This window comes from Bradyrhizobium sediminis, from assembly GCF_018736085.1.
In the GTDB taxonomy this organism is placed as follows: Bacteria; Pseudomonadota; Alphaproteobacteria; order Rhizobiales; family Xanthobacteraceae; genus Bradyrhizobium; species Bradyrhizobium sediminis.
Window position 1 is genome coordinate 281,513 of sequence record NZ_CP076134.1, and the last position, 55,858, is coordinate 337,370.

Consider the following 55,858-nt stretch of genomic DNA (forward strand, 5'->3'; position numbering starts at 1 on the left):
TGTCCACTGGGACCGCCGCCGCGCCACGTCGGGACGATCGCGCTCGCCAGCCACCACGCTTTTTTTTGAAGCTGAGCTTCTCGGCATGCACGAAGTCCCACACCGAGTGGTAGTCGACCTTCAGGCCGCGTCCGGCGAGTTCGGCAACGAGCCCGCGTATGGTGAAATCGCTGTCCCTGAGCCGCTGCGACAGCCAGACCGCGTGGTCTCCCGAAATTGCTTTCGGCTTGTGGCCACCCATCTGGCCAGGCTCAACGCTGCCGGTCTCCTCGACCCGCTGCATCCAGCCGATGGCCGTGCTGATCGCGACCCCAAACCGCTTGGCGGCCTGATTGCGGGACATCCCTCCCTCAATTGCCGTCACGACACGCTTGCGCAAATCCAGAGAGTAAGGCTTGCCCATACATGCTGGCCTCCTAACCCAGCCTGCATGGTGAATCAGAAACACGCTGATTTGGGAATCCCAAATCGATTCAACCTAACCCCATCCCGCTTTAGCACGCCAGCGCAGGACCAATTTTCCCTTGTCATGCCCGGGCTTGGCTTGACCCGGGCATCCATCACACTTCGAAAATCCCCTTGCGAGAACGATGGATTGCCGGGTCAAGCCCGGCAATGACGAGCTGTGTTAGTGCCGGAAATGCCTGACGCCGGTGAACACCATGGCGATCCCGGCATCGTCGGCGGCCTTGATGACCTCGTCGTCGCGGATCGAGCCGCCGGGTTGAATGACCGCGGTGGCGCCGGCCTCGATCGCGACCAACAGCCCGTCGGCAAACGGAAAGAACGCGTCGGAGGCGACCACGGAGCCCTTGGTCATGGGCTCAGCCAGCTTCGCTTCGGCGGCGGCATCCTGCGCTTTGCGCGCGGCAATACGCGAGGAATCCACCCGGCTCATCTGTCCGGCGCCAATGCCGACAGTGGCGAGATCCTTGGCGTAGATGATGGTGTTGGATTTGACGTGCTTGGCGACGCGGAACGCGAATTTGAGGTCGCGCAGCTCCGCTTCCGTCGGCGCCCTCTTGGTCACCGTCTTGAGCGTGATGTCATCGACCACGGCGTTGTCGCGGCTCTGTACCAGCAAGCCACCGGCGACGGTCTTCGCGGTCAGGCCCGTCGCGCGCGGATCGGGCAGGCTGCCCGCGAGCAGCAGCCGCAAGTTTCGCCGCTTGGCGATGATCGCAATGGCTTCCTCGGTCGCATCGGGGGCAATGATGACTTCGGTCAAAATTTCGGTGATGACGCGCGCCGTATCGGCATCGAGCGTCCGATTGACGGCGATAATCCCGCCATACGGCGATTGGGTGTCGCAGGCGAAGGCCTTGCGATAGGCGCTGATGAGGTCGGCGCCCTCGGCGACGCCGCAGGGATTGGCGTGCTTGACGATGACGCAGGCCGCGGTGCGCGCCGGATCGAATTCGGCAATGCATTCATAGGCGGCGTCGGTGTCGTTGATGTTGTTGTAGGAGAGTTCCTTGCCCTGCAGCTGCCGCGCCGTGGCGACGCCCGGGCGCTTGTCGGGCGTGCGGTAGAAAGCGGCGGTCTGGTGCGGGTTCTCGCCGTAGCGCAGCGCCTGGATCAAGCGTCCGCCGAAGGCGCGATAATCCGGCGCGTCGGTCTTGTTCTGGGCCGCAAACCAGTTCGAGATCGCCGCGTCATAGGAGGCGGTACGGGCATAGGCCTTGGCGGCGAGACGGCGGCGCAGGGTCAAGGTCGTCGCGCCCTGGTTGGCGGCGAGTTCGTCGAGCACCGCCTGATAGTCCTGCGCCTCGACGACGACCGCAACGTCGTCGTGGTTCTTCGCCGCGGCGCGGATCATCGCGGGGCCGCCGATGTCGATGTTCTCGATGCACTCCTCGTAGCCGGCGCCCTTGTCGACGGTGGCCTCGAACGGATAGAGATTGACCACCAGAAGGTCGATCGGCGCGATGCCATGGCTCTTCATCGCCGCGGCATGTTCGGCATTGTCGCGGATCGCCAGCAGTCCGCCATGCACCTTCGGGTGCAGGGTCTTGACCCGGCCGTCCATCATCTCTGGAAAACCCGTCAGTTCCGAAACGTCCCTGACCTTGAGGCCCGCGGCGACAATCGCCTTCGCGGTGCCGCCGGTGGAGACCAGCTCGATGCCGTGGCCGGCCAGCGCGCGGGCGAATTCGATCAGCCCCGATTTGTCCGAAACGGACAACAGAGCGCGGGTTACGCGGCGCGGACGGTCGGTCATGGGTTCAATCCTGCAAAACAGGCCTGCCCGGTAGCACGGTTTGATGCGGCGTGAAACCGCCGCCGGCTCGGCACCCTGGAAATTGCGGGGATAGTGGCGTCCAGCTTCCGGAAGGCTTTCAGGCGGCCTTTGCCTTGATGGTCGGGATCTGACTTACATCCTCGGTTTGCTCGGCATGCCAGGTGTCGTAAGCGCTCTGCATCCGGGTCCAAATTCCCGCGCCGTCGCCAAAGAGCTTGCCGAGCCGAACTCCGATAGCGGGGGATACAGGCTTTCGTTCCTGCAGGATGTCATAAAGATGCTGGCGCGAAATCCCGAGCAAGCTGGCGATTTCGGCCTTGGTCCGGCCGGTGGCCGGAATAATGTCATCGCGAAGCAACGCGCCGGGATGAGTGGGGCAGCGATTCTTGCCGCGCTTTGCCGCATAGGCCATGTTTGCTCCTTCGAGCACGATGATATTTGATCGAAGCCGGACACTCAAACTATACTCCGTCATTGCGAGCGCAGCGAAGCAATCCATTGGTGACGTAGCAAGGTTGGATTGCTTCGCTGCGCTCGCAATGACGGCCCTTAAACCTCCTACAGCGGCAATTCCGGCTCGCGGCGGGCGTTGCGCCTTGCTGCCGTGGTCGAGGCCGACGTCGTCGAGCGAACGAAGCTCCAGCGGATCGAGGGGGCGTGCCGAGAATCCTGCCGGATCACGATCTGGGCGGTGCGGCGGGGGCCGTCATTGCCGGCCAGGAACACGCTGTCCTCGAGCTCGACCTTGTCGTCGAGCGCCTCGAAAGTCCAGACGTCGCGGTTCGGCAGCACCAGCATCACGCCGCGGGCGTCGGAAAGGCGGCTCGCCTTCACCGCGGGGTGCAGATGAAATCGCAGCGCGTAGTCGGTTTCGTTGCCCCTGATCCGCCCCCCCGGGGCCGGCGCCACGGTGTCCTCGCCGTCGAGCCTGGAGCCGTCATGCGCGGCCATCAGCACCCGGCGATGCACCACGCCGAACTTGGCGAGGTAGCCGTCATGCGACGTGGTCAGCAGCACGCCGCTGGCGACCGTCTCGCGATGGCTTTCGACATGGACCGGGCCGCTGACGATGGGCGAGCCCTGCAGCAGCCGCTTCATCGCCGACAGCTCGACGAACTGGCACGATGAGGTGTCATGGTAGGCCAAGGTGGAATGCGCCGGCGTGCTGCGCGCAAAGGCGCGCCAGTTGTCGCGCCCGGTGCTGGGCATGCCGCAATTGACGATGATCCGGCTGAGACCGGAGGACAATTCGAACGAGAGACAGCCGGCATGGGCGTCGTGGCTGACGCTCGGCGGCGGCGGCGCGCCGGTGTCCATGATGACCGTCATCGCGCCGGCATCGAGGCGCTGAAAGCCGGTATGCGGCATGTTCGCCATCGGCGCGCCATGAGTGTCGTCATAGGCGAGCAGCGTCGCCAGCAGATCGGACGGCGCGCTGCTCATGCCGTTGAACAACGCAAAGCTGCCGTCGCCATGGCGGAAGAAGCGCAGCATCGGCATCATGCGGTCAATGGCGTTCAACAGCGCCGCCGGCGGCGCGATGTTGCGGGCGGCGAAGGTCTGCCGCAGCGGCAGCAGGTCGATCAACAGCTCGATCAGCGCGCCGGGATTGCGCGAGATGTGCCCGCCGTCCGGGAGGATCTGCCGCTGCAGCTCGTCGGAAAGCTTGCGCGTTGCGGCGCGGATGTGGCGCGCCTGGTTGGCGAGGCAGAGCGAGGCGTAGCATAGCGCGATCAGCACCTGCAGCCGCGGCACGCCGTCGGCGATGTCGAGCATCGTGTAACGCAAATAGCGGATTTCGCGCGTCAGGCTGCGCAGATAGCGCCGGTAGAATTTGCCGTCGGTGTCGCCGAGCACCAATGGGGCCTGCGACAGCAGCGAGATGACGCGGCGCGCCAGCACGTCGGCGCGGCGGCCGACCGGGCGCTTGTGCGCCGGATTTGAAATCCAGTCGTCAATCAGCGAGCGCGCATTGGCGCGGGTCAGCGCGGTGTCGGCGGCGCGCAAATGCCGCAACCATCCGAAGCCGAGCAGCGCCACCTCCCAGTCTTCCGACGGCGGCTCGAGATCGAAGATCGAGCGGCCGTGGCAGGTCACGATCTTGCCGGCGAACACGAAGCGGCCGGCATAGATCTCGGCGGCGCGGGTGGCGTCGGCGGTGCGCAGATCGTGCGGGGCGATGATCAGGCGATCGGTGCGGCCCGGCCATAGCCGCGACAGCGCCACCGAGCCCCCGCTCGCACGCGCCATCAGGTTCCGCGCGAAGCGGCCCATGATCAGCGTCGAGATACGTCTGCGTTGAGCGACCGACACGCCTTGCCTTGATCGGGAGGATTCGATGCGAATCCTTTTAATCCGGAAACGCGGCCAAGACACCCTCTTGAAAACGGACGAATCAGCGAGGGAGTGCCAAAATCCGGTTTGAAATCAAGATTTAATCAGCCGGGCGGCGTAAAAGCCATCGAGACCGCCCAGGCGGGGGTCGTCGTGCGGCAGATGGCAGGGCAGGGTGCGCAAATCGCCGTCCGGGGTCAGGATTTCGCTGAGGCCCGCGACCTCGCCGGCGTCGATCGGGGCGCGGCGCATGCCCGGCTCATTGGCGAGAAGGGTTGAAATGGCCTGCTCGCCTTCTTCCGGTTCAAGCGAACAGGTGCAGTAGACCAGCGTCCCGCCCGGCTTGAGCAGCGCGGTGGCCCTTTGCAGCAGCCGTTTCTGCACCGCCATCAGCGCGCCGATATCGGCCTCCTGCCGCAGCCAGGCCACGTCCGGGTGGCGCCGGATGGTGCCGGTCGAGGCGCAGGGCGCGTCGACCAAGATACCGTCGAAACCACCGCTATTGTTTCCCCCTTGCCACTCGGCGGCGTCGGCCACCACCGTTTCCGCCTCCAGCGCCAGCCGGGCGAGATTTTCGCGCAGCCGCGCCATGCGGCCGGGCGAACGGTCGACCGCGGTGACGCGCGCGCCGGCCTGGATCAGTTGCGCGGTCTTGCCGCCGGGGGCGGCGCAGAGATCGGCGATGGTCTTGCCGGTGATGTCGCCGAACAGGCGCGCCGGTAAGGCGGCGGCGGCGTCCTGCACCCACCACTGGCCTTCGGCGAAGCCCGGCAGCATCTTCACCGAGCCCTGCAGCAGCGTGCGCACGGTCCCGGTCGGCAGCGTTTCGCCGTGCAGGCGCGTCGCCCACTGCGCGGGATCGGACTTCACGGTGATATCGAGCGACGGTTCGTGGCTGAGCGCCACCGCCATCTCGCGCGCGGTGGTTTCCCCGTAATGCGCGATCCAGCGCGCCAGCAGCCACTCGGGAATATCGAGTGTCTGCGACTTGACCTCGTCGATCAGCGGCTGTCCTTCGCGCGCGCAGCGGCGCAACACCGCGTTGACGAGCCCCGCATATTTGGCGGCGCGCCGGTCCGACTGCACCAGCCGCACCGACAGGTCGACCGCGGCGTGATCGGGAACGTCCATCCAGAGAATCTGCGCGGCGCCGATCAGGAGCGCGCTCTGCGCGCGGGGGGCGTCGGTCGGAATGCCGCGATCGAGCAGCCGCGACAGCACATGGCCGAGCGTGCCGAGCCGCCGCAGGATCGTCGCCACCAGCCGCCGCATCAGGGCGCGGTCGCGATCGGGCAGCGTCTTCAGTCCGGGATGGGCGCCGGCGCCATCGAGCTGGTCATCGAGCGTCCGTCGCTTGTGCAGAACGCCGTCGAGAATATCCGCCGCGATCCGCCGCGCCGCTAGACCGGGCACCTCGGACGGCATTGCGAATCGTTGAGGAGCCATGGAGCGGGAACATCTCGGGAAAAGGGGTGAAGGATCGGCGCGGTTTTGGCCATGCCGCCGAATGGACGGCACCTCTGACACGCGAATAAGCCAAATATAAGAATCGCCTTGAAGATTTCACAGTTCGGGCGCGATCTTTATTCCTGAGCCTTGAACCGAGGGGGATTGATCCGATGGCTGGAAACGCTGACGCGACGGACGCGTCCTCGCCGCCCGCAACGGCCGTCGCCGTCCCCGAACGCAGGCAACTCACGCCGGCGGCCCAGCGCGCGCTCGCCGAGGCCGAAGCGCGCCGGCAGGCCGCCGAGGCCAATGCCCGGCCTGCCGCAAGGGAATTGCAGGGACCGAAAGGTCCGGAACCGACGCGCTATGGCGACTGGGAGAACAAGGGCATCGCCTCGGATTTCTGAGCGGGAGCTCTCAGGTCCGGTCGTGGCCCTTGCCGATTTGGGGCGACTCACCCTAGTTTGGGAATATGTCCCCATTTAACAGAATAAATACTTATCAGGGCAGGCCACCTTTTCAGAAAAGGTCCTGGCGCCGTCGGCTTTCGGCTGCCCTGCCCTGGCTATTCGTTTTGGGCGTGGTAGCGGGCACGCTGCTGCCGGTGCGGCGATGGGCGCATTGGCCGGCTTCGGTCTCCTCGCAGCCATCGGCCGACAGCCAGGCGGCGCGGGATAGCGAAATGGTCTGGAAGAGTGCCGGAAATCCCGGCGTCCGCCACCCGGTCGATGTGATCCGGACCATCGATGGCGACACGTTCGAGGCGCGGGTGTATCTGCGGCCGGGGCTCGATCTGACGACGCGGGTTCGCTTGCGCGGCATCGATGCGCCGGAGCTGAAGGCGTCCTGTCCGCAGGAATTGCAGATGGCGGAAGCCGCCGGAGAAGCCTTGCGCAACCTGCTCGGAGAGGGCGAGGTCACGATCTACAATATCGGCCCCGACAAATATAACGGGCGCGTCGTTGCCGATATCGCGACGCGCCGCACCGACAACGTCTCGGCGGCGCTGGTCGCCAGGGGTTTCGTGCGCAGTTATGGCGGCGGCCGCCGCATCGGCTGGTGTGCGGGATAAGCCTTCAAACGAAAGAGCCGCGCAGCAGCGCGGCTTTGTATGTCCGTGCGTCATTCCGGGATGGTCCGAAGGACCAGACCTCAGGTGCGCAATTGCGCACCGGGGAATCTCGAGATTCCCCGATGCGCAATTGCGCATCTGAGGTTCGCTCGTTTCACTCGCGCCCCGGAATGACGAAAGTGGAGCTCAGTGAGTCACGACGACGGTCGTGCCGACGGAGACGCGCTGATAGAGGTCGGTGATATCGGCGTTCAGCATGCGGATGCAGCCATAGGAGACGAAGCCGCCGACCGAGCCCGGCATGTTGGTGCCGTGGATGGCGTATTCGCCGCCGGCCAGCGTCATCGCGGCGACGCCCATCGGATTCCGCGGCGAGCCGCCGGGGATCACGCTCGGCATCGATGGCTTGTCGCGCCTGACTTCGGCGGGTGGCGACCAGGCCGGATTGGTGTACTTGCCGTCGATCCGGGTGGTGCCGGCCCACTGCTTGCCGGCGCGGCCGACGCCGACGGGATAGCGAACCGCGCGGCCCTGATCGACCACGAAATAGAGACGGCGTTCATGGGTCTTCACCACGATCGTTCCCGGCGAATAATCGCCCCGGAAACCGACGATATCCGGCCGCGCCTCGGCCGCGGTCGACAACAGGGTCCCCACCCCGATGGTGGCCGCCAGCGCCACCGCAATCCTCAACGACATCAATCTCTCCACTTTGACGCGGACACCTCTTGCGGGGCCGCCAAATCTTTCAGATCCCGTCCAAAACGCCGGTTTGCCCACGCATTTTTAACTGCGTGCCTTAACCAAGCCGTTTCCACGCCGGGCCCGGGGCTCGTTCAATGCGGGGGGAACAAAGAAAATGTTGCAAACAAAGTAAATGACTTGAAAACAACACTCGCCGGGAAACGGCCGGCGAGCGCCGGTCGGCCCCTGATGATTGCGTGAGGTTTTCCCGGCACGCGAGCCAACAGGTCGCGCGGATGCGCGATCGCGGGCTCCGTGCCGCCCCGACCGCGCGTCTAGGCCGAGGCGTCCTTCTTGTTCTGGCGGTGCGCGACGAGGTCGTCGACCACGGCGGGATCGGCCAGCGTCGAGGTATCGCCGAGGCTCGAGGGTTCATCCTCCGCGATCTTGCGCAGGATGCGGCGCATGATCTTGCCGGAGCGGGTTTTCGGCAGGCCGGGCGCGAACTGGATCAAATCGGGCGAAGCGATCGGGCCGATGTCCTTGCGCACCCACGCGACCAGTTCCTTGCGCAGCGCCTCGGACGGCTCGGTGCCGGTCATCAGCGTCACATAGGCATAGATGCCCTGGCCCTTGATGTCGTGGGGATAGCCGACCACGGCGGCTTCCGAGACCAGCGCGTGCGCCACCAGCGAGCTTTCGACTTCGGCGGTGCCCATGCGATGGCCGGAGACGTTGATCACGTCATCGACGCGCCCGGTGATCCAGTAGAAGCCGTCGGCGTCGCGGCGGCAGCCGTCGCCGGTAAAATATTTGCCCTTGTAGGTGGAGAAGTAGGTCTGCTCGAAGCGGGCGTGGTCGCCATAGACGGTGCGCATCTGCCCCGGCCAGGATTTGGCAATGCAAAGATTGCCCGAGCATTCGCCTTCCAGCACCTTGCCGTCGGCATCGACGATCTCGGGCACCACGCCGAAGAACGGACGGGTCGCCGAACCCGGTTTGAGCCTGGTCGCGCCGGGCAGCGGCGTGATCAGAATGCCGCCGGTTTCGGTCTGCCACCAGGTATCGACGATCGGACAGCGTTCCTCGCCGACGACCCGGTAGTACCATTCCCAGGCTTCCGGATTGATCGGCTCGCCGACGCTGCCGAGCAATCGAAGCGACTTGCGCGAGGTCTTCTTGACCGGCGCATCGCCGCCCTGCATCAGCGCGCGGATCGCGGTCGGGGCGGTGTAGAAGATGTTGACCTTGTGCTTGTCGATGACGTTCCAGAACCGCGAATTGTCGGGATAGTTCGGCACGCCTTCGAACATCAGCGTGGTCGCGCCATTCGCCAGCGGCCCATACACGATGTAGCTGTGGCCGGTGACCCAGCCGACGTCGGCGGTGCACCAGTAGATGTCGCCGTCGTGGTAGTCGAACACGTATTGATGCGTCATCGCCGCATACACCAGATAGCCGCCCGTGGTGTGCAGCACGCCCTTGGGCTGGCCGGTAGAGCCCGACGTATAGAGGATGAACAGCGGATCCTCGGCGTGCATCGGCTCGCACGGACATTCCGTCGTCACCATCTCGGCGGCCTCGTGGTGCCAGAAATCGCGCGAGGGATTCATGTCGACGGCCGCACCGGTGTGCTTGACGACGACGACCCAATCGACATCGCCGGCCTTGGCGATCGCGGCGTCGACGTTGGCCTTGAGCGGCACCTTCTTGCCTCCGCGCAGGCCTTCGTCGGCAGTGATGATGATCTTGGATTGGCAGTCGGTGATGCGCTGGGCGAGGCTGTCGGGCGAAAAGCCGGCAAACACCACCGAATGAATCGCGCCGATCCGCGCGCAGGCCAGCATCGCGTAGGCCGCTTCCGGGATCATCGGAAGGTAGATCGTGACGCGGTCGCCTTTGCCGACGTTGCGGGTGCGCAGGATGTTGGCCATCTTGCAGACTTCGTCATGCAACTGCCGATAGGTGATGTGCTTCGACTGCGAGGGATCGTCGCCCTCCCAGATGATGGCGGTCTGGTCGCCGCGTTTTTCGAGATGGCGGTCGATACAGTTCCAGGCGACGTTGAGGACGCCGTCCTCGAACCATTTGATGGAAATGTTGCCGGGGGCAAAGGACGTGTTCTCGACCTTGTGGAAGGGCTTGATCCAGCCGATGCGCTTGGCCTGTTCGCCCCAGAAGCCATTGGGATCGCTGACCGAGCGCGCATACATTTCGCGGTACTTGGTGTCGTCGACCCAGGCGCGCTTGGCCCATTCCGCGGATACGTCGTAAATCTTCTCGGACATATTTACCCCTCCACCCCTGCGGCCAGTGAACGCGAGCACCAAAGCCGTCATTTGTTGCGTCAATTATGCGTGGACCTACCGGCACCGACAAGCGGAAGAAATAGGACCTTAGGTGGGTCCATCGCCGCTGCGGGATCAAAACTCCGGCCGGGCCGGGGTGGGTGCCGGCTGGACCCGGACAACCTTCACGATCGCGTTTTTCGTTAGTCAAAAATCCTCTGCATGGCGCCCATTCCAGGCTGAACGGTATTCTGAAACCGTACTGCGCAAGGGATGGGCTGGCGCTCGCGGCCATTACCCCCTAAATGGCCTCCCCGGGGCCGGGCGCCCCTCCGGAACGAAAGACCGATAAACGGCAGTACCGGACGAACAGTTGGAGTAAGGCGTCTAAAGTCATGATGGATCAGCAGAATTTCGAGGCTGCGCGGCCCGTTTCCGCCGATCCTGCCGTTGCGCTGTCGCAGGCGCTGGGGCAGATGCCTAAGCCCACGCAGAAGATTACGCCCAAGGCGAATGCCGGGACGGTCGCCAAGACGGCTTCGGTGGAGGCCCTCGCCCAGGAACTGGGCCTCAGGCTCGGCGACCAGAACCAACTCACCATTCGCCGCATCAAGCGCGGCAGGAGCTATTCATTCGTTCGCGCCAACGGCACGGCGGTCCGCCATGCCGGCACCATCAGGCGTCTGCACTCGATGGCGGTGCCGCCGGCCTATGCCGAGGTCCGCTACTCGCCCGATCCGAGTTCGCATCTGCAGGCCGTCGGCCGCGATGCGGCGGGCCGGCTGCAATATCGCTACCATTCCGATTGGGAAAAGGTTCGCGAACAGCGCAAGGCCCACCGGCTGGCGCGGCTGGTCGCGGCTTTGCCGAAGATCCGCCGCAACGTCTCGATGCACCTCTCCGGCGACACCCCGACCCGTGAATTCGCGCTCTCGGCGGTGATCGAACTGATCGCGCGCACCGCGATCCGTCCGGGCAACGAATCCTATGCGCGGCTGAACGGCACCCGCGGCGCCACCACGCTGCTGAAATCCAACGTCACGCTGGAAGACGATAGCGTCGTGCTCTCCTTCAAGGCCAAGGGCGGCAAGGCCGTGCGCAAGGAATGCGATGCCGCCAAACTGGTGCGCGCCATCAGCATCCTGCGCGGCGTGCCCGGCAAGCGCATGTTCCAGTACCGCGACAATTCCGGCACGGTCCGCGCGGTTTCCACCACCCAGGTCAATGCGTTCCTGCGCGAGATTGCCGGCATCAAGATTTCGCTGAAGGATTTCCGCACCTTGATGGCATCAGCCGTGGTGCTGGAATCGCTGTCGCGGATTTCACCGGCGGCCAGCGCCCGCGGCCGGCGCAAGCAGGTGCTGGACGCCGTCCGCGCCGCCGCCGACGAACTGTCGAATACGCCTGCGATCTGCCGCAAGAGCTATGTCCATGACACCATCGTCACCGCGTTCGAGGACGGCATCCTCGAGCGCTTCGCCGCGACCATGAAGGGCTATCGCTCGCAATCGAAGCGCGAGCAGCTTTTGGCGCAGGTGGTGACCGCGGCGGCGGCCTGATCTAGCCGCCGGCGTACTCGCCATTATAAGCGAGCATCTCCGCCGGCGTCGGCGGCTCCCAGACCTTCTCCATAAAATCGAACATCCATTTGGGGACGTCGAGCGAGAAGGTTTCGCCGCGGGTCTCGTTGCGGCCCCGGACGCGGTTCCATCGCTCTTCTGCGGGCACGTCGAGAAAATGCAGCACCACGGAAAACCCGGCCTCGTCGGCCAACGCCGCAAAGTTCGCGCGATTGCTGGCGCGCAAGAACGAGAGGTCGAGCACCGGTGCCGCACCGGCGCGCGCGCACTGGACCGCCATCCGGCCGATCTGCTGCTCGCAGCGTTCGACCCGTTCCACCACCCAGTCGAATGGCATGGGCTCGGGCCTGTCCTTGGCGAACAGCCCGACCATCCACTCGTCGATCGAGAACCTGATGCCATTGAGTTGGAGCGCCAGGTCCAGGGCATAGGTGGTCTTGCCGGCGCCGGTTGACCCGCACACCAGATGAAAAGCCGGAGCCATCGGGGGCTTCCTTCATGCCTGATTTCGATCCGGAGATATTATCCGGATAAAATCGGACGTCAATAATATCCGGGTAATATTTGGGCGGTCGCATCGCCAATTGACGCTTGGGAGCTACAACGATTGGGAGATCAGGTACTTGGCGCGAGCCTACATTCCACCCATCTTGCAGACGATCTTCCATTCGTCCGCCGTCACCGGCTGCACCGACAACCGCGAATATTTCACCAGCGCCATGTCGGCCAGGTGCTTGTCGGCCTTGATCGCGGCCATCGTCACCGGTGTCTTCAGGGGCTTGTCGGCCTTGATGTCGACGCAGACGAACTTGCCGGTCTTGTCGCTCGGATCCGGATAGGCCTCCTTGATGACTTCCGCGATGCCGACGATCTCCTTGCCCTCGTTGGAGTGATAGAAAAAGGCGCGGTCGCCCTTCTTCATTCTCACGAGATTCTGCCGCGCGGTGAAATTGCGCACGCCGGTCCAGGCTTCGCCCTTGGCGCCCTTTGCCACCTGCTGATCCCATGACCAGACCGATGGCTCCGATTTCACCAGCCAGTACGCCATTGTCATCCCTCCGCCTTGAACGGGCGCGTCAGCAGGCTCTCGATGGCTTCGTCGATCGTCGCCTTGCCGCTCAAGATCGCCGCGACCGCATTTGATACTGGCATATCGACATTTTGCGAAGCCGCGAGTTCGATCAGCACCGGTGCGGTGAATTCGCCCTCGGCCAGTTTGTCGCGTGGCCGCCCTTCGCCGCGTCCGAGCGCCACGCCGAGTGCGAAATTGCGCGACTGCGGGCTGGAGCAAGTCAGGATCAGGTCGCCGAGGCCCGAGAGGCCCGCCATGGTTTCGCTGCGCGCGCCGCAGGCGCGTCCAAACCGCACCAACTCGCTGAAGCCGCGCGTGGTCAGCGCCGCCTGCGCCGAGGCGCCGAGTTTGCGGCCGACCACGATGCCAGCGGCGATCGCGAGCACGTTCTTCGCCGCGCCGCCGATCTCGACGCCGCGAACATCGGTGGTGTGATAGGGCCGGAAGGTCGAAGACCCCAGCGCCTGCACCAATTCACTCGCAAGCGTCTCGTCCTTCGCTGCCAGCGTCACTGCGGTAGGCAGGCCGCGCGCCACGTCGTCGGCGAAGCTCGGCCCCGACAGGATCGCCGGCATCGCGTCGGGCGCGGCCTCCGCGATCACCTCGGTCATGAACTTATGCGTGCCGCGCTCGATGCCCTTTGCACTCGCGATGACGGGCGCCGCCTTGGCAAGGTGAGGCGCAATTGCCTCAACCGCGGCGCGCAAATTCTGCGCAGGCGTTGCGATCAGGACAATGTCGGCGCGAGCGGCCAGTGCGAGATCGGCGATGACCTCGACGCCCGCGTCGAGACGCACGCCGGGCAGGCGGGGATTTTCGCGCATCGACTGAATTTGTGTTGCGATCGCAGCGTCGCGCGCGCAGAGAACGACCTCGCGCCCGGCCCGAGAGGCGACGGCGGCAAGCGCCGTCCCCCATGCACCGGCGCCGATCACGGCCACAGATTTGAATGCTGACATCGTCAGGCTCCCGCCTAGAAGCCGGCGCGTGTATTGGCAAAACCGGCCGGCGCCGTGGCGTTGGCATCGAGCAGCCAGCGCGCGCGGGGCGCGGCGTCCATGGTGTCGATCATGCCCAATGCCAAACGCTCAGCGCCAGCCCAGGCGATCATCGCGCCGTTGTCGGTGCAGAGCGCCGGCGGCGGAATGATCAGCGTGGTCTGCGCCTTCGCGGCGACGTCCTGCAGCGCGCCGCGTATCGCCTGATTGGCGGCGACGCCGCCGGCCGCGACCAGCGCGCGCGGCGGCCCGAACCGTTCGCGGAACAGCCGCAAGCCGACGCTCAATCTGTCCGCCGTCGATTCCAGCACCGCTGCCTGAAAGCCGGCGCAGAGATCGCTGATATCTTGAGGCTCCAGCGGGTTGATGCGGCTCGCCTCATTACGAACCGCAGTCTTCAAGCCCGACAGCGAGAAATTGGCATCGGGGCGGCCGAGCATCGGCCGCGGGAATGCGAACCGTTTGGCGTCGCCGCCGCTGGCGGCGCGTTCGACCTCCGGTCCGCCAGGGTAGGGCAGGCCGAGCATTTTTGCGACCTTGTCGAAGGCCTCGCCCATGGCATCGTCGACCGTGGTGCCGAGCCGCACATATTGGCCGACGCCGACCACGGCGACGATCTGGGTGTGGCCGCCGGAAGCCAGGAACAGGCAATAGGGAAACGCCAGCGCGCAGGTCAGCCGCGGCGTCAGCGCGTGGGCCTCGAGATGGTTGACGGCGATCAGCGGCGTATTGTGCACCATCGCGATGGCTTTCGCGGTGGTCAGCCCCACGATCACGCCGCCGATCAGCCCGGGCCCGGCCGCCGCCGCGACCGCCGAAAGCTCTGCGAAGCCAACGCCCGCTTCCTTCATCGCGTTGCCGACGATGCCGTCGAGCACGTCGACATGGGCGCGCGCGGCGATCTCCGGCACCACGCCGCCGAAGGCGGCATGCTCCTGGGTTTGCGAGCGCACGATATTGGACAAGATGCGCCCCGACCCATCGCCCAGGCGTTCGACCACGGCGGCGGCGGTCTCGTCGCAGGTGGTCTCGATTCCCAGCACCAGCATTCGCGAGTCGTTATCCAATTTGAGCCCTTGCGCTATCGGCCAAAGCGGCGTTTGCCTATCCTCCGGTTAGCATTGCGAGGTCGTAAGGTGCAATCATCCGTTGATGCAGAACGCCCGGGGCAGATAATCTGAATTATGGCCGTTCTTGTCACGCGCCCACACCCGGACGATGCGACCACCGCAGCACGCCTGCGCGGCAGGGGCTACGAGGTGTTGCAGGCGCCGGTGTTGCGGTTCGAACCGGTGGCCTTCCACGACGATATGGACGCGCGCTACAGCGCGGTCATCGTCACCAGCGCCAGCGCGGTGCGCAGCATCGAGCACCATCTCAAGGGTCACCGGCTGCTCGAGCTGCCGCTGTTTGCGGTGGGGCAGCATACCGCGGACGCCGCCCGGCGCGCCGGATTCACCCATGTGATCTCGGCCAGCGGCGACGCGGCAGGCTTGCGCGATCTCGTGCTCGCAAGGATGAAAGCGAAGGAGCTGAAAAAGGCCTCGACGCTGCTGTATCTTGCCGGCGCCGATCTTGCCCGGGATCTGGCCGGGGAGCTCGGCGAAAGCGGCTTGCGGGTGGTGACGCAGACAACCTACCGGATGGTGCCGGTCGGGAGCCTGCCGCGAGAGGTGTGCGACGCCTTCGCCGCCAACCGGATCGAGGCGGTGCTGCATTATTCACGGCGCAGCGCGCGCGCCTTCCTGGATGCGGCGCGGGCGGATGGGGTGGAAATATCGGCGCTGTCGATCGTGCAATGCTGCATCTCGGCCGCCGTGGCCTCCGTCGTCCGCGAGGCTGGGGCCACGCAGGTCGTGGTGGCGGCAACCCCGGATGAGGATGCCTTATTCGAGGCGCTGGAGCGTGCTTTGCGAGCCTGATCGGAGTAAGAGGATATGCGAATCTGGTCACGTTCGCCGCAACTGATGAGGAACCGTCATAATGGCCGATGACAGGCCCGAAGATATTGGACCGTCGCCCGATTCAGGTCGCGCCAAGCGCGCACCGCCGACCATCGACCTCGAGGCAACCGAGGTATCGGGCGACGCTGACAGTACCGGCGCGGCCGAGGAGTCCGAACCAACGTCGCCGCGATGCTCAGTGGCGGCGATTTCCGCTGCGGTCATCGCAGCCGTTTCCGGCGCCGGTGCTGCTGCGCTGGTGATCGCCGTGGCCTGGCTCGCGGGATGGCCCCAGGTCCCTCCGCCTGCGGCGCCCCAAGTCAATTCCGCCGTCAATTCCGCCGCCGTCGACGACCTCGCCGTGCGTATTGCCGGCATTGAATCCAGGATCAGCAAGCCCGCGGTTGCCGCGCCTGATCCCGCGGCCGCCGCACGCGCCGAAGCGTTGGAAAAATCGCTCGCTGCGCTGCGCAGCGAACTCGCCAGCCAGCGCGCGCAGTCGGAGAAGCTGGCTTCGGCAATCAACGATGCGAAATCAGCACCGCGCGAAGCGGCTCCCTCGGTGGACCTCTCCGCGATCAACGAGCGCATTGCCCAGATCGAGCGCGCAGCTCGTGCGCAGAGTGCCGCAATCGCGCAGGAAAGCAGCAAGCCGGCCGATGACGTGCCGCTGCGCCGTATCGTGGCGGCTGCCCTGCTCGATGTTCTGGTTCGAATCGGCGACCCCTATCCCGCCGCGCTGGTGGCGGCGAAATCGCTCGCGGCCAATCCGGAGGCGCTGAAGCCGCTCGAAGGGTTCGCGGCTTCGGGGGTGCCGAACGCCGCCAGCCTGAGCCGCGAACTGCTGACGCTGGTGCCAAAGCTGTCGCCGCCGGCGCCGGAGAGCTCCACCACCGGTACCGGCATCGTCGATCGCCTGCAGGCGGGCGCCGCAAAGCTCGTCCGCATCGAACGCACCGACGCGGCCGGCACCGACCGCGGCGCCGTCGTCGCGCGGGTCACGGCGGCGGCGCTGCGCAACGATTTTTCCGAGGCGAGGCGCGAGCTGAAAACGCTGGCGCCGGGCGACCGCGCCGCGGCGCAAGCCTGGCTCGAGAAGGCAGACGCCCGGGATGCGGCGCTGGCCGCATCCCGTCAATTCGCGGCTGACGCCATGGCGGCGCTCGCCAAACCGGCGCAATAGGACACCGATGTATCGGATCATTCTGTTTCTGGTGTTGATCGCGCTCGCAGCCGCGGGCGCGGCGTGGGTTGCCGATCAGGGCGGCGACGTCGTGTTGTCGTGGGGCGGCTGGCGCGTCGCGACCTCGCTGCCGGTATTCGCACTGGCCCTCGGCATTGTCATTGTCGCGGCCGTGCTGGCATGGACCATCCTGCGCGGGCTCTGGCGCATGCCGGCGCGGATCAGGCGCAGCCGGCGCGAACGCCGTCAGGCGCGCGGCCGCCATGCCATCACCCGCGGGCTGCTTGCGATCGGTCACGGCGATGCCGCCGCGGCTCGTCTGCACGCCGATGTGGCGCGCCGCCATGCCGCGCACGATCCCCTGGCGCTGCTGCTGCACGCGCAATCGGCGCAGCTCGACGGCGACCGCGAAGGCGCGCAACGCGCGTTCCGCGCCATGGCCGAACGCGAGGACACGAGGCTGTTGGGCCTGCGCGGGCTGTTCATCGAAGCACAGCGCGCCGACGATCCCGTCGCCGCCGTCATGATCGCGGAAGAGGCGCTGAAGCTGGCGCCGGGGTCGACCTGGGCATCGCATGCTGTGCTGGGATTCCGCTGCGCCAAGGCCGACTGGAACGGCGCGCTGACTATCCTCGACAACAATCTCGCCTCGGGCCTGATCGACAAGGCTGCGTATAAGCGTCAGCGCGGTGTGCTGCTGACGGCGCGCGCGCTGGAACTGGAGAATGCCGACCGCGACCTGTCGCGCGAGAGCGCGAAGGAGGCGGTCAAGCTGGCGCCGACTTTGGTGCCGGCCGCGGTGCTGGCGAGCAAATACGAGAGCGAGGCGCATCAGGTGCGGCGTGCGATGCGGATCGTGGAGACGGCCTGGCTGGCGCAGCCGCATCCCGACCTCGCCGATGCCTACGCGCATGTGAAGCTCGGGGATTCCGCGCGGCAGCGGCTGGTGCGGATCGAGACGCTGGCCGCGAAAGCGCCCGGCCATATCGAGAGCGCGCTCGCCATTGCCCGCGCTGCGATCGACGCTGCGGAATTTGCCCGCGCCCGCGAGGCCTTGGCGCCGTTCACCGCGGCGCCGACGCAGCGGGTGGCGATGCTGATGGCGGAGATCGAACGCACCGAACATGGCGACAGCGGCCGGGCTCGCGCATGGACCTTGCGCGCGGTGCGCGCGATGCACGATCCGGTGTGGACCGCGGATGGCTATGTCAGCGATCGCTGGCGGCCGGTGTCGCCGGTGTCCGGCCGGCTCGATGCGTTTCAATGGCAGACGCCGCTGGCGGCGTTGCCGTCCGACCAGGGCGCCGCGATCGAATCCGCAAGGCTCGAGGAAGAGATGCTCGCGCCGCCGCGGCGCGTCGAGCCGCCGCGCGAGCCCCCCGCCGAGGTGACCGTGCCATCAGCGGCGCAGGATAATTTGCCGGCCCTGGCGCCGGTAGCCGACCCGATCCCGGCCTCGCCTGTGGCTGGGCCAGCGCCCGCCCCGGCGCCACCGCCGCCGGCCGAACCCGCGCCGGTGGTGGCAGCGCCCTTGTTCCGGGCGCGCCAGGACATTCCCAAAACCGCCCCCTCCAGCATCCCCCAGGTGATTCCCATCGTTCGGGCGCCGGACGATCCCGGGATCGACGACGAGGCGGCAAGCGACGAATTTGCGGAACAAATCGGCCCGGCGCAGGGCCAGGCCGGCGGCTGGCGCGGGTTCCTGTCCCGCTGGGGCAGCTAAGCAGAGCGTTTTCGAGCGAAGCATGCCCCCGGACTTGATCCGGGGGTGGGTACCGGTTCGTGTGAAGAAAACGCGTCAAAAAATAGCGCTACCGGCCCTCGCAAGACCGCGTTTTTCTTGCCAAATCGGGCGGTGCCCGATATCAGGTGCGGGCGTTTTCAGGCCCTTTCTTGAACGCGCCGCTTGGTCCGCCGCAATAGCTCAGTTGGTAGAGCACGTCATTCGTAATGACGGGGTCACAGGTTCGAGTCCTGTTTGCGGCACCAGTTTTTTTCCCAAATGCGAAAAAGCCGGAAGCCTCGTTGGGCGCTGCCTTGCGTCTGACGGCCACTGCGTGATCCACCTCACATAACCGCATTTCCGCCCGACCTAGTCTCCCCCTCGACGCTCAAGCACGGGAGATTTCGCATGCGTAAACTCATTTTGATCGCCGCCATGGTTCTGGCATCCGCGTCCGCTCAAGCCGGCGAGATGCGAAGCCTGACGCTGGCATCGAGCGATCAGCCGGCCGCAGCCGAGCAGCCCAAGGCCGTTGAACAAAAGGCCGTCGAACAGAAGCCTGTTGAACAAAAAGCCGTCGAGGAGAAGCCGGTCGAGACGCTGAAAGCCGTTGAGGCTCCGGCCGCTACCGAAGCGCCGAAATTTGTCGCGCGGCCTGCGGCTGTCGGTACGGCAACCGAAACGCCGAAGGTTGAATCGATCAAACCGGTCGCCGAGAAGAGCACGCAGACGACCAGGGTTGAAAATCCGAAACGTCGGCGCGAAACGACCGAAGCGCGCGTGATCCGCGAACTGCATCGCCACGGCATCTACTGGTAGGGCCCTCAATTCCCGCCATTGCAAGCGCAAGTGAAGCAATCCGGTTCCTAACCGTCTGGATTGTTTCGCTGCGTATATTTGCATTCGCGGCCGGCCGGTTCCACGCAATGACGCTCTCGCGCAGCGATGGCACGAGTCAGCCACGGTCTTGAACTAATCGTGACCTGTGAAGCAGTTCACATCGAAAATTTAGAGCCGAGCTAATACGCGGTGCGAACGAACCCGCTCGTGGGAGGCATCCGTGTCACCAATTGGCAATCAGCGTAAAATGAACCTCAATTTCGACTGGCCGGGGATTGTTCGAACCTTGCTCGTCCAGGTTCTTGTCTTGCTCGCGCTGACCGGCGCCGTCGTCTGGTACCTGAACTGGTCGTCGGATCTCGCCTTGGAAGAATTTATCCGCGCGGACAAATCGTCGGTGTCGAGCTCGAACCATCAGCCGCAGTCGCAAGTTCCGGCGCAGACCGTGAAGAGCAAATCGGCCTGCGCCCCGAAAGCTTGAGCGACTATTCCGTAACGGTCTGCACCACGCTGCTGACCGGACGGCTGGAGACGGCCGGCAGCTTCATGTCCTTGACCAGGACCGCGTCGTATTCGGCCATGGTTTCGAGCTGCACTTTGGCTTTCATCTGCACGACCTTGTAGCCGCCGGCCTTCAGCCGCCGCAACAGCGTGGGCAGGGCTGCAGCGGTGTGCTTCTGCAGATCGTGCATCAGGATGATGCCCTTGCCTTGCTTTTCGAGCTTGGTCATCACGGTGTTGACGATCTGCGCCGGGTCCTTGGCCCTGAAGTCGAAGGAGTCGACGTCGCAGGAGAAGATCGCGATATTGCGCGAACCGAGATAGTCCACCGAGGCCGGCGTGTGCTGCAGTCCCGGAAAGCGGAAGAACGGTGCGGGCGCTGCGCCCAGCGCCATCTTGATCGCGCTGAAACCCTTTTCGACCTCTTCCTTGACCTGCTGCTCGGTCAGCTTCTTGCTGTCGAGATGCGCATGCGACCAGGTGTGGGAGCCGACGGTGTGACCGGCGGCGGCGACCTGCTTGAGAATTTCCGGATGATAGGTGGAGTGCTTGCCGACCGGGAAAAACGTTGCCTTGGTGCATTCCTCGGCCAGCGACTTCAGCACCGAGGGGGTGGTCGGCCACGGGCCGTCGTCGAATGTCAGCACCACTTCCTTGTCGGTCAGAAAGTCGAGCTGCTTGAATTGCTGGAAGCCGAAGCCCGGACCGCCTGTGGTGTCGACGACCACGACGCGGCTGACGCCGAGCGCATCCGGATTGGCGCAGGTGGTCTTTTGCTGCACCGGCGCGGCAGGCTTGGCGGGAACCGGGGCCGAGAGGGCGGCGGTGACCTCAACGTCCTCGCGCGGCCGGCTTGGCTTGGCGGCGGCGACGGGAAGCGGCTCGGCCTTCCGGGCATTGACGGTTTGGGGAGGTGCCGCATCCGCCTTCGGCGAAGAGGTCCAGAACCACACGGCAGCAATGACAACAGCTGAAACAACACTCGCCAGCATCAGGCCTAACGCATTACGCATCGTTACACTTTCCAGAAAATTCACGACATCCCGCGCAGGCGCCATTAATGCAAACGAGGTCTTAACGACCCACCAACGACGGCTGGCCGGGCCAAATTTTTTTGCCTTCAGGGCCCCGCGGCGAAGCGTCGCTCGGAGGCGACCGCGCCAGTGAAACCCGCGGCTGGGATCGCCGGATCATCATCAAGACCAGCCTGCGACGGAGGAAAAAAGGCGTTTCCGCAGGATTTTGCAGTGTGATGGACGTCACAGCGGCCACGCCGCCGTTCAGGCAATGTCTGCGCATCAACAACGGGCCCGCTGAGCCGGGCCAAAGGGAGCCGACAATGACCGCTTACCTTACCAGGACCATCCGCCGCGCCGGTTTTGTGCTGGCCTTCGCGGTCTCTTTCTCCGCACTGTCGGCGACCTCGAGCTTCGCCTTCAGCGCCGAAGCGCAGCAGATGTGCACCGGCGACGCGTTCCGCCTCTGCAGCGACGAGATCCCGAACATCCCGAAGATCACCGCCTGCATGTTCAAGAAGCGCGCCAGCCTCTCCACCGGCTGCCGGGCCGTGATGGACCGCGATCTGGCGCAAAAATCGAACAAGGTTGCCGCGCAGTAATCCGGGTTCAGCGCCTACCTTCCCAATCGCCGCAACGTTGCCCAAAACACGTTGCGGCGCCGGTTCGAGCGCATTAGAACGCGCTCAGTGCATGACCGGGTAGGCGTAACACCATGACCAGATTTCTCTTCGTCATTCCGCTCGCTCTGATGGCTTCAGCGGCTTCGGCGCAGCAGGGCGGCGACGCCTGTACGCGCGATGCCTCACGGTTTTGCCGGGCCCATCTGAACGACGGCGACCAGGTCGTTCTGGCGTGCCTGAAGCAGAACCGTGCGCGGCTCAGCAAGGGCTGCCAGCAGGTGCTGGCGAGTCACGGGCAGTAGAACGCTGTCATTCCGGGGCGCGCGAAGCGCGAACCTCAGATGTGCAATGGCACATCGGGGAATCTCGAGCTAATTACTTCTGGATTCCGGGTTCAGCCCTGCGGGCTGCCCCGGAATGACGCTCAGGTACTGCCGCCCGCCGCCGTCGCGACCGGCAACACCTCGTTCGCGGCGCGGTCGGGCGTGTCTTCCTTCCAGCGCACCGATCCGAATGGCCGCTCCAGCATGCGGCGGACGCGCACCGGACCCGGTCCGAGGTGAAAATCCATCGCCTGCTGGTGCAGCGCGCGTTCGGATTGGGTCGAGCGGCTGCGCTGACGCAGATAATCGAGCCAGGTCGGGCAGTGATAGCGCTCGGTCCACAATTCCGGATCGGCGATGTCGCGCGCGATCGACCAGCCATAGGCGCCGTTGCGCTGGCGGCTGAGCTGGACTTCCTGCATCACATTGTGGAAGGCGCGGGCGTTGTCCTGGGCGACGCGGTATTCGATCTCGACGACCAAAGGCCCGCTGCGCCCGGTCAGCGACAGCCGCACTTCGGGGTCGGCGAGAACCTCCGCATCCTCGTTGCGCGCGCCGACCGGCGGCATGCGCAGCCACAGGCCGAGCAGCGGCGAGACAGACATCATCGCGGCGGAAACCAGCAGCGCGGTTTCCACGCCGGCCAAGTCGGTCAGATGTCCCCAGCCCCAGCTCCCGATCGCGATGCCGCCGGCAATCGAGGCCTGGAATGCCGCCAGCGAGCGGCCTGCGACCCAGCGCGGGGCGGAGAGCTGTACGCCGATATTGAACAAAGCAACTGCCGCCATCCAGACCGCGCCGGCGACCACCAGCGCGACCGCCGTCAGCACCGGTTGCCGGCTCAACGCGACCGCGGTGATGGCGCCCGCCATCGAAAGCGTGCAGGCGCGGATGGCGGCCTCGCCGCTCATCCGCTTGCGCAGTTCACCGATATTGAGCGCGCCGATCACCGCCCCCATGCCGAAGGCGCCGAGCATGATCCCGTAGGTTTGCGCGCCGCCATGCAGGAGATCGCGGGCGATCAGCGGCATCAGCGCCATCACCGAGCCGCCGATCACGCCCGTCACCAGCGTGCGTACCAGCACGATGCGGATCGAGGGAGAGTTGGCGATATAGCGGACACCCGAGATCATCGCGCGATTGAGACGCTCGCGGGGAAGCCTCGACGGTTCGCTGACGCGCCGCCAGAGAAACAGCACGATGAGAAGCGGAAGATAGAGCACCGCATTGACGGCGAAAGCCGCGACCGCGCCCGCGGTGGCGACGATAACGCCGCCGATGGCCGGACCAAAACTTCGCGCGATGTTGTAGCTGATGCCGTTCAGCGCCACCGCGGCAGGCAAATTCTCCGCCGGCACCTGTTCGCTAACCGAAGATTGCCACGCCGGTCCGAACAGCGCCATGCCGCTGCCGACGATGAAACAGAAAAGGAGAAGAACGTTCGGCGTGACCAGACCGAGCCACGCCATTGCCGCCAGCGCGGTCGCGCCGACCAATGCGATCGAAAGCGAAACCAGCGCCACGACCCGCCGGTCATACATGTCGGCGATGGCGCCGGCCGGCATCGAGATCAGCATGATCGGCAGCATCAGGGCGGTCTGCACCAGCGCGACCTTGTCGGCCGACGACGTCATCTGCGTCATCGCCCAGGCGGCGCCGACGCCCTGGATCAGGAGGCCCAGATTGGAAAGCAGGCTGGCGAGCCAGATCCGCCGGAACACCGCATGCCGCAGCGGGGCCGCCACGCCGTCCCCAGCAAACATCGAGCGTTTTGGCGGTTCCGTCATGGCCCGTTCCATCTGCGCCGGTCACGGCCGGCCCCGATTCCCTGCGATCTGGAGTGATGCCTGCGAAAGTCCTTCGCTGTCCAGTGGCAAAGTCGCTATCAACGGTCACACTGGACGGCTAAAAATGCTGGAAATTAGGGGGAGCGACAAAATGGGCATATCGCGGCGGACACTACTGAAAGGGGCCAGCGTGCTGCCCCTGGCAGCCGGCCATTTCGGGTTTTCAGCTTTTGCGCAAACGGCGCGGGCTGCCTCGGGCGCGGCGCAGGTTCCGCCCATCCTGTTCCTGCATGGCAATGGCGACCATGCCGCGCTGTGGATCACCACGCTGTGGCGGATGGAATCGAACGGTGTTCCGCGCGACCGGATGCTGGCGATCAATTTCACCGATCCGCTGGCGCGAACCGACGACAAGGTCGAGCAACCGAATCGCTCGTCCACGGAAGACCAGCGCCGCGAACTCGGCGAGGCGATCAAGGAATTGAAACGCCGCACCGGTGCGCCGCGGGTGGCGCTGGTCGGCAATTCGCGCGGCGGCAATCCGATCCGCAATTATATCAAGAACGGCGGTGGCGCCGATGTCAGCCACGCCGTGCTGTGCGGCGTTCCCAATCACGGCGTCTATGACTGGGAGCAGAACCTCGGCAACGAGTTCAACGGCCGCGGTGCGTTCCTGCGCGGGTTGAACGACGGCGACAGCGAAGTGACGCCGGACACCGCGTTCCTGACGCTGCGCAGCGACGGCATCGACAAATATGCGCAAGCCGATGGCCGCTTCGTCGGCAAGCCGGGCACGCCGACCGGCGTGACCCCGGAGGGTCCGGAGCTGAAAGGCGCCACCAATCTCGTGCTCGGCGCGATCGATCATCGCGAGACGGCGTTTCATCCGCGTGCATTCCGCGAGATATTCAAGTTCATCGCCGGCCGCGAGCCGGACCGGATCGCGATTGCACTGGAAGCGGAGGTCAGACTGAGCGGACTGGTCACGGGTACGCCCGGCGGCGTGCAAACCAACCGCCCGGTGCCGGGCGCGACGGTCGAAGTGCATCGCGTATCGCCCGACACCGGCGAGCGCCTGGGCGGCCCGCTCCATTCGTCGCAAACCGGCGCGGACGGGCGCTGGGGGCCGGCCAAAGTCGACCCGTCCTGGAACCTCGAGATCGTGCTCGTCTCAGCCGGTTCGACCACCACGCATTTCTACCGTTCACCGTTTCCGCGCTCTTCCGACGTCGTGCATTTGCGCGCCGCCCGGCCGCTGGGGCCGGCCGACGCGGGGGCGGGCGCGGTTGTTTTGATGTCGCGGCCGCGCGGCTATCTGGGCTTGCCGCGCGATGTGGTGCTGTTCGACGGCAAGCAACCGGCGGATGTGAAGCCGGGCGTGCCGACCGACTCGGTCGCTACATTGCGGCTTCCGGCCGCGGAGGCCGGGCGTGCCGTTGCCGCGCAGTTCAACGAGGAGCGGATCGTCGCGCGGGCGTGGCCGGCATCGGAAAACAGGATTGCGCTCGCCGAGTTCACTTACTAGCTGTTTGATCCGACCCGATCCGCGCGCCTCATGGCGCCCGGATGGGGGCCTGATATGGGTGAGCGACGCCAAGCGGGCCGACGGCCCGTCAGAACTGCGAGGCCTATGTGAGCATAGCCGAAGCTTGGGACACGCCCGTTGCGCATCGGCCGCTGGTGCCGCCGAGCCCGCCGCGTGCGCCCGACACCATGACCGTATTCGGGCGGATGATGGCGATGCGCGAGAGCGTGATCGGCACCTGGGGGCAGCGCGCCTATGAAGAGGACATCATCTGCGGCCGCTTCTTCGGGCGCTCCAGCTTCATTCTCAATACGCCGGATTCGATCCGCCATGTGCTGGTCGACAATTACGAAAATTACGTGCGCACGCCGGCCGCGATCCGGGTGCTGCGTCCGGTGCTGGGCGAAGGCTTGCTGATCGCCGAAGGCCGCGCCTGGAAGCATCAGCGCAGAACGCTGGCGCCGGCCTTTACGCCGCGCGCAGTCGCAACGCTGGTTCCGCACATGGTAGCGGCAACCGACGAGACCATCGCAAAACTTCAGGCGGCCAGCGCGGGGCCGGTCGATCTGCGCGAGGCGATGCAGCGGATGACGCTCGAGATCGCCGGGCGCACGATGTTTTCGTTCGGGATGGATCGCCACGGCGCGGCGTTGCGCGATTTCGTGATGGAATATGGCGAGCGGCTGGCGCGGCCGCATTTTCTCGACCTGCTGCTGCCGCTGAGCTGGCCGAGCCCGCAGGATTTCTCCCGCGCCCGGTTCCGCAAGCGATGGACGCGTTTCGTCGCCATGCTGATGGCGGAACGCCGGGCCGCCGGCAAGAACGAAGGCGCCCCGCCGCGCGACCTGTTCGACCTGATGACTGCCGCGCGCGATCCCGAGACCGGCGAAGCCTTCACCGACGAGCAGTTGGGGGATCAGGTGGCGACGATGATTCTCGCCGGCCACGAGACCACCGCCACCGCCCTGTTCTGGTCGCTGTATCTGCTGGCGCTCGATCCGGACACGCAGGAGCAACTGGCCGCCGAAGTCAAAGGCGCTGATGTCAGCGACGCGTCCGATGTCGAGCGGCTGAAATTTACCCGCGCGGTGGTCGACGAGACCATGCGGCTCTATCCGCCGGCGTTCCTGATCGCACGCGCCGCCGCTGTGCCGGACACCATCGCGGGCATGCCGGTGAAGAAGAACGATGTGGTCCTGATCGCGCCATGGCTGCTGCACCGGCACGAAAAGCTCTGGCGCGATCCGAACGCCTTCATCCCGTCCCGTTTCATGCCGCCTGCGCCACCGCCCGATCGCTTTGCCTATCTGCCGTTCGGCGTCGGCGCCCGGGTCTGCATCGGCTCGCATTTTGCGCTGGTCGAAGCCACCCTGGCGCTGGCCAAGATCATCGCCACGTTCAAGGTCGAGCTTGTCGACCAGGCGCCGGTGATGCCGATCGGCGTGGTGACGACGCAGCCCGACCGCTCGCCGATGTTCCGCATCACGCGTCGGTGACGAGGCATTGCTTGGAGGGGGGCGCAATCTGCCCTAGGCTTGGGCTATGAGCGACATCAAGGCCCAGTTTTCCCTGCTGAGACAGACCGCCGATCCCGTGGTGATCGATGCGATCCAGCATGTGGTCGAGGAGGGCGAGGACCACGAGCTCAACCGCATCAATGTGCTGGACTTTTCGAAGCGGCACGGGCTCGACGAGGAACGGGTGATTTCGGGCTTTCTGCATGCCGCCCGCCTCGGGCTGTTCGACCTTTCCTGGAATGTGCTGTGCCCCGGTTGCGGCGGCGTGCTCGGTGCCCATTCGACGCTGAAATCGCTTCGTCCGGACGACTATCACTGCGGTCTCTGCGCCTGCGGTTACGAGGCCTCGGTCGACGAGCAGGTCGAGGTCGCCTTCACGGTCAGCCCGCGGGTCAGGCACATCGCCGCACATGATCCCAATTCGCTGCCGGTCTGGGAATATTACAAACAGGTTTTCTGGAGTTCGGGCGTCGATTTCGACAAGGAATCCGTTGCAGCGCTGGCTGACGAGGTGACGCTGGATACGATCGAACTGCCGGCGGGCGAGAAGGCGGTGCTGTCGCTGCAATTGCCGAAGGAATTCATCATCATCTTCGAGCCGGTCACGCACTCGGCTCAATTCATCGACGTTCAGGGCGAACCGACCAGGGAACGTCAGCAGCTGTCGCTGGTCTACAACAAGACGCCGACGCCGACCGGGGGAACCAGGACGATGCGCCCGGGGCCGCTGCGGCTCTCGCTCGACAACCAGGCCGACCTGCGGGTGCTGCCGTCGGTGTTTATCGCGGGAGATGCGATGCATCACCTGATCGGCAAGCGCAAGCCGTTCCTCACCGCCAAGCGGATGCTCTCGAACCAGACCTTCCGCGACGTCTTCAAGGCCGACAATCTCAGCGTCGATCAGCGCCTCAAGATCACGTCGCTGACATTCCTCTTCACCGACCTCAAGGGTTCGACCGCGCTGTACGAGCGGGTCGGCGATCTTGCCGCCTTCGATCTGGTCCGGGCGCATTTCCGTGCGCTGCTGGAGATCATCTCCGCGGAGAAGGGCGCCGTCGTGAAGACGATCGGCGACGCCGTGATGGCGACGTTCATTCGGCCCGAGCATGCGATCGTCGCCGGCTTGCGGATGCGTGCCGCGATGGATGCACTCAACGCCGCGCGCGGGACCGAGGACCTCGTCGTCAAGATCGGTATTCACGAAGGTCCGTGCCTCGCCGTCATGCTCAACGAGCGACAGGATTATTTCGGACAGACCGTCAACATCGCAGCCAGGGTCCAGAACCTGTCGACATCGCAGGAGATCCACATTACGGCGCCGGTGATCGAAGCGCCGGCGGTTGCCGCGATTCTCGAGAAGGAAGCGATCAGGCCAATCCAGAAGGAAGCCGCGCTGCGCGGTATCGCCGACAAGATGGTGGTCTACGAGATACCCTGAGATTGCCTATCGGTAATGCTTCGCCGGAACCGGCATGGATTGCGTTGGTTGATTTTCCGACCCATATACTGGCCTTGGCCGCCGATGCGGCGAACAGGCTCACGCGATTTCGGTAGAGAGATTGATGCTGGACGGATTACGCCAATTCATTGCCGAGGTTGTTTCCTCCGCCGGGCACGAAGATCGGGTGTTTGACGATACCGGGTATCGTCTGGCGGCGACGGCGCTATTGATTCACGTCGTTTCGATCGACGGCGAGCCGTCCGAAACCGAAAAACGCAAGCTGCACAGTCTGATCGAAAAACGCTTCGGGCTTGATCCCGGCACGGCGGATCACCTGATCGTGGCCGCCACCCGTGTCGAGGGCGAGGCGGTCGATCTCTATCATTTCACCAGCGTCATCATGCGCTCGGTCAACGAGGAAGGCCGGCTCCGCATCGTCGAGATGATGTGGGAGCTGGTTTTTGCCGACGGCCAGGTCAGCGAGTTCGAGGATAACGTCATCTGGCGCGCGGCCGATCTCCTGGGAGTGTCCTCGCGCGACCGGATCGAGCTGAAGCAGCGTGTCGCCGGCAGGCTACCCACGGCGGTGGGCGGCCAGGATATTGCAGACGCGGCATCGTGACGCGCTGCCCCGGGGCCATTGGTTGGCGCGGTACTGGACATGGGTTGGGGCGGTACCGGACATGACGAAATTTTAATGTGCCGGACAATCGGCCTCGCCGAACGCAATAACCTACCGAAAGACAGCACTTCAATCCGCAGTGCCGCGCGTTTGCGCAACCCGATATGCTTGCAGATGGCTTGCATCTCACCTCAAGCCTGTGCTCTCGTTTCCGCTGTTAGCCGTATATCCTGCAATTGATCCAAGAGCATTGAATCGTGACCGAGCGTGTGACGCTGATTACCGGTGCCTCGGCGGGCATAGGCACTGAGTTGGCGCGCGTTTTTGCATCGAACGGCCATCGGGTGGCCCTGGCGGCGCGACGCGCGGATCGCCTGGCTACGCTGGCGGATGAGATCACCGCCGGCGGCGGTGCTGCGCCGATCGTGATTGCCTGCGATCTCGAACAGCCTGATGCCGGCGACAGGATCGCCGCGGCCTTGGCGGCCGAGGGCGTGGAGGTCGAATTTGTCGTCAACAATGCGGGCTTCGGTCTGTTCGGCCACGCGATCAAGCTGGATCGTGACGAACAGCTCGGCATGCTCGCCGTCAATATCCGCGCGCTGACCGACCTGTCGCTGCGGTTCTCCGATCATCTGATCCGGCACCGCGGTGGCATCCTCAATGTCGGTTCCATTGCCAGCTTCCTGCCGGGGCCCGGAATGGCGGTGTATTACGCGTCCAAGGCCTATGTGCTGTCGTTCTCGGAAGCGCTGCGCGGGGAACTCGCGCCACACGGCGTGCGGGTGACTGCGCTGTGTCCGGGCCCGGTGCCGTCGGAATTTCAGGCGCGGGCGGGCTTTCTGCCTGGCTTTGATTCGCTGGTCCTGAACATCTCTCCGGCCGATGTCGCGCAGGCCGGCTACCGCGGGCTGATGGCCAACAAGCGCGCCGTGCTGCCCGGGGTCGGCGTCAAGATTGTGCCATTCCTGCTCCGGTTTTTCCCGCGCGGGTTTGTCCTGTCCGTGGTCGGCCGCTATCAGCTGCGGAAACGCTGAAAATCGCGTCCCGGCCCGGCTTTGGCCCGCGATTTGCTTAAATTTCCCATGAACTCACACGAAATTAACGGCGACTTAGGTATGATTCTGGCTTGATAGCCGAAAGACAGAAAAGTCGATGTTTCAGTCCGGCAAGATCAACGGCGAAAACGTCCTGCGCTTCCCCGGTCGGGCGGCGGCCCCTTTCGCACCTGCCGCGGCCGAATCCCCGCTGCCGGTCCTGATCGTCCTGCACCAGGAGACCTCGACGCCGGGCCGGGTCGGCAATGCGCTGCGGGCGCTCGGGCACGGGCTGGATATCAGGCGTCCGCGTTTCGGCGACTCGCTTCCGGAAACCCTGGATGACCACGCCGGCGCGGTCATTTTCGGCGGACCGATGAGCGCGAATGATCCCGATGATTTCGTTCGCCGGGAAATCGACTGGATCGCCGTGCCGCTGCGGGAGCAACGGCCGCTTCTCGGAATCTGCCTGGGTGCGCAGATGCTCGCGATGCAGCTCGGCGCGCGGGTCGCGCCGCATCCGGAAGGCCGGACGGAGATCGGCTATTATCCGATTCGCCCCACCCCTGCGGGGCTGGCGCTGTGCCAGCACTGGCCGGATCACGTCTACCACTGGCACCGCGAAGGATTTGAACTTCCGCGCGGCGCCGAATTGCTGGCCGAGGGCGGCGACTTCCCGATCCAGGCATTTCAGTCGGGTCACGCTTTCGGCTTTCAGTTTCATCCCGACGTGACCTACGCGATGATGCATCGCTGGACCACGCGCGGTCACGAGCGTCTGGAATCGCCGGGCGCGCGACCGCGCCACCACCACTTCGCCGACCGCGCGATCCATGATGTGGCCGAGCGCGCCTGGCTGAAGGCGTTTCTCGATGGCTGGCTGGCGCGCATGCCGCTGTCGATGATGTCGGAAGCGGCGGAATAGCGCGCAAAAAACAACGCCGCGATATTCCGCGCGGCGGTTCTCGAAGCCTTTCCAAATCTGCAGATGTGCTAGTGTCGGCCTCGTCAGCTCGCGTCAAATAATCAGCGAGCGCGGGGAGGCGATATGACCGGCGACGAATTCGCACGGCTGTTGAGCGATTTCACGCTGTCAGCGGAATCCGGCGACGGCGAGCGCTTCGCAAGACATTTCACCGAGGACGCGATCTATCACGATTATATCTACGGTCCTCACAAGGGCCGCGCCGATATCGCGCATATGATGCAGGATCTGTTTCACCGCGATGCTGCCGACTATCGGTGGGAGATGTTCGATCCGGTGTTCGACGGCACAATGGGATATGCGTGGTCGCTGTCGAGCTTCACTTCGAAAATCCCGCAGTTCAAGGGTAAGCCGATCGTGATCGACGGCATGAGCCGCTTCATCCTGCGTAACGGCCTGATCGCCGAATATCGGGAATCCGTCAACGGCGGCGTGGCGATGGCGCAGCTCGGAGTCGAGCCGGACCGCATGACAAAGGTATTCAGGCGGTGGACCGGCTGGCTCAAGGAGCGGCCGGAAACCATCGACTATCTGGCGCGGCCAACAGGCTCGCGCGCAAAAAGAGAGACCTGAAAAACATGAATCAGCAGCAACACGCTGCCGCGAAAGACGCAGGCGAAAACAGGGAGAGTCCGGTGGCCTATCAGCATATTCTCTATGACGTGAGCGAGAAGATCGCGACCATCACGCTGAACCGGCCCGATCGCATGAATGCGTGGACGCCGATCATGGAGCGCGATGTGCGCCACGCCATGGAAACCGCCGCCGCAGACGACAATGTGCGCGTCATTGTGCTGACCGGTGCAGGGCGGGCATTCTGCGCCGGCGCCGACATGGACGCGCTGAAGGGGCTCGATCCCGACGACATCAGGCGCGCCCAGAGCCTGCCGCCGTTCGACATGAACCGGCGGCCGGACTGGCAGTCGCGCTACGGATATTATCCGTCGGTCCCAAAGCCTGTCATCGGCATGCTGAACGGCGCCACCGCCGGCATCGGGCTGGTGCATGCGCTGTATTGCGACCTGCGCTTCGCCGCCGACAATACGGTTTTCACGACCGCATTCTCGCGCCGCGGGCTGATCGCCGAGCACGGCATCAGCTGGATGCTGCCGCGGATCGTCGGCCACGCCAACGCGCTGGATCTCTTGATGTCCGCGCGCCGGGTCTCGAGCGACGAGGCGCTGCGCAAAGGCCTTGTGAACCGGCTGTACCCGCCGGACCAGCTGCGCGAACAGACCTATGCCTATGCCCGCGATCTCGCCGATTTCGTTTCGCCGAGCGCGATCGCGGTCATCAAGCGGCAGCTTTACGACGTGCCGTTCCAGACCCTGGCCGAAGCGACCATCGACGCCAACCGGGAGATGGTGGTGGCGCTACGCGGCAGCGACTTCCGCGAGGGCGTCGCCAGCTTCATGGAGAAGCGGCCGCCGAGGTTTACGGGGAAGTAGGGGGGTGGGCCCCTTTGCAGCCTGCCGTCGCCCTGCGGGCTTTGGCGGGGCAGCCTTCGCTCACTTCGCTACGATAGACCTTCTGGGCTTGCCCGGCCGAAGCTCGCGAAGCGAGCGAAGGCTGGTGGAGCCAGGCGGGATCGAACCGCCGACCTCGTCATTGCGAACGACGCGCTCTCCCAGCTGAGCTATGGCCCCATCGCGACCGCCTCGAAGGGAATAACGGCGGTCGGCAATCGGCGCCATTTACAATCTGCGCCAAGGCCAAGTCAAGAACGGTGAAATCGCGGTTTTTCGGGCCTTTTTGCCGGGAACTTCCCTTGTTTGCAGGGGGAGGAACCGGTATCTAGCAGGCAGCAACCCCCGCGAGCCCATCCCCCATGCGTGCCGTTCTCGACATCATCATCATCATTCTCGATCTTTATGTCTGGCTGCTGATCGCCTCGGCCATTCTGTCCTGGCTGATCGCCTTCAATGTCGTCAACACGCGCAACCAGTTCGTGTCGGCGGTGGCCGAATTCCTGTACCGGATCACCGAACCGGTGCTGGCGCCGATCCGCTCCTTCATGCCCAATCTCGGCGGCCTCGATATCTCGCCGATCATCCTGATCCTGATCATCATGTTCATCCAGCGGGTGATCGCCTACTACGTCTATCCGAATGTGATCTGATCGCGTGCATGGATAGCTGATGGGTGCTCGATGGATCCCTGGCGCTACTCCACGGAAGGCATCAGCGTTGCCCTGCGCGTCACGCCGCGCGGCGGCCGCGACGACATCGACGGCCTTGAGACGCTCGCCAACGGCCGCACCGTGGTCAAAGTGCGCGTCCGCGCCATCGCCGAGGGCGGCGAAGCCAATCGTGCGGTGACGGAGTTGCTGGCCAAGGCGCTCGGGGTGCCCAAGCGCAATGTGCGGGTGCTGTCGGGGACGACGTCCCGACTCAAGCAGATTGCCGTCGATGGCGACCCCGCCAGGCTCGGCGAGGCGCTGCGAATACTGACCGCGGCGAAGCCGGATTGATTCACGAGAAGGATTGAAATGACGGCCCGGATCATCGATGGAAAGGTCATTGCATCAGAGCTTCGCGCCCGGGTTGCCGCCGAGGTGGCCCGTGTGCAGCGTGAGCACCGGCTGACGCCCGGGCTCGCGGTGGTGCTGGTCGGTAGCGACCCCGCCAGCCAGGTCTACGTCCGCAGCAAGCACAAGCAGACGCAGGAAGCCGGCATGGCGTCGTTCGAGCACGTGCTGCCGGCCGACGTCGCGCAGGCCGATTTGCTGGCGCTGATCGCAAGGCTCAATCGCGATTCGAGCGTGCACGGTATCCTGGTGCAATTGCCGCTGCCGAAATCGATTGCTACGGAGACCATCATCAACGCCATCGATCCCGCCAAGGACGTCGACGGGCTGCATCCGAACAATGCCGGCCGGCTCGCGGGCGGTTTTGCGGCGCTGTCGCCCTGCACGCCGCTCGGCTGCATCATTCTCACCAAGAGCGTGCACGCCTCGCTCGAAGGCATGAACGCCATCGTCATCGGCCGCTCCAATCTGGTCGGTCGCCCGCTGGTGCAACTGTTGCTCAACGAGAACGCTACGGTGACGATCGCGCATTCGCGTTCGCGCGATCTCGCGCTGCTCTGTGCCCGCGCCGATCTGGTATATGCCGCCGTCGGCAAGCCGGAGATGGTGCGCGGCGACTGGATCAAGCCGGGCGCCACCGTAATCGATGTCGGCATCAACCGGTTGCCCGCCGCCGACGGCAAGACCCGGCTGGTCGGCGACGTCGCCTTTCAGGAAGTGTCGGAAGTTGCCGGCGCGATCACGCCGGTGCCCGGCGGCGTCGGCCAGATGACAGTGGCCTGCCTCCTGGTCAACACGCTGCGCGCGGCATGCGCGATTCACGGTTTGCCGAAGCCGGCGGTGTAGCCTCTGCCGTCATTGCGAGGAGCGACAGCGACGAAGCAATCCATCTTCGCGTTTGCCGCGCTATGGATTGCTTCGCTTCGCTCGCAATGACGGTTGTGGGTCGTCACCCCGCGCTATTCTCGATCAGCCGCCGGTAGAACCGGATCATGTCGGCATAGCCTTCGATGCTGAGGCGCTCGTTGGTGCCGTGAAACCGTTTCAGGTCGTCCGAATTCGCGCGCACCGGCGAGAACCGGAAAATCTTGTCGGTAATTTCCGTAAAATGGCGCGAATCGGTCGCTGCCACCATCAGGCCGGGGGCCACGACGACGTCGGGAAAAATCTCCCGGATGGTGCGATTGAGCATCTTGAAGGATGGGCTTTCGGTGCCGGTCACCGGCGGCGGATCGGTATTGCCGGGAAACGGCTCGACGGAGATGCGGTCGTTCCTGACGGTCGAGCGGATGTGATCGACCACGCTGCCCTGGGTGTCGCCCGGCAGCAGGCGGAAGTTGACGGTCGCAGCCGCATTACCGGGCAGCACGTTATCCTTGTCGCCGGCATTGAAGATGGTCAGTGCGGTGGTGGTGCGGACCATCGCCTCGGTGGGCCCGGTCTTTTCGAATTCGCGCAGCAATAGCGGCTTGAACAGCCAGAGGTTGGACAGCACGACGCGGTTGAAGCCGCTCATTTCCGGCGCGATCGTGTCGAACATCTCCGCCACCGCGCCGCGAACCTGCATCGGCAGGCGATGGTCTTCCAGCCGCGCCAGCGCCGCGCTCATCATGCCGATCGCGGTCTGGCGCGGCGGCATCGAGGAATGGCCGGGGGTCGAATGCGCGGTCAGGACCAGTGTCGCATAGCCCTTCTCGGCAACGCCGATCAGGGCGGCCGGCTTGTCGAGGCCCTTCATGATGCCTTCGGTGATCAAGAGGCCTTCGTCGAGCACGAAGTCGAGTTTGACGCCGCGCGAGGCGAGCGTGGCGGCGATGGCCTTGGCTCCCCTGACGCCGGCGACTTCTTCATCATGGCCGAAGGCGAAATAGACGGTTCGCTTCGGGCGAAAGCCCGCTTTCGCCATTTGTTCGGCGGCTTCCAGCATCGAATAGAGGTTGCCCTTGTCGTCCCACGATCCGCGGCCCCAGATGAAGCCGTCGGCAATGACGCCGTCGTAGGGCGGATGCTGCCAGTCCTTCTCGGTGCCCGGCGCCACCGGCACCAGGTCCTGATGCGCGAGCAGCGCGATCGGCCGAGCCTTGGGATCGGTGCCCTCCCATGTGTAGAGCAGGCTGTGGCCGCCGATGACTTCGCGTCTGGCCGCGGCATGAAACGCGGGAAAGCTTTTTTCGATATGCGCCCGCAGGCCGCGCAGCGCCTCGGCATCCTGATCGGGATTGAGAAAATTCGAAATGGTCTGGAAGCGGATCGCCTCGCTCAGCCGTATCGCCGCGCCCTGCTGGTCAACCGGCGCACGCGGTGCGGCAGCGACCTGAATCTGCCGCGAGCCGTGGGTGAAGACGTTCAACAGCAGCACGCCGGCGAGAACGATGATCGCCGCGATGACGAGCAGCAGGAGGTTGCGGATGATTTTCAGCAGTCGGCGCATGGAGATTCTCAGGTTTCTCGTCATGGCCGGGCTTGTCCCGGCCATCCACGTCTTGCTTGCCGTACGCTATTAAAGACGTGGATGCCCGGCGCAAGGCCGGGCATGACGAAATTCGTTATCAAGAGCCCATTCGGTGGGCCAGCGCCTACTTCTTCGCCTTGGCGCGCGCAATGCCTTCCACGATCAGCTTGTGCGCATCCTCGGCACCGCCCCAGCGCAGGACCTTCACCCATTTGCCGGGCTCGAGATCCTTGTAGTGTTCGAAGAAATGCTGGATCTGCTGCAGCGTGATCTCCGGCAGGTCGCTGTAGTTGCGCACCTTGTCGTAGCGCTGGGTCAGCTTCGATGAAGGCACGGCGATGATCTTCTCGTCGCCGCCGGCCTCGTCTTCCATCAGCAGCACGCCGACCGGCCGCACGCTCATGACGGCGCCCGGAACGATGGCGCGGGTGTTCGCAACCAGCACGTCGCAGGGGTCGCCGTCGCCCGACAGCGTGTGCGGGATGAAGCCGTAATTACCGGGATAGCGCATGGCGGTATAGAGAAACCGGTCGACCACCAGGGTGCCGGCCTCCTTGTCCATCTCGTATTTGATCGGTTCGCCGCCGACCGGGACCTCGATGATGACGTTGACGTCATGCGGCGGATTGATTCCGATCGAAATGGCGTCAATGCGCATGGATGGCTCCGCGTGGGTAGATGAGTACGGATGTCATACGCGGGCTTGACCCGCGTATCCATCGCACTTTCAAAAGACGCTTTAGAAAATGATGGATTGCCGGGTCATAGGCAAGCGGAAGCGACGCCGTCCTTCGGACGGCTATGCCCGGCAATGACGGGTGGAGCAAAACGCCGCCCTCAGTTGGTCCAGGCGAACGCGACCTTGTCGAGCGACTTGGGCCCGAATTTTTCCGAGGAACGCGCGACCATGCGGCCGCCGAGGGCGCGATAAAACTCCGTCGCGGCATCGTTATCGGACAGCGCCCAGATCACCATGCTCTTCAGCCCGCTCTGCAGCAGGTCGCGCCGTGCGGCGGTGAACAGCCGGCGGCCGAAGCCGAGACCCTGGAATTCGGGCCGAAGATAGAGTTCGTAGATCTCGCCTTCGAAGTGCAGGCTGCGCGCGCGGTTGCGGCCGTAATTGGCGTAGCCGGCGACCTTGTCGCCGAACACCAGCACGCTGACGCGGCTGCCCTTGCGGATCGCGCTGTCCCACCATTGCGGGCCGCGGCGGTTGATCAGCTTCTCCAGCTCGGCGCCGGGAATGATGCCCTGATAGGCCGAGCGCCAGGCTTCGTCATGGGTAGACGCCACCGCGGCTGCGTCCGCAGCTTTGGCCGGCCGAACCTCGATCAGGGTTGTGCTCATGGAGGCAATCAAAGCAAGTCAGCGCGCCCGCTTCAAGGTCTATCGTTAATTATCGGTTAACCTGTGGATTTTCTGCATCAGTTCTGTCGGCCAGCTGTACCGAAAAAGGACAAGAAGGCGCCTCAAGCGGGCATTTTGCCGACGCTCGGCGGTGCAAAAGCGGTCGGGACCGCTGAATCTCGGCCGATCCGCTCGCGGAAAATCCCCTCAATGTGATTCGTCGTGGGTATTCTGTTCCGCAAATCCGGGCTCTGTCCCTCGGGCTGCGTCAGGCAAATTCATGCAATTGCTCAAAGCGCTTTTGGTCCTCGTTGCGGTTGGCGCGGTCTTTACTCGAGGCGCGCCCGCGCAGGATGGGCTGGGCCCGCAAGGCGCGGAGGCCGAACCGAACCGCATGCAGCAATGGCGGGTGCCGTCGCCGGCCATGGACGTCGCGGCGCGCGCCCTGCTGTTTCGTCCGCCCGGCGATGGACCGTTTCCGCTGGCGGTGATTGCACACGCCTCCACGCAGAACGTGTTGCGTCGTGCGCAAATGCCACCGCCCGAATACCGCGCGCTCGCAGCCTGGCTGGTGGCGCGCGGCTTTGCCGTGCTGGTACCCGAACGCCCCGGCCACGGCGCCACCGGCGGGCGCTATCTGGAGGACCAGGGCGGTTGCGACCAAGCCAATTATGCGCGCGCCGGACGCGCTACCGCGGATGCGATCGCCGCAGCCGCAGGTGTGCTGCGCAAGGCATCCTTTATCCGGCCGGAGGGCATGGTCATCGTCGGGCACTCGGCCGGCGCATGGGGCGCGCTGGCGCTGGCGAGCGAAGACCCGAAAAGCGTCTCGGCCATCATCGCTTTTGCGCCCGGCCGCGGCGGCCACGCCAATGATCTGCCCAATCAGGTTTGTGCGCCGCATATGCTGATTTCGGCGGCGGCCGAATTCGGCAAGGCGGCGCGGGTGCCGGTGACCTGGCTGGTGGCGGCCAACGACACGTACTTCTCGCCCGACCTGTCGCGGCGGATGGCCGATGCATTCCGCAGCGGCGGCGGCAAGGTTTGGTTTCGCGTGCTGGCGGCGTCGGGCAGCGAGGGGCATTGGCTGCCGGAATCGGAAGCCGGCGTGAAAATCGCCGGACCGGAGCTGGATCGCGCGCTGAAGGCGCGCATGCCGATCGCGATCAAGCAGCGATGACGCTCTATTTCCTCATCAAATATCTGCGCGTGCTCGGCGCGACAGTCATTCTCGGCACCGGGACCGGCATCGCCTTCTTCATGCTGATGGCGCATCGCAGCCGCGATCCGGCCTTCATCGCGCGCACCGCGGCCATCGTGGTGATCGCCGACATGCTGTTCACGCTGCCTTGGCCGATGACCATTCGAGCCCGCTCGGGAGAAGCTTGCTCGGCGGGTTTTCGCGCGGGAGTCAGCGCCGCAACATGGGTCGATCTCCCTCAGAGAGGGTGGCCGCTACACCTACAGCACCCAGGCAGGACATCGCGGTCCCGATTCATTCATGCTTCGTATTTGCGGCACTGAAGGCGGCATGGATGGCTGCGCCGATTTCAAATACACGGTGACAATCGATTGAATTAGGCTGGCAGTCTCGATCAGTCCCTACCGTGAGAGTCCAAGACCTCCCCAGCCGCCCGCTCGCCCGAATCGCGCGCTCCATGCGCCGTCGAGAAGAAATCCGGCGAGGTCGCCTCGCCGGCAAAGAACAGCCGCCCATCGACGGGTGCGGCGAGCACGGCGCGGTCGCCGGCGTGGCCGGGCAGTGCGTGCGAATAGGAGCCGCGCGCGAAGGGGTCGTGGGCCCAGCGCGATTCCTTGAGCGGCTTTAATCGCCGGCGAAAGTCATTGCCGAGCAGGCCCGCGATCTCGTCGATGCTTTGCGCGGCCAGCGCGCCGTCGCCGGCGTCTTCCAGTTGTTGCGCGAAGCGGCCGCCGAAAAAGCCCTCGATGCAGGGCTGGCCGAACGGGCGCAGATGAAAGGCGCCCATCGCGGTGCGCATGGTGGCGCCGCGCAGGTTGCCATCCTTCGGCAGCGCCTCGGGCCGGTCCAGCGCCAGCGTCACCTTGTCGGCAAGGCCGAGCGGCAGGCCGCGCGCGGCGTCGACCTTGGCGGGCAGCGCCGGGTGGAAGCGGATCGATTCATGGGCGATCAGGTTGGTCGGGACGGTGACGATCGCCTTGCCGGCGCTCAAGGTGCCCCGCGAGGTTTCGATCCGCAGGCGCGGTCCGGAATGATCGATCAGGGTGACCTGGGTATTCAGCGCGAGCGAGCAGGGCGCGCCATAGGCCGCGATCAGCGCGCCGAAGCCGCGCCGCACCCGCCAGTTGATCTCGCTGTCCTCATAGGCGTCCATGTCGAGGAGCGAGACCCGGTCGAGTTCGGTTCCGTTCACATAGGTCGAGATCGCGTCGATCATCGGGTTCCAGCGATTGCCGGGCTCGAGACAGGTGCTGGCGGCGCCGTCGCGGCCGTCCTTGCGCAGTTGCTCTGCGGTGTCCTCGGCGCGGTCGTAGAAGGCATCGAGTGCCCCGATAAAGTCGGCGCGTTCCTTCGGTGGAAAGGCCTTGTCGTAACTCTGCTCGCGCCAGGGCGGACGGGTCTTGTCGATCTCGAAATTGAGTCGCCCGGCGATCTCGACGAAGGAATTCCGGTCGGCCGAATGCAGCCAGCCGCAGCCGAGGTCGAAAGTGACCTCGGGCGACGCCATGATGGTGTGGCCGCGCCCGCCGACGCGGTCGCGCGCTTCCAGCACGATGATGGAGAGTCCGGAATTTTCCAGCGCCCGCGCGGCGCCAAGGCCTGCGGCGCCCGCGCCGATGACGGCAACGTCGACTTCGGAGGGGAGAGACATGAGAGGGCGAGTGGTGAGTGGCGAATAGCGAATAGGGTACCGGAAACAGGGCGCTACGGAAACGCCTTCTATTCGCTACTCGCTACTCGCCTCTTCCCACTCGCTATTCGCCACTCCCTATTCGCCGCTTAAGCCACCGCTTCCTTGGCCTTTTCCGCGCGCTTGCGGTCGTTGGCGTCGAGGAACTTCTTGCGCAGCCGGATCGACTTCGGGGTCACCTCGACCAGTTCGTCGTCCTCGATATAGGCCAGCGCCTTTTCCAGCGTCATCCGGATCGGCGGCGTCAGGCGCACCGCTTCGTCCTTCGAGGTGGTGCGGATGTTGGTGAGCTGCTTGCCCTTGAGAATGTTGATCTCGAGGTCGTTGTCGCGGGTGTGCTCGCCGACGATCATGCCCTTGTAGACCTTCCAGCCCGGCTCGATCATCATCGGGCCGCGGTCTTCCAGCTTGAACATCGCATAGGCCACGGCCTCGCCCTGGTCGTTGGAGATCAAGACGCCGTTGCGGCGGCCCTGGATGTCGCCCTTGTAGGGCGCGTAGCCGTGGAACAGGCGGTTCATGACCGCGGTGCCGCGAGTGTCGGTCAGGAGCTCGCCCTGATAGCCGATCAGGCCGCGGGTCGGCGCGTAGAACACCAGCCGCAGCCGGTGGCCGCCGGAGGGGCGCATCTCGATCATCTCGGCCTTGCGTTCGCTCATCTTCTGCACGACGACGCCGGAATGCTCCTCGTCGACGTCGATCACGACTTCTTCGATCGGCTCCTTCCATTCGCCGGTCGCTTCGTCCTTTTGCAGCACGACGCGGGGACGCGACACCGAAAGCTCAAAGCCCTCCCGGCGCATGGTCTCGATCAGGATCGCGAGCTGCAGTTCGCCGCGGCCGGAGACTTCCATGGAATCCTTGTCGGCGGCTTCGGTGACGCGCAGCGCGACGTTGCCCTCGGCCTCGCGCAGCAGGCGGTCGCGGATCATGCGGCTCGTGACCTTGTCGCCCTCGGTGCCGGCGAGCGGCGAGTTGTTGACGATGAACGACATCGAAACCGTCGGCGGATCGATCGGCTGCGCCACCAGCGGCGTATCGACGGAGGGGTCGCAGAAGGTGTCGGCGACGGTGCCCTTGGTGAGGCCGGCAATGGCGACGATGTCGCCGGCTTCGGCTTCCTCAAGCGGGGTGCGCTCGATGCCGCGGAAGGCGAGGATCTTGGTGATGCGACCGCTCTCGATCAGCTTGCCGTCGGCGCTCAGCACCTTGACGGCCTGGTTGGGCTTGATGGAGCCGGAGGTGATGCGGCCGGTAATGATGCGGCCGAGATAGGGATTGGCCTCGAGGATGGTGCCGATCATGCGGAACGGGCCTTCCTCGACCGTCGGCGGCGCGACATGGCGCAGGATCAGGTCGAACAGCGGCTGCATGCCGGCGTCCTGCGGACCGTCGGGGCTTTCCGCCATCCAGCCCTGCTTGGCCGACCCGTACAGGATCGGGAAATCGAGCTGTTCCTCGGTGGCATCGAGCGCCGCGAACAGGTCGAACACCTCGTTGATGACTTCGGTCGGACGTGCGTCCGGCCGGTCGACCTTGTTGATGACGACGATCGGCTTCAGCCCGACCTTCAGCGCCTTGGAGACCACGAATTTGGTCTGCGGCAGCGGGCCTTCGGCGGCGTCCACCAGCACCAGCGCGCCGTCCACCATGTTGAGGATGCGCTCGACCTCGCCGCCGAAATCGGCGTGGCCCGGGGTATCGACGATGTTGATGCGGGTGTCCTTCCACTGCACCGACGCTGCCTTGGCGAGGATGGTGATGCCGCGCTCGCGCTCCAGATCGTTGGAATCCATGGCGCGCTCGACCACGCGCTGGTTGTCGCGGTAGGTGCCGGATTGCTGCAGCAGGCGATCGACCAGCGTGGTCTTGCCGTGGTCGACGTGGGCGATGATGGCGACGTTGCGAAGGTTCATAGCTGTTCTTCTGGCTCGGACAATGGCTGGAGCGCGATCTCACCGGAAAACCGGGACCCACTTTTCCGGATCGCGCTCAAAAACCTGAAATCGGAGGGCGCCCGCGGCGCCCAAAAAGGAAGCCCGGCCAAAAGGACCGGGCACACCTTACTCGTTGCGGCGCAATATATTCAGAAAACGCCAAAAAACAATGGCTTGTTTCGCATTTGGTTAGCCGATTTTCGGGTCCAAAGTGGTCGACCACAGCGCCACATCGGCCCGATCCCGCAAAGTCACAGCCATCTGCCCGGTTTCGCCGTCTATTCTGACATGACCGAAGAACTGCATCCCGGCGGACGGCGGCAGGTTCTGCTTGCCCGGGCCGGGCGCCTTGATGAACTTCACCTCCGGGCCGAAAGTGTTGTCGAGGTCGTTGGGCCCGAAAGTGCCGGCATGAAGCGGTCCGGAGACGAACTCCCAGAATGGCTCAAAATCCTGAAATTGCGCCTTGTCCGGATTGTAGTAATGCGCCGCCGCGTAGTGCACGTCTGCCGTCAGCCACACGGTGTTGGCGATCCTGGCCGACTTGATGAAGCGCAGGAGATCGGCGATTTCGAGTTCGCGGCCGCGCGGCGGCCCGTCGCCCTGCCCAATCGCCTCCGAACCCTTTTTGTCGAGCCAGTCATCATGAACGATGATGCTGAGCGGCATGTCGGAGGCGATCACCTTCCAGGTGGCGCGCGAGTTCAATAGTCCGCGCTTCAGCCACGCCAGCTGATCGGGTCCGAGGAAGTAGCTCTCGGGACCGTATTCGGTCTGCAGATTGGGATTGTTGGCGCCGCGATAACTGCGCTCGTCCAGCATGAAGACGTCGAGATGCGGCCCGTAGTTGAGCGCGCGGTAGATCCGGTCCGGCTCGGCGAGGCTTTGGCGCAACGGATACATCTCGTGGAACGCGCGGGCCGAGCGCGCGGCGAGCAGCATGACGTCGCGCTCCTTGTAGGCGGCGGGGAGCTGTTTTGACGCCGACCAGTTGTTGACGACCTCGTGGTCGTCCCACTGCACGAAGATCGGCACCTCGGCGTTGAAGGCGCGCAGATTGTGGTCGAGGAAATTGTATTTGTGCGCCGCGCGAAACTCGTCGAGCGTTTCGGCGACTTTTGATTTCTCCGGAATCGTGACGTTCTTCCAGATCTTGCCGTCGGCGAGCTTCACTTCGGCGGCAATGACGCCGTCGGCGTAGATCGTATCGCCTGAGTGCAGCAGGAAATCCGGCCGGTGCTTGCGCATGGTGGCGAAAGTGACCATGCCGCCGTCGTCGGGATTGATACCCCAGCCTTGCCCCGCGACATCGCCGCCCCAGACGAAGCTGACGTCGCGGCGATCGGCAGGCGCGGTGCGGAAACGGCCGACGACCGGCTCGCTCGATATGCCGGTATGCGCGAGGTCGCGGAATCGGACGCGATAGAAAATCTCCTGCCCGGCGGGTAGATTTTCCAGCAGCATTTTTGCGGTGAAGTCGCTCTCGGGCAGCGCCGCGACCGGCGGCAAGGCCCTCGCATTGCCAAACGATTCGGTGGTCGCAACTTCCACCATCATTTGCGATAGCCGGTCGGCGCGCGACCATACCACGCCGCCATCGACGCCGACATCGCCGGATTGCACGCCGTGGCTGATTTGCGGCCGGTCGGCGGCCCGGCTGAGATAGGGCATCGCGATAGCGCCGAGCGCACCGGCGCCTGTCGTGAGGAAGCGGCGTCGGGAAATCCGACGGCGAAATCTGGTTGGCATGCGAGCCTCGTTTGGAGTTCGACTCGAAGTATGGCGAACCGGGTTCGATGCTTCGCATCGCCCGGAATGACGGATGCCCTGTTATCAGTCGCTGCTTCGCGGGAAAACGCTATAGGAAGATCGTGTGACGGTGCAATTACAGCGTGCCGGTCGCGCGGAACTGCGCGCCCGCCCGCTGCAGGCTTTGTGACATGCTCATCAACAATGCCCTGCGGTCGGCTACCGCGTTATGGAATTGGTCGAGCGCAATATTGAAAGCTGTCAACGCCCCTTCCTCGATGGCGCCGCCCTCGAAACAGTGCAGCGTATCGCGCAGGATATCGTCCGCCTCGGCCTGCATGCGGTCGAGTTCTTCGGTGGAATCGCTGCGGCGCGCGGCCGCAATCATGTCCAGCAGCCGCTCGCGCAACGAGCTGTTGTTGCTGCGCTCGTCCTTCTTCAGGTAGCCGGCGAACCACGCGCCGGCCGATCCCATGGCGGAAAGCGCCATCAACCCCCACCAGATGAAATCGCTGTAGCGATCGAGGAAGGTCTTCTCTTCGCCGTCGACATAGGCGGCAGCCCCGGGATGTGCGGGGAGTACGGCATCCTTGTCGGTATCCGGGGTCTCGATCTGCGCCGCCAGCGGGAAATCCGTCTTCAGGGTCTGGCGTACCGCAAACAACTGCCGGGTGAAGGTAGCAATCGTCGATTCCGAGACGCCCTTTCGCGCCACGATGTGGTGGGAGAAGCGGATCGTCTTGACTTCTTCCTCGGGCTTGGCGGGCGAGCCGCCGAAGGTGCCGGCGGGTATTTCGGAGGCCTCGTAAACCGGATGGTTCTGTGCGATCGCCTCGGCCGAATCGATCGCGAGGAAGGTCGGAACCCCGCCATCGCGCGTCGAAGCGGCGATCGCGTCCGCGGTGATCTTGCTGTTGACCGGCCCGGCGGCGAGATAGGCATCGGCCTTCTGGTTGCGTAGAGCGTCCGCGGCCTCATGGGCCGGAAATTGCACGATCTCGACCTTGTTCGGATCGACGCCGTACTGCTTCAGGATCACCTTGAGCAAATTGACATTGGCCTGGGTGCGTCCGACCACGCCGACTCGGCGTCCGGCGAGTTGCACGATCTTCGTGATCTTCGGCGCAGCCTTCTTGCCTTTGACCCTGGCTTGCGGAGGCACCCACAGCACCGCGACGTTCTTGCGCAGCGTCGCCACGGCCTGGGCATTTTTCGGCACGTCGAGGTCGCCCCTGACGATGGCGAGATCGGCCTTGCCTTCGGCCAGCGCGTTGGCGCTCGCCAAGGCGCCATCGGTCTGCATCGGACGCAAGCGGACCTGGCTGCGCGCCTGGATGAAGGCTTGCGTCAGCGTCTGCACCACCCTGACGTCGTCGCTGTTGGCCGGACCGACCGCGATCCGCAGGGTCACCGGGCGCATCGCATAATAGTAAGCCCCCGCGACCGCGCCGATGACGGCAAGGATCCCCGCCAGCGTGACGAACATTATCCTCCGCTTTACCGAACGGGGGGATGGCGGCACTGGCGGCCCGACCAGGTCGAGCCCTCCGGTCATCGATCTCGCAAACAATCGTTTGACGTTCAAATTCATGTTGCCAATGCGGTTAGAAAAACAGTCTAGCAAATTTCCTGCCGGCGCGGGGTTCTATCGGCGTCATGGTTACCGGCCGGCTCTGCACCGGATTTGCCGCCTTATTGTGGCATGGATCGCCGGCGAAACCTCCGGGGATCTCGAAGGCGCGTTCCGGTGTTAGGGTAAAGTTGGCGTGAAACGGAGGCGATCATGGCGGAACGGCTGTCGGCGGAGGCGCGCAAATCAGCCCTGAAGGAGCTGCCGGGGTGGACCGATACGCCCGGCTGCGACGCGATTGCGCGAACCTTCACCTTCCGGGATTTCAACGAAGCGTTCGGGTTCATGGCCCGCGCCGCGCTGGCGGCCGAAAAGAACGACCATCACCCCGAATGGCGCAATGTCTACAAGACGGTGGAGGTGGTTCTGGCAACCCATGATGCCGGCGGTGTCACCGCCCTCGACATCGATCTCGCCAGGGCCATGGACGCGATCGCCAGACAGCTCGGCGTCGCCTGAACGCCTTCCCCGCAATCTTGCAGCGGGGGCACGGCATCCCCAATTCTTAGGCGCGCCAGCGGCGGCGCTCTGCCGCCCAGCTTCAGGAGAGCCCAAGCGATGGCATCCGAACACACCGTGGGCTTCGAGCCGGCCGACGAGCTCGCAAAAGACCGCGAAAGCGTGCGGCGTCGCTTCTGGATCAAGCTGAAGCGGGTGGTGGCCAAACTGCCGTTCGCCGAGGAACTGCTTGCGGCCTATTATTGCGCGTTCGACCGGCAGACGCCGCGCCATGTGCAGGTGGCGCTATTGGGGGCGATCGCCTACTTCATCCTGCCGTTCGATTTCGTTCCCGACATGCTGCCGGTGCTTGGCTTTACCGACGACGCCGCGGTGCTCGCGACCGCGATCCGGATGGTAGCGACCCACATCACGCAGGAGCATCGGGATGCCGCCCGTGCCGCATTGAAGCGGGGGATCGGCGGCGCCGATGCCGGCGAGGCCGAGGCCTGAGCGGCCCCGGCCTGCCGGGTTCAGGCGCTAGCGCTGCCTTTGCGGGGTGCGGATCTGCGCCCGCGCATTCTGCTCGGCCTCCCATGCCTGGAACTGCTTGAACAGCGCTTCCCGTTCGGGATCCGAAGGCAGCCTCCCGGCGGCCGTCTTCTGCTTCAGGAACTCGTCGAACCGGCTGCGCGCGACGGGCTCGATCTTGTGCTCGTCGAGCCATTGCTTGGCGGCCGGAAAGCGTTGCCAGTCCGGCAGCTGAGCCGACAGCGAAACTTCCTTCCATTTCGGATGGAAGGGCGGTTTCTGAAAGGTCGGGAATTTCGTGAAGAAATTATCCACGAACAGTGCGAGCTTTCGGTAACGTTCGGTGTTGGGCGCCCAATTATAGGCCGCCAGCACCGCCGGAACCGCAATTGTGTCGACCTGCTCCCCATCCGCAATCAGATTGGGATAATCCTTCGCGGTCAGGGTGGCGGGCAGATAGTCGCCCTGCAGAGGCTTGGCGTATTCGACTGGAACAAGGTGAAACCGGTCATCCTTGAACTGGCTGACTGACTTATACGGCTTGCCTCCGGCACAGATCACGGCGTCGATCTCGCCGGCCTTCAATTTCTCCATCGAGATGCGTTGCTCGATATAAGCGAACTTCGGCTTGATTCCGAGCCGTTCGAATACGATCGAGGCCGTGATGAAGGTGCCGCCGTTTGGAAGGTCGACGCTGACGGTCTTGCCCTCGAGATCCTTCATACTGCGGATCGATTTCGACGCGATGACATACATCTCTTCATTGTAGAGCTTGGTCACATAGGTGAATTGTTTCTTGATGTCCTTCGCGAAGCCTTTTTTCTCGAGATAGTCGAGGGTGTCGGACCGTACGATTCCGAGATCGACGCCCTGCAGGAACAGAATATCGGCGACGCTTTGCACCGAGCCGCGGCCGATGATCGAGAGCACGCGCAGCTTGTTTCCGTCATCGAGCACCGACGCCAGGTCCGCGCCGAACTGAACATAGGTGCCGCCGATGGTGCCGGACATCACCGTCACCGTGTTGGCGTTCAAGGCCTTCTTTGTCTCCACCGATCCGAACTGGAATATCGCCTTGAGGCTTTCGCTGACCTTTGCCGGGTCAAACTCCTTATCGTCGGCGGCCCGGGCGGCGAAGCCGCAAACCATCATCACGGCGATCATCGCCATCCCAAATATGCGTTGCATGGTGTCCCCTGTTATCGTGAAACTTAATTCTGTATTTGACTGAGGCGCTGCTGCGCATCCTGCGAACCGAACTGGGCCGCCTTCCGGTACCATTCACGCGCTTTCGCCGGATCTGGAGTGATGCTTCTCGTATCCGGCGTTCCCAGCACGGCCGGATCGTAGGTCTGAGCCAGCATCAGAGCGGCGCTGGCCTCGTGCGCATCGGCGGCGCGTTCGAGTAGCAATCGCGCTGGCGCGATGTCGCCAATCTCGATCAGGCTCCTCGCCCGCTTCAGCAGGGTCGCGAGCTCTTCAGCGTCGAGCCGTCGAGCCGGCGGCGGTGGTGGTGGCGGTGGTGCGCCGGCGACCGCCGCAGGCTGACGGATTTCTGGCGGGCTCTGATGAGCGGCAGCCTTCAGGGCGAGCGCGATCTCGTCGCGCGTCGGCGCGGCCCGTGCGGCCGGCGGCGAAGCGCCGATGACGGCGGCCGGTTGACTGGCCGGTGCTGGTTGGGCGGCGACCGCCCGCACGGCAACGACAGGCTCCGAAGCCGATGCTGCCGTGGCGCTGGACTGAACCGGCGCCGCGCCGATCAGCGATGCCTTGGCGTTCGCAAACAGGGCGAGGGGATTTTCCACCGATGCGATCGCAAACGCGATACCCGCCGCGGATGCCACCAGAATACTTCCCTTGAAAAGGCGCGGCCAAACCGGCGCTCTATCAGGATTTCTGTCGCCGCCACTGCCGAAGCCCCGCTGTTTGGGTTCTGCGACATCATTGGAGAGAAAGAGCGGCATATCTTCGGGAGGGGAATAGTCCCTCATCGCCATCGACGGCGCGGACCCGTAAGTCATGTATTCGGGCACGTTTGCGTCTTCGTCAAACGCCTCGACCGCCTGCTCGTCGTATGAAGTAAGCTCGGTATTCCTCGCCATGGTGATGCCTCCGCGTACAACGCAACCATCGGGCATCCGGCATCAGCATTTTACTATTATTGTTAGTAACCGAGCGCCCGCTACTGAGGCTCTAAATCGCATTTTGAATCAGACCAAAAAGCGACCATCACCGGCGCGAATCGGGAGATATCTTGATTTCATTGCGGCAAGACCGGTCGATTTCTTGACCAGTTCTTGCAGCGGAACCCCGCCCGTGTTTGAGCACGCCTATCATCCCCGCGAAACGGGGATGCGTCACGGCGCCTGGAATCACAGTGCTTCGACGGCCTTACATCAGGGATGCAGGATCACCTTGCCCATCGCCTTGCGGCCGGCGAGCACCTTGAGGGCGTCGGCGGTCTGCGCCAGCGGGAAAGTGCGGTCGACATGTGACGAGATCTTGCCTTCCGCGGTCCACTTCACGAGCTTTTCCAGATTGGCGCGGTTCTTTTCCGGATTGAGCCGGGCCCACGCGCCCCAGAACACGCCGCGGATATCGCAACCCTTCAACAGCGCCAGATTGAGCGGCATCTTCGGAATGTCGCCGGCGGCGAAGCCGATCACCAGGAAGCGGCCTTCCCATGCGATCGAGCGCAGCGCGGCTTCGGCATAGGTGCCGCCGACGGGATCAAATATGATGTCTGCGCCCTTGCCGCCGGTCAGTCGCCGCAGCCCCTCCTTGAGATCCTCCTTGGCGTAATTCAGCCCGAGTTCCGCGCCGTGCGCCTTGGCGAATTCGAGCTTCTCGTCGGACGAGGCGCAGGCGATCACCTTCAGGCCCATCAGCTTGCCGAGTTCGCATGCCGCCAGACCGGTGCCGCCGGCGGCTCCCAACACCGCCAGGGTCTCGCCGGGCTTCGGACTGGCGCGATCCTCCAGCGCATGCAGCGCGGTGCCGTAGATGATGATGATCCCGGCGGCGCGATCGAAATCGAGATTGTCGGGAATCCTGACAATCGAATTGGCCGGCAGCGCGATTTTTTCGCGCGCGCCATTGTGGCCGCAGGACGCCACCACGCGGTCGCCGACTTTCAGGTCGGTGACCCCTGCGCCGATGCTTTCGATCACGCCCGCGACTTCGGCTGCCGGTGAAAACGGGAACGGCGGCTTGATCTGGTATTTGCCCTGGATCATCAGGATGTCGAAGAAGTTCAGCGCCGCCGCCTTGATCGCGATCACGGCCTCGCCGGGCCCGGCGACGGGATCGGGCACATCGGCCAGCACGAGATCGTCGGGGCCGCAATATTGCGAGCAGAGAATGGCTTTCATGGACACACCTGAGTTTCGGACGCACAAGGAAGGCTGGACGCTTCTTGCCGGATTTGAGGCCGGGCTACAATAGAAGGCCGTCATTCCGGGGCGCGCGCAAGCGCGAACCTCAGATGTGCAATTGCACATCGGAGAATCTCGTGCGGCAAATGGGATCGATAACCTCGAGATTCCGGATCCAGCGTTGCGCGTCGCTCCGGAATGACAGAGCATAGGGGAATCAAACGATGTTTGAAAAAGGCCTGCTCAAGGGGAAGCGGATACTGGTCACCGGCGGCGGTTCCGGGCTCGGGGCTGCGATGGGGCGCCGCTTCGTCGAGCTTGGCGCCGAACTGATCATCTGCGGCCGCCGGCTTGAACTGCTGGAGCAGACGGCCGCGCAGATGCGCGCAGACCTCGGCGGCAAGGTCAGCGTTGCCAGATGCGACATTCGTGACGGCGCCGCGGTCGATGTCATGATGGATGCAGTCTGGCGCGAGGCGCCGCTCGACGTGCTGGTCAACAACGCCGCGGCGACCTTCATCGCGCAGACCGAGCATCTGTCGTTTCGTGCCGCCGACGCGATCCTCGCGCCCACCCTGCACGGCGCGATGTATTGTACGCTTGCCGCCGGCAAGCGCTGGATCGAGACGACCCACAAGGGTGTGGTGCTGAGCATTCTCTCGACCTCGACCATTACCGGCCGCGCCTTCACGGTGCCTTCCGCGATGGCGAAATCCGCCGTGCTGGCGATGACCAAGAGCTTGGCGGTGGAGTGGGGGCCCAAGGGCATCCGCACGGTGGCGATCGCGCCGGGCGCATTTCCCACGCCGGGTGCATCGGGTCAGCTTCGGCCCGAAGGGCGCGATGGGGGGTGGGCCTCGAAAAATCCGCTCGGCCGGGTCGGCGAGCATGGCGAGCTTGCCGATCTCGCGAGTTTCCTGATTTCCGATCGGGCCGGCTACATCAACGGCGAGATGGTGGTGCTGGACGGCGGGTCGCATTTGCGCAGTTCCGGCGCCGAGGATCTGCTGCAATGGACCGACGCGCAGTGGGAGAAGCAGCGCGCGGCGCGGTCGAAAGGCTGAAGAAGCGCGGCGCTACAGGGTTCTCGATGCCCAGCCACGCGATCCCGTAACTGCCTTCCCAAAAAGGCATTTCCCGGCTATCCATTTGTCCGTGACAACGGGATGTCGGGGCCATCTTCCAGTCACAATAATGAGGGAACCAGTTCCGGTCATGTCCGTGCGGCGAATTCTGACATCCCTTGTTGCGAGTGTGCTGGTGTGTGGGGTAGCTCACCCCGCGCAGGCGCAGAGCGCGTCGTCGAAAGCCTCCAAAGGTACGGCCAAGCCGGCCGCAAAGCCGGAGGCCAAGCCCGCTGCTGCGGTTGCTGGCGGCGCGGAGCCGACACTGATCGGCCAGTTCGGTACCTGGGGCGCCTATACCGCGACGCCGAACGGCAAGAAGGTGTGCTTCGCACTGGCAAAGCCGTCATCGTCGAAAACCAATCCACCGAATCGTCCGCGCGATCCGGCCTATGCCTTCGTTTCCACGCGTCCGGCGGAAAAGGTCGTCAACGAAGTCTCGGTCATGATCGGCTATACGCTGAAGCCGGGCTCGGAATCGACGCTGGAAGTCGGCGGCGCTTCCTACGCGATGTACACCCAGGGCGACGGGCTCTGGATCAAGAACGCCGCCGAAGAAGAGCGGATGGTGGACGCCATGCGCAAGGCGGCCGATGTGACCGTAAAGGGCATGTCGGCCAAGGGCACCGAGACCACGGACGTCTTCCCGCTGAAGGGTCTTGCCCAGGCGCTCGACCGGCTGGCGCAGGATTGCAGGCGCTGAGCGCGTCTTAACGCCAAAATCGATGCATTTGGTGCCTTTCCCGCAGGTCGCGGAAGGCCTATCTGATGTTCCATGAACGAGACCATGACCATCACCTCAGCCGAAGCCGGTTCCGGCGCCAGCACGCCCCTGGAGAAGATCGCGCTCGAAACCTACGTGCCGCCGGCCAAACCGTCGCTGGTCGGCCTGTCGCGCGCGGAGATCTCCGACCGGCTCGGCGCCATCGGCGTGGCCCCGGCGCAGCGCAAGATGCGGGTGCAGCAGCTCTGGCACTGGATCTATGTCCGCGGCGCGCAGAATTTCGACGAGATGACCAGCATTTCCAAGGAAATGCGCAGCGCACTCGATCAGCATTTTACCGTGGCGCGGCCCGAGGTGGTCGCGGAGCAGATTTCCAACGACGGCACCCGCAAATGGCTGCTGCGGCTGCCGAGCGGCGACAGCGTCGAGAAGGCCCACGAAGTCGAGTGCGTCTACATTCCGGAAACCGACCGCGGCACGTTGTGCGTTTCCTCGCAGGTCGGCTGCACGCTGAATTGCTCGTTCTGCCACACCGGCACGCAGCGGCTGGTGCGTAACCTGACCGCGGGCGAGATCGTCGGCCAGGTCATGGTGGCGCGCGACCGCCTCAACGACTGGGCCGACCGCGACACCCCGACCGGCGGCCGGCTCGTCACCAATGTGGTCATGATGGGCATGGGCGAGCCCCTGTATAACTTCGACGCGGTGCGTGATGCTTTGCTGATCGTTTCGGACAATGAAGGCATCGGCATTTCCCGCCGCCGCATCACGCTATCGACCTCGGGCGTGGTGCCGAACATCATCCGCACCAGCGACGAGATCGGCGTCATGCTGGCGATCTCGCTGCATGCGGTGCGCGACGAGTTGCGCAACGAACTGGTGCCGCTGAACCGGAAATATCCGATTCAACAACTGTTGCAGGCCTGCCGCGACTATCCCGGCTCATCCAATGCGCGGCGCATCACCTTCGAATATGTGATGCTGAAGGGCGTCAACGATTCGCTCGATGACGCCAAGCTGCTGGTGAAGCTGCTGAAGGGCATTCCGGCCAAGATCAACCTGATTCCGTTCAATCCGTGGCCGGGCACGCGCTATGAATGCTCGGACTGGGACCAGATCGAGAAATTCTCCGAATACATCTTCAACGCCGGCTACTCCTCGCCGGTGCGCACGCCGCGCGGCCGCGACATCCTCGCCGCCTGCGGCCAGTTGAAATCGGAAACCGAGAAACTGTCGACGCGCGAGCGCCAGGCGCTACGCGCCATGGCGATGACGGATTAGAGATGGCGCAATCGTCTTTCAATTCGTCATTGCGAGCCAACGGGTCGGCGCAAAGCGCCGCCCGATGACAGGCTCCGCGAAGCAATCCAGCTTTCTTTCCGTGTTGGCAATGGATTGCTTCGCTTCGCTCGCAATGACGGTGGTTTGATACATGGCACTGATAGGCCGCCTGTTCGTCATCCTGTTCGGTTTCCTCGCCGCCTGCCTGGTGGCGGGGATGATCGTGGTCGGCGCGGTGCTGTTTCCGGAATTCAGCGATCTCGGGGATGGTCCGATCGATCAGGACGCCGTGAACATTTTGCTCGGCTTCGGCTTCATCTTCCTCAGCGGTTTTGCGCTGTTGCCGGCGATGGTCGTGGTGACGATCACCGAGGCGTTTTATATCCGGAGCGTGCTGGCCTACGCGCTGGGCGGCGGCATCGTCGGCCTGGCCTGCTATCTCGGCCTGGTCCCGTTTGATCCCGAGACGCTTCGCTTCGACGGGATCGTCCGGCGGCATCTCGAAATCATGACCGGCGCCGGGATCGTCGCCGGCCTCGTCTACTGGATGATCGCCGGGCGCAACGCCGGGGCCTGGCGCGAACCGCCGCGGCCGCTGACACCCCCGCCGCCGCCGCTGCCGTCAGCATCCCCGCAATCGCCGCCGCCGTTATGAGCGATTGTCGTCATTCCGGGGCGGCTCGTAGAGCCGAACCCGGAATCTCGAGATTCCGGGTCTGGTCCTTCGGACCATCCCGGAATGACAGTAACGGGGTTTTCATCCCCAACCGCCTCGGCTAAACCCCGCGCCATGAACCGATCGGGACTTTTCATCGCGCTGGCGATTTCGCTTTTTGTCGGATTGCTGTTCGGGATTTATCCCGAACTCGACCTGAAGCTGGCTGCGCTGTTTTACGACGGGGCGAATAAATCGTTCCCGCTGAAATTCAACACGCTGGCGGCGATCGCGCGCGATGCCGCGATGTGGATTGCGTGGGGCCTTGCGGCGCCGGCGATCGTCGCGCTGGTGGTGAAGCTGGCGCGGCCGGACAAGCCGCTGCTGATATCGGGGCGGGCGGTCGTCTTCCTGCTCGTGACCCTGACGCTTTCCGCCGGCGTTCTCACCAACCTCACTTTCAAGAGTTATTGGGGCCGGCCGCGTCCAGTGGTGGTGACCCAATTCAACGGCGCGCAGGAATTCGTGCCGTGGTGGGACCCGCGCGGCAGCTGCGGACGCAACTGTTCGTTCTTCTCCGGCGAAGGCGCCACCGCGTTCTGGACCTACGCGCCCGCGGCGCTGACGCCGCCGGCCTGGCGGCCGCTCGCCTATGCCGCGGCGACCGTGTTCGGCGTGACCACCAGCCTGCTCCGGATGGCGTTTGGCGGGCACTTCTTCACCGACGTCGCGGCGGCGGGGCTGGTGACGTTCCTGGTGATCTGGCTGGTCCACGGCTACATCTACCGCTGGCCGTCGACCCGGATGACCGACGAGGGGATCGACGCCGGGTTGACGCGCTTCGGCTGGCCGGCTTTTCGGCTGCTGGCGAGGCTGCGGGCGCGCGGGCGCTCCCGGTAAGTTCGACTTCATCACGCCTGGCGCCATTAAACGCGTGCCCATCAGCGCGAAATTTGTTATTCGCGCACTCAAACCGCAAACGACGTCTGTCATTTCGACCGATTGGAAGCTCTATGAGTACGATCTTGAAAAGCCTGCCCAAGGGGGAAAAAGTCGGTATCGCTTTCTCGGGCGGCCTCGACACCAGCGCGGCGCTGCTGTGGATGAAGCAGAAGGGCGCCCGCACCTTTGCCTATACCGCCAATCTCGGCCAACCTGACGAGGCCGACTACGACGAAATTCCCCGCAAGGCTCTGGAATACGGCGCCGAAAAAGCCCGGCTCGTGGATTGCCGCACGCAATTGGTGCACGAAGGCATTGCCGCCATCCAATCCGGGGCCTTCCACGTCTCTACCGGCGGCATCGCGTACTTCAACACCACGCCCCTCGGCCGCGCCGTGACCGGCACGATGCTGGTATCGGCAATGAAGGAGGACGGCGTCAACATCTGGGGCGATGGCTCCACCTACAAAGGCAATGATATCGAGCGGTTCTACCGTTACGGCCTGCTGACCAACCCGAGTCTTCGGATCTACAAGCCCTGGCTCGACCAGCAGTTCATCGACGAGTTGGGCGGCCGTGCTGAAATGTCGGCGTTCATGACCGCCAATGGATTCGGCTACAAGATGAGCGCCGAAAAGGCTTACTCGACCGACAGCAATATCCTCGGCGCAACCCATGAGGCCAAGGATCTTGAGCACCTGGACAGTGGCATCAAGATCGTCAATCCGATCATGGGCGTGCCGTTCTGGCGCGACGACTGTATCGTCAACGCCGAAAAGGTCGCCGTGCGTTTTGTGGAGGGCCAGCCCGTCGCGCTGAACGGCCGGACGTTCGCCGATCCCGTCGCGCTGTTCCTCGAAGCCAACGCCATCGGCGGCCGACATGGCCTTGGCATGAGCGACCAGATCGAGAACCGGATCATCGAGGCAAAGAGCCGCGGCATTTACGAAGCTCCCGCCATGGCGCTGCTGCACATCGCCTACGAACGCCTGATCACGGGCATCCACAATGAAGACACCATCGAACAATATCGGATCAGCGGCATGCGCCTTGGTCGATTGCTCTATCAAGGGCGGTGGTTCGATTCCCAGGCTCTGATGCTGCGCGAAACCGCCCAGCGTTGGGTGGCTCGCGCAGTCACCGGTGAGGTGACGCTCGAGCTGCGTCGTGGCAACGACTATTCGATCTTGAACACCGAAAGCCCCAACCTGACCTATCAGCCCGAGCGGCTGAGCATGGAGAAGGTGGGCGATGCGGCGTTCACGCCGGCGGACCGTATCGGCCAGCTGACAATGCGTAACCTCGACATCGCCGATACCCGGGCCAAGCTGAATCTCTACGGAGAGACAGGCTTGCTATCGACCAGGGAAGGCTCCGACATCTTCAGGCTCGATAGCGACAAGAGCTGAATCGCGCGGGCGTAACTTTTTGGATTATGCGGCGGACCACATCAAGCTCAACGCGCTGCGGC

At 64.5% G+C, this 55,858-nt stretch carries 53 protein-coding genes, 2 tRNA genes and 1 pseudogene (1 of these 56 only partly in view); 32 read left to right on the forward strand and 24 right to left on the reverse strand.

Annotated elements, in window-relative coordinates; all coding sequences use genetic code 11:
• From KMZ29_RS01360 to KMZ29_RS01380, 5 genes are all read right to left on the reverse strand, one after another.
• A protein-coding gene (locus KMZ29_RS01360; RefSeq protein WP_369810016.1) for an IS630 family transposase occupies positions 1-403 on the reverse strand; the annotation gives its coding sequence in 2 pieces (ribosomal slippage) (positions 1-66 and positions 68-403; 939 coding nt in all); it reaches 537 nt to the left of the window's first position.
• 225 nt (positions 404-628) lie between these two features.
• On the reverse strand, positions 629-2,221 hold the full coding sequence (gene purH / locus KMZ29_RS01365; RefSeq protein WP_215622148.1) for a bifunctional phosphoribosylaminoimidazolecarboxamide formyltransferase/IMP cyclohydrolase: 1,593 nt from the start codon (positions 2,219-2,221) through the stop codon (positions 629-631).
• A 118-nt stretch (positions 2,222-2,339) separates the two neighbouring features.
• A complete protein-coding gene (locus KMZ29_RS01370) occupies positions 2,340-2,654 on the reverse strand; it encodes a HigA family addiction module antitoxin (RefSeq protein ID WP_215622149.1) in 315 nt (104 codons plus the stop codon).
• A 146-nt stretch (positions 2,655-2,800) separates the two neighbouring features.
• The gene (locus KMZ29_RS01375) at positions 2,801-4,516 is read right to left on the reverse strand and encodes a heparinase II/III family protein (RefSeq protein WP_215624091.1); all 1,716 of its coding nucleotides are present in this window, start codon (positions 4,514-4,516) and stop codon (positions 2,801-2,803) included.
• Positions 4,517-4,669: 153 nt separating this feature from the next.
• Positions 4,670-6,022: an RsmB/NOP family class I SAM-dependent RNA methyltransferase gene (locus KMZ29_RS01380; RefSeq protein WP_215622150.1), complete on the reverse strand. Its 1,353-nt coding sequence runs from the start codon at positions 6,020-6,022 to the stop codon at positions 4,670-4,672.
• Positions 6,023-6,195: 173 nt separating this feature from the next.
• On the opposite strand from KMZ29_RS01380, the gene KMZ29_RS01385 reads away from it, so the two are divergent.
• Both KMZ29_RS01385 and KMZ29_RS01390 read left to right on the forward strand, forming a co-directional pair.
• Complete coding sequence (locus tag KMZ29_RS01385; protein WP_215622151.1) at positions 6,196-6,432, forward strand: DUF1674 domain-containing protein; 237 nt, start codon at positions 6,196-6,198, stop codon at positions 6,430-6,432.
• A gap of 65 nt (positions 6,433-6,497) precedes the next feature.
• Positions 6,498-7,097: a thermonuclease family protein gene (locus tag KMZ29_RS01390; protein ID WP_215622152.1), complete on the forward strand. Its 600-nt coding sequence runs from the start codon at positions 6,498-6,500 to the stop codon at positions 7,095-7,097.
• A 186-nt stretch (positions 7,098-7,283) separates the two neighbouring features.
• On the opposite strand, the gene KMZ29_RS01395 is transcribed toward KMZ29_RS01390, so the two are convergent.
• Positions 7,284-7,796 (reverse strand): L,D-transpeptidase, encoded by a 513-nt coding sequence (locus tag KMZ29_RS01395; protein ID WP_215622153.1) that lies wholly within the window; start codon positions 7,794-7,796, stop codon positions 7,284-7,286.
• 320 nt (positions 7,797-8,116) lie between these two features.
• Positions 8,117-10,069 carry an acetate--CoA ligase gene (gene acs / locus KMZ29_RS01400; RefSeq protein ID WP_215622154.1) on the reverse strand — a complete coding sequence of 651 codons (1,953 nt, stop codon included), beginning with the start codon at positions 10,067-10,069 and terminating at the stop codon, positions 8,117-8,119.
• 395 nt (positions 10,070-10,464) lie between these two features.
• Here acs and KMZ29_RS01405 point away from each other — a divergent pair, with 395 nt between their 5' ends.
• Entirely contained in the window at positions 10,465-11,628 is a 1,164-nt protein-coding gene (locus tag KMZ29_RS01405) for a DNA topoisomerase IB (RefSeq protein ID WP_215622155.1), read from the forward strand.
• 1 nt (position 11,629) lies between these two features.
• Here the strand turns inward: KMZ29_RS01405 and KMZ29_RS01410 are convergent, their stop codons facing one another.
• The 4 genes from KMZ29_RS01410 to tsaD all read right to left on the reverse strand — a co-directional run bounded on the left by KMZ29_RS01410 (position 11,630) and on the right by tsaD (position 14,768).
• Positions 11,630-12,133 carry a P-loop nucleotide/nucleoside kinase family protein gene (locus tag KMZ29_RS01410; RefSeq protein ID WP_215622156.1) on the reverse strand — a complete coding sequence of 168 codons (504 nt, stop codon included), beginning with the start codon at positions 12,131-12,133 and terminating at the stop codon, positions 11,630-11,632.
• Between the two features lie 150 nt (positions 12,134-12,283).
• Positions 12,284-12,697 carry an EVE domain-containing protein gene (locus KMZ29_RS01415; RefSeq protein WP_215622157.1) on the reverse strand — a complete coding sequence of 138 codons (414 nt, stop codon included), beginning with the start codon at positions 12,695-12,697 and terminating at the stop codon, positions 12,284-12,286.
• Between the two features lie 2 nt (positions 12,698-12,699).
• Positions 12,700-13,680, reverse strand: a complete 981-nt coding sequence (locus tag KMZ29_RS01420) for an NAD(P)H-dependent glycerol-3-phosphate dehydrogenase (RefSeq protein WP_215622158.1) — start codon at positions 13,678-13,680, stop codon at positions 12,700-12,702.
• Between the two features lie 14 nt (positions 13,681-13,694).
• Positions 13,695-14,768, reverse strand: coding sequence for a tRNA (adenosine(37)-N6)-threonylcarbamoyltransferase complex transferase subunit TsaD (tsaD, locus tag KMZ29_RS01425; RefSeq protein ID WP_215622159.1), 1,074 nt, complete (start codon positions 14,766-14,768; stop codon positions 13,695-13,697).
• A gap of 135 nt (positions 14,769-14,903) precedes the next feature.
• Between tsaD and KMZ29_RS01430 the strand changes: the two genes are divergently transcribed.
• From KMZ29_RS01430 to KMZ29_RS01455, 6 genes are all read left to right on the forward strand, one after another.
• A complete protein-coding gene (locus KMZ29_RS01430) occupies positions 14,904-15,641 on the forward strand; it encodes a uroporphyrinogen-III synthase (protein ID WP_215622160.1) in 738 nt (245 codons plus the stop codon).
• Positions 15,642-15,702: 61 nt separating this feature from the next.
• A complete protein-coding gene (locus KMZ29_RS01435; RefSeq protein ID WP_215622161.1) occupies positions 15,703-16,845 on the forward strand; it encodes a COG4223 family protein in 1,143 nt (380 codons plus the stop codon).
• A 7-nt stretch (positions 16,846-16,852) separates the two neighbouring features.
• On the forward strand, positions 16,853-18,568 hold the full coding sequence (locus KMZ29_RS01440) for a heme biosynthesis protein HemY (RefSeq protein WP_215622162.1): 1,716 nt from the start codon (positions 16,853-16,855) through the stop codon (positions 18,566-18,568).
• 190 nt (positions 18,569-18,758) lie between these two features.
• Positions 18,759-18,834: transfer RNA gene (locus KMZ29_RS01445), tRNA-Thr, on the forward strand.
• A gap of 157 nt (positions 18,835-18,991) precedes the next feature.
• A complete protein-coding gene (locus tag KMZ29_RS01450) occupies positions 18,992-19,387 on the forward strand; it encodes a hypothetical protein (RefSeq protein ID WP_249779804.1) in 396 nt (131 codons plus the stop codon).
• 268 nt (positions 19,388-19,655) lie between these two features.
• Positions 19,656-19,889, forward strand: coding sequence for a hypothetical protein (locus KMZ29_RS01455; protein ID WP_215622164.1), 234 nt, complete (start codon positions 19,656-19,658; stop codon positions 19,887-19,889).
• Positions 19,890-19,893: 4 nt separating this feature from the next.
• Here KMZ29_RS01455 and KMZ29_RS01460 read toward each other — a convergent pair whose 3' ends face one another.
• Positions 19,894-20,922, reverse strand: a complete 1,029-nt coding sequence (locus KMZ29_RS01460) for a polysaccharide deacetylase family protein (RefSeq protein ID WP_215622165.1) — start codon at positions 20,920-20,922, stop codon at positions 19,894-19,896.
• A gap of 326 nt (positions 20,923-21,248) precedes the next feature.
• On the opposite strand from KMZ29_RS01460, the gene KMZ29_RS01465 reads away from it, so the two are divergent.
• Together KMZ29_RS01465 and KMZ29_RS01470 are read left to right on the forward strand one after the other, a co-directional pair.
• The gene (locus KMZ29_RS01465) at positions 21,249-21,527 is read left to right on the forward strand and encodes a hypothetical protein (protein WP_249779157.1); all 279 of its coding nucleotides are present in this window, start codon (positions 21,249-21,251) and stop codon (positions 21,525-21,527) included.
• Positions 21,528-21,640: 113 nt separating this feature from the next.
• Entirely contained in the window at positions 21,641-21,850 is a 210-nt protein-coding gene (locus KMZ29_RS01470; RefSeq protein ID WP_215622166.1) for a hypothetical protein, read from the forward strand.
• A gap of 122 nt (positions 21,851-21,972) precedes the next feature.
• Here KMZ29_RS01470 and KMZ29_RS01475 read toward each other — a convergent pair whose 3' ends face one another.
• Complete coding sequence (locus KMZ29_RS01475; protein WP_215622167.1) at positions 21,973-23,658, reverse strand: MFS transporter; 1,686 nt, start codon at positions 23,656-23,658, stop codon at positions 21,973-21,975.
• Between the two features lie 151 nt (positions 23,659-23,809).
• Here KMZ29_RS01475 and KMZ29_RS01480 point away from each other — a divergent pair, with 151 nt between their 5' ends.
• From KMZ29_RS01480 to KMZ29_RS01515, 8 genes are all read left to right on the forward strand, one after another.
• Positions 23,810-25,183 carry a hydrolase gene (locus KMZ29_RS01480; protein WP_215624092.1) on the forward strand — a complete coding sequence of 458 codons (1,374 nt, stop codon included), beginning with the start codon at positions 23,810-23,812 and terminating at the stop codon, positions 25,181-25,183.
• Positions 25,184-25,290: 107 nt separating this feature from the next.
• The gene (locus tag KMZ29_RS01485; RefSeq protein WP_215622168.1) at positions 25,291-26,679 is read left to right on the forward strand and encodes a cytochrome P450; all 1,389 of its coding nucleotides are present in this window, start codon (positions 25,291-25,293) and stop codon (positions 26,677-26,679) included.
• 46 nt (positions 26,680-26,725) lie between these two features.
• Entirely contained in the window at positions 26,726-28,138 is a 1,413-nt protein-coding gene (locus KMZ29_RS01490; protein WP_215622169.1) for an adenylate/guanylate cyclase domain-containing protein, read from the forward strand.
• A gap of 124 nt (positions 28,139-28,262) precedes the next feature.
• Entirely contained in the window at positions 28,263-28,763 is a 501-nt protein-coding gene (locus KMZ29_RS01495) for a tellurite resistance TerB family protein (protein WP_215624093.1), read from the forward strand.
• A gap of 257 nt (positions 28,764-29,020) precedes the next feature.
• Positions 29,021-29,800 (forward strand): SDR family NAD(P)-dependent oxidoreductase, encoded by a 780-nt coding sequence (locus tag KMZ29_RS01500; RefSeq protein WP_215622170.1) that lies wholly within the window; start codon positions 29,021-29,023, stop codon positions 29,798-29,800.
• Between the two features lie 118 nt (positions 29,801-29,918).
• A complete protein-coding gene (locus KMZ29_RS01505; RefSeq protein ID WP_215622171.1) occupies positions 29,919-30,725 on the forward strand; it encodes a glutamine amidotransferase in 807 nt (268 codons plus the stop codon).
• A gap of 123 nt (positions 30,726-30,848) precedes the next feature.
• A complete protein-coding gene (locus KMZ29_RS01510; protein ID WP_215622172.1) occupies positions 30,849-31,358 on the forward strand; it encodes a nuclear transport factor 2 family protein in 510 nt (169 codons plus the stop codon).
• A gap of 62 nt (positions 31,359-31,420) precedes the next feature.
• The gene (locus KMZ29_RS01515) at positions 31,421-32,233 is read left to right on the forward strand and encodes an enoyl-CoA hydratase (RefSeq protein ID WP_215622173.1); all 813 of its coding nucleotides are present in this window, start codon (positions 31,421-31,423) and stop codon (positions 32,231-32,233) included.
• Positions 32,234-32,355: 122 nt separating this feature from the next.
• On the opposite strand, the gene KMZ29_RS01520 is transcribed toward KMZ29_RS01515, so the two are convergent.
• Positions 32,356-32,431, reverse strand: a tRNA-Ala gene (locus KMZ29_RS01520).
• A 182-nt stretch (positions 32,432-32,613) separates the two neighbouring features.
• On the opposite strand from KMZ29_RS01520, the gene KMZ29_RS01525 reads away from it, so the two are divergent.
• The 3 genes from KMZ29_RS01525 to folD are packed head-to-tail and all read left to right on the forward strand — an operon-like array spanning position 32,614 to position 34,158.
• Positions 32,614-32,904 (forward strand): YggT family protein, encoded by a 291-nt coding sequence (locus tag KMZ29_RS01525; RefSeq protein WP_215604389.1) that lies wholly within the window; start codon positions 32,614-32,616, stop codon positions 32,902-32,904.
• Between the two features lie 30 nt (positions 32,905-32,934).
• Entirely contained in the window at positions 32,935-33,255 is a 321-nt protein-coding gene (locus KMZ29_RS01530; protein ID WP_215622174.1) for a DUF167 domain-containing protein, read from the forward strand.
• 18 nt (positions 33,256-33,273) lie between these two features.
• On the forward strand, positions 33,274-34,158 hold the full coding sequence (folD, locus tag KMZ29_RS01535; protein ID WP_215604391.1) for a bifunctional methylenetetrahydrofolate dehydrogenase/methenyltetrahydrofolate cyclohydrolase FolD: 885 nt from the start codon (positions 33,274-33,276) through the stop codon (positions 34,156-34,158).
• A 103-nt stretch (positions 34,159-34,261) separates the two neighbouring features.
• On the opposite strand, the gene KMZ29_RS01540 is transcribed toward folD, so the two are convergent.
• From KMZ29_RS01540 to KMZ29_RS01550, 3 genes are all read right to left on the reverse strand, one after another.
• A complete protein-coding gene (locus KMZ29_RS01540; protein WP_215622175.1) occupies positions 34,262-35,743 on the reverse strand; it encodes a M20 family peptidase in 1,482 nt (493 codons plus the stop codon).
• Between the two features lie 145 nt (positions 35,744-35,888).
• On the reverse strand, positions 35,889-36,422 hold the full coding sequence (ppa, locus tag KMZ29_RS01545; protein ID WP_215604393.1) for an inorganic diphosphatase: 534 nt from the start codon (positions 36,420-36,422) through the stop codon (positions 35,889-35,891).
• Positions 36,423-36,601: 179 nt separating this feature from the next.
• A complete protein-coding gene (locus tag KMZ29_RS01550) occupies positions 36,602-37,111 on the reverse strand; it encodes a GNAT family N-acetyltransferase (RefSeq protein ID WP_215604394.1) in 510 nt (169 codons plus the stop codon).
• A gap of 280 nt (positions 37,112-37,391) precedes the next feature.
• Between KMZ29_RS01550 and KMZ29_RS01555 the strand changes: the two genes are divergently transcribed.
• Positions 37,392-38,291, forward strand: coding sequence for an alpha/beta hydrolase family protein (locus tag KMZ29_RS01555; RefSeq protein WP_215622176.1), 900 nt, complete (start codon positions 37,392-37,394; stop codon positions 38,289-38,291).
• A pseudogene (locus KMZ29_RS01560) lies at positions 38,288-38,458 on the forward strand (DUF2269 family protein); the annotation flags it as partial. The gene KMZ29_RS01555 and the pseudogene KMZ29_RS01560, both read left to right, overlap by 4 nt.
• 248 nt (positions 38,459-38,706) lie before the next feature.
• Here KMZ29_RS01560 and KMZ29_RS01570 read toward each other — a convergent pair.
• From KMZ29_RS01570 to KMZ29_RS01585, 4 genes are all read right to left on the reverse strand, one after another.
• Complete coding sequence (locus tag KMZ29_RS01570; protein WP_215622177.1) at positions 38,707-39,963, reverse strand: flavin monoamine oxidase family protein; 1,257 nt, start codon at positions 39,961-39,963, stop codon at positions 38,707-38,709.
• A 128-nt stretch (positions 39,964-40,091) separates the two neighbouring features.
• Positions 40,092-41,918, reverse strand: coding sequence for a translational GTPase TypA (typA, locus tag KMZ29_RS01575; protein ID WP_215622178.1), 1,827 nt, complete (start codon positions 41,916-41,918; stop codon positions 40,092-40,094).
• A 210-nt stretch (positions 41,919-42,128) separates the two neighbouring features.
• Positions 42,129-43,688: an alkaline phosphatase D family protein gene (locus tag KMZ29_RS01580; protein ID WP_215622179.1), complete on the reverse strand. Its 1,560-nt coding sequence runs from the start codon at positions 43,686-43,688 to the stop codon at positions 42,129-42,131.
• Between the two features lie 136 nt (positions 43,689-43,824).
• The gene (locus KMZ29_RS01585; RefSeq protein ID WP_249779805.1) at positions 43,825-45,174 is read right to left on the reverse strand and encodes a TAXI family TRAP transporter solute-binding subunit; all 1,350 of its coding nucleotides are present in this window, start codon (positions 45,172-45,174) and stop codon (positions 43,825-43,827) included.
• A 297-nt stretch (positions 45,175-45,471) separates the two neighbouring features.
• On the opposite strand from KMZ29_RS01585, the gene KMZ29_RS01590 reads away from it, so the two are divergent.
• Together KMZ29_RS01590 and KMZ29_RS01595 are read left to right on the forward strand one after the other, a co-directional pair.
• Complete coding sequence (locus KMZ29_RS01590) at positions 45,472-45,777, forward strand: 4a-hydroxytetrahydrobiopterin dehydratase (protein ID WP_215622181.1); 306 nt, start codon at positions 45,472-45,474, stop codon at positions 45,775-45,777.
• 99 nt (positions 45,778-45,876) lie between these two features.
• The gene (locus tag KMZ29_RS01595; RefSeq protein WP_215622182.1) at positions 45,877-46,269 is read left to right on the forward strand and encodes a YkvA family protein; all 393 of its coding nucleotides are present in this window, start codon (positions 45,877-45,879) and stop codon (positions 46,267-46,269) included.
• A 27-nt stretch (positions 46,270-46,296) separates the two neighbouring features.
• On the opposite strand, the gene KMZ29_RS01600 is transcribed toward KMZ29_RS01595, so the two are convergent.
• The 3 genes from KMZ29_RS01600 to KMZ29_RS01610 form a co-directional block, all read right to left on the reverse strand.
• A complete protein-coding gene (locus tag KMZ29_RS01600; RefSeq protein WP_215622183.1) occupies positions 46,297-47,475 on the reverse strand; it encodes a TAXI family TRAP transporter solute-binding subunit in 1,179 nt (392 codons plus the stop codon).
• Positions 47,476-47,498: 23 nt separating this feature from the next.
• Positions 47,499-48,389 carry a hypothetical protein gene (locus KMZ29_RS01605; protein WP_215622184.1) on the reverse strand — a complete coding sequence of 297 codons (891 nt, stop codon included), beginning with the start codon at positions 48,387-48,389 and terminating at the stop codon, positions 47,499-47,501.
• Positions 48,390-48,683: 294 nt separating this feature from the next.
• Positions 48,684-49,658 carry an NADPH:quinone oxidoreductase family protein gene (locus tag KMZ29_RS01610; RefSeq protein WP_215622185.1) on the reverse strand — a complete coding sequence of 325 codons (975 nt, stop codon included), beginning with the start codon at positions 49,656-49,658 and terminating at the stop codon, positions 48,684-48,686.
• Positions 49,659-49,885: 227 nt separating this feature from the next.
• On the opposite strand from KMZ29_RS01610, the gene KMZ29_RS01615 reads away from it, so the two are divergent.
• The 6 genes from KMZ29_RS01615 to argG all read left to right on the forward strand — a co-directional run bounded on the left by KMZ29_RS01615 (position 49,886) and on the right by argG (position 55,796).
• Entirely contained in the window at positions 49,886-50,725 is an 840-nt protein-coding gene (locus tag KMZ29_RS01615) for an SDR family oxidoreductase (RefSeq protein WP_215622186.1), read from the forward strand.
• A gap of 151 nt (positions 50,726-50,876) precedes the next feature.
• A complete protein-coding gene (locus KMZ29_RS01620) occupies positions 50,877-51,488 on the forward strand; it encodes an invasion associated locus B family protein (protein WP_215622187.1) in 612 nt (203 codons plus the stop codon).
• Positions 51,489-51,572: 84 nt separating this feature from the next.
• Positions 51,573-52,790, forward strand: coding sequence for a dual-specificity RNA methyltransferase RlmN (gene rlmN / locus KMZ29_RS01625; protein WP_215622188.1), 1,218 nt, complete (start codon positions 51,573-51,575; stop codon positions 52,788-52,790).
• A 151-nt stretch (positions 52,791-52,941) separates the two neighbouring features.
• Complete coding sequence (locus KMZ29_RS01630) at positions 52,942-53,445, forward strand: hypothetical protein (protein ID WP_215622189.1); 504 nt, start codon at positions 52,942-52,944, stop codon at positions 53,443-53,445.
• Positions 53,446-53,580: 135 nt separating this feature from the next.
• On the forward strand, positions 53,581-54,345 hold the full coding sequence (locus KMZ29_RS01635) for a phosphatase PAP2 family protein (protein ID WP_215622190.1): 765 nt from the start codon (positions 53,581-53,583) through the stop codon (positions 54,343-54,345).
• A 113-nt stretch (positions 54,346-54,458) separates the two neighbouring features.
• Entirely contained in the window at positions 54,459-55,796 is a 1,338-nt protein-coding gene (argG, locus tag KMZ29_RS01640) for an argininosuccinate synthase (RefSeq protein ID WP_215622191.1), read from the forward strand.
• Positions 55,797-55,858 lie beyond the last annotated feature (62 nt).

Coding starts and splice junctions, on each gene's coding strand:
- tsaD (WP_215622159.1), bottom strand. CDS start 14,768: ATGCTGGTGCTGGGAATCGAGACCACCTGCGACGAGACCGCCGCCGCC.
- acs (WP_215622154.1), bottom strand. CDS start 10,069: ATGTCCGAGAAGATTTACGACGTATCCGCGGAATGGGCCAAGCGCGCC.
- KMZ29_RS01590 (WP_215622181.1), top strand. CDS start 45,472: ATGGCGGAACGGCTGTCGGCGGAGGCGCGCAAATCAGCCCTGAAGGAG.
- KMZ29_RS01540 (WP_215622175.1), bottom strand. CDS start 35,743: ATGCGCCGACTGCTGAAAATCATCCGCAACCTCCTGCTGCTCGTCATC.
- KMZ29_RS01610 (WP_215622185.1), bottom strand. CDS start 49,658: ATGAAAGCCATTCTCTGCTCGCAATATTGCGGCCCCGACGATCTCGTG.
- KMZ29_RS01415 (WP_215622157.1), bottom strand. CDS start 12,697: ATGGCGTACTGGCTGGTGAAATCGGAGCCATCGGTCTGGTCATGGGAT.
- KMZ29_RS01615 (WP_215622186.1), top strand. CDS start 49,886: ATGTTTGAAAAAGGCCTGCTCAAGGGGAAGCGGATACTGGTCACCGGC.
- KMZ29_RS01380 (WP_215622150.1), bottom strand. CDS start 6,022: ATGGCTCCTCAACGATTCGCAATGCCGTCCGAGGTGCCCGGTCTAGCG.
- KMZ29_RS01410 (WP_215622156.1), bottom strand. CDS start 12,133: ATGGCTCCGGCTTTTCATCTGGTGTGCGGGTCAACCGGCGCCGGCAAG.
- KMZ29_RS01510 (WP_215622172.1), top strand. CDS start 30,849: ATGACCGGCGACGAATTCGCACGGCTGTTGAGCGATTTCACGCTGTCA.
- KMZ29_RS01370 (WP_215622149.1), bottom strand. CDS start 2,654: ATGGCCTATGCGGCAAAGCGCGGCAAGAATCGCTGCCCCACTCATCCC.
- KMZ29_RS01525 (WP_215604389.1), top strand. CDS start 32,614: ATGCGTGCCGTTCTCGACATCATCATCATCATTCTCGATCTTTATGTC.
- KMZ29_RS01495 (WP_215624093.1), top strand. CDS start 28,263: ATGCTGGACGGATTACGCCAATTCATTGCCGAGGTTGTTTCCTCCGCC.
- KMZ29_RS01440 (WP_215622162.1), top strand. CDS start 16,853: ATGTATCGGATCATTCTGTTTCTGGTGTTGATCGCGCTCGCAGCCGCG.
- KMZ29_RS01480 (WP_215624092.1), top strand. CDS start 23,810: ATGGGCATATCGCGGCGGACACTACTGAAAGGGGCCAGCGTGCTGCCC.
- KMZ29_RS01630 (WP_215622189.1), top strand. CDS start 52,942: ATGGCACTGATAGGCCGCCTGTTCGTCATCCTGTTCGGTTTCCTCGCC.
- typA (WP_215622178.1), bottom strand. CDS start 41,918: ATGAACCTTCGCAACGTCGCCATCATCGCCCACGTCGACCACGGCAAG.
- KMZ29_RS01375 (WP_215624091.1), bottom strand. CDS start 4,516: ATGGGCCGCTTCGCGCGGAACCTGATGGCGCGTGCGAGCGGGGGCTCG.
- KMZ29_RS01455 (WP_215622164.1), top strand. CDS start 19,656: ATGAACCTCAATTTCGACTGGCCGGGGATTGTTCGAACCTTGCTCGTC.
- KMZ29_RS01605 (WP_215622184.1), bottom strand. CDS start 48,389: ATGGCGAGGAATACCGAGCTTACTTCATACGACGAGCAGGCGGTCGAG.
- KMZ29_RS01385 (WP_215622151.1), top strand. CDS start 6,196: ATGGCTGGAAACGCTGACGCGACGGACGCGTCCTCGCCGCCCGCAACG.
- KMZ29_RS01505 (WP_215622171.1), top strand. CDS start 29,919: ATGTTTCAGTCCGGCAAGATCAACGGCGAAAACGTCCTGCGCTTCCCC.
- KMZ29_RS01600 (WP_215622183.1), bottom strand. CDS start 47,475: ATGCAACGCATATTTGGGATGGCGATGATCGCCGTGATGATGGTTTGC.
- purH (WP_215622148.1), bottom strand. CDS start 2,221: ATGACCGACCGTCCGCGCCGCGTAACCCGCGCTCTGTTGTCCGTTTCG.
- KMZ29_RS01555 (WP_215622176.1), top strand. CDS start 37,392: ATGCAATTGCTCAAAGCGCTTTTGGTCCTCGTTGCGGTTGGCGCGGTC.
- KMZ29_RS01420 (WP_215622158.1), bottom strand. CDS start 13,680: ATGTCAGCATTCAAATCTGTGGCCGTGATCGGCGCCGGTGCATGGGGG.
- KMZ29_RS01530 (WP_215622174.1), top strand. CDS start 32,935: ATGGATCCCTGGCGCTACTCCACGGAAGGCATCAGCGTTGCCCTGCGC.
- KMZ29_RS01430 (WP_215622160.1), top strand. CDS start 14,904: ATGGCCGTTCTTGTCACGCGCCCACACCCGGACGATGCGACCACCGCA.
- KMZ29_RS01635 (WP_215622190.1), top strand. CDS start 53,581: ATGAACCGATCGGGACTTTTCATCGCGCTGGCGATTTCGCTTTTTGTC.
- KMZ29_RS01570 (WP_215622177.1), bottom strand. CDS start 39,963: ATGTCTCTCCCCTCCGAAGTCGACGTTGCCGTCATCGGCGCGGGCGCC.
- folD (WP_215604391.1), top strand. CDS start 33,274: ATGACGGCCCGGATCATCGATGGAAAGGTCATTGCATCAGAGCTTCGC.
- KMZ29_RS01490 (WP_215622169.1), top strand. CDS start 26,726: ATGAGCGACATCAAGGCCCAGTTTTCCCTGCTGAGACAGACCGCCGAT.
- KMZ29_RS01465 (WP_249779157.1), top strand. CDS start 21,249: ATGACCGCTTACCTTACCAGGACCATCCGCCGCGCCGGTTTTGTGCTG.
- KMZ29_RS01460 (WP_215622165.1), bottom strand. CDS start 20,922: ATGCGTAATGCGTTAGGCCTGATGCTGGCGAGTGTTGTTTCAGCTGTT.
- KMZ29_RS01595 (WP_215622182.1), top strand. CDS start 45,877: ATGGCATCCGAACACACCGTGGGCTTCGAGCCGGCCGACGAGCTCGCA.
- KMZ29_RS01470 (WP_215622166.1), top strand. CDS start 21,641: ATGACCAGATTTCTCTTCGTCATTCCGCTCGCTCTGATGGCTTCAGCG.
- KMZ29_RS01580 (WP_215622179.1), bottom strand. CDS start 43,688: ATGCCAACCAGATTTCGCCGTCGGATTTCCCGACGCCGCTTCCTCACG.
- KMZ29_RS01395 (WP_215622153.1), bottom strand. CDS start 7,796: ATGTCGTTGAGGATTGCGGTGGCGCTGGCGGCCACCATCGGGGTGGGG.
- rlmN (WP_215622188.1), top strand. CDS start 51,573: ATGACCATCACCTCAGCCGAAGCCGGTTCCGGCGCCAGCACGCCCCTG.
- KMZ29_RS01475 (WP_215622167.1), bottom strand. CDS start 23,658: ATGACGGAACCGCCAAAACGCTCGATGTTTGCTGGGGACGGCGTGGCG.
- KMZ29_RS01620 (WP_215622187.1), top strand. CDS start 50,877: ATGTCCGTGCGGCGAATTCTGACATCCCTTGTTGCGAGTGTGCTGGTG.
- KMZ29_RS01585 (WP_249779805.1), bottom strand. CDS start 45,174: ATGTTCGTCACGCTGGCGGGGATCCTTGCCGTCATCGGCGCGGTCGCG.
- argG (WP_215622191.1), top strand. CDS start 54,459: ATGAGTACGATCTTGAAAAGCCTGCCCAAGGGGGAAAAAGTCGGTATC.
- KMZ29_RS01390 (WP_215622152.1), top strand. CDS start 6,498: ATGTCCCCATTTAACAGAATAAATACTTATCAGGGCAGGCCACCTTTT.
- KMZ29_RS01405 (WP_215622155.1), top strand. CDS start 10,465: ATGATGGATCAGCAGAATTTCGAGGCTGCGCGGCCCGTTTCCGCCGAT.
- KMZ29_RS01435 (WP_215622161.1), top strand. CDS start 15,703: ATGGCCGATGACAGGCCCGAAGATATTGGACCGTCGCCCGATTCAGGT.
- ppa (WP_215604393.1), bottom strand. CDS start 36,422: ATGCGCATTGACGCCATTTCGATCGGAATCAATCCGCCGCATGACGTC.
- KMZ29_RS01550 (WP_215604394.1), bottom strand. CDS start 37,111: ATGAGCACAACCCTGATCGAGGTTCGGCCGGCCAAAGCTGCGGACGCA.